This is a genomic window from Halorubrum sp. CGM4_25_10-8A, assembly GCF_005435025.1.
GTDB classification, from domain to species: domain Archaea; phylum Halobacteriota; class Halobacteria; order Halobacteriales; family Haloferacaceae; genus Halorubrum; species Halorubrum ezzemoulense.
The window spans coordinates 1-48,833 of record NZ_SGTX01000019.1; the positions used below are offsets into that span (position 1 = coordinate 1).

Consider the following 48,833-nt stretch of genomic DNA (forward strand, 5'->3'; position numbering starts at 1 on the left):
AGTCGTACTCGGTGAGGAATTTGTTGAGAGCGCGTTTGTCTCCAGCTGGAAGGACTTCGCGTGAGATGCCTGCCACGGTCTTGTTGCTGGCCGCAACAAGACCGGTGGCGTAGGTTTTCGCGTGATGGCGTTGAGCTGATGACAGCGATTCGAACTCGTCAAACACACGCGTACACGACAAGAAGTCCGTAATCGGCATCATCCGTCTTCACTACCGCCTACGTCACGCTCCTACTTCAACGTTCAAAGCTGAGTAATTAATTTCAACCGATGCTTTGTCCGTGTATGGGTTCACCGCTCTCCCGTCGTCGAGTGCTCCACCTTTGTAGTGTGACGAGCATCGCGGCGTTCTCTGGCTGTCTCGCTGACCCGGGAGACAACGGTGGCTTACTAGAGATTCTTCGCACAGATACACCAGACGGAGCAACGGTGACGCCGTCGAGTGATGAACGACTTCGTTCCGTCGAGCCGATTCGAACAGCGCTCAGCCGTGCAGCGGAGCGTTCGGTCGCCGACCAGCGCCTCGACAGGTCGAAGTTTTCGGACGTCAGAGCGGCGCTCTCTCCGCTACCCTATTATGACCGTAGCGACCCGCAGACCGACGGAACTCTCCCCTCTGGAATATACCTTCGTCACAACGGCTCGACGTACGTCGCCTCACTGTGGCCCTACTGTACCGATTCGATTCTCGGAAGCGCAGAGAGTGAGCAAGGCGACTACGGCCGGGGTGGATGTTTAAATCCCGAGGAGCGTCCCGGCGACTCCTAACAGGGTCTTCATAACCATCGCTCCCCGAGTTCTGTAAGCTACGGACTCGCTGAGCAAAGTGGCTGAACCGCTACGGGGCAACCCTTATTGTATTAGACCCGCGCTCTGTAGCTACCGATTCAACTGGTTCAGTAACAACCATTCTCTCGTGACCGACTCGCGCGCTGTATTCATTACGGCTCCAAGAATATATCATCAGTTGAGGATTTCAACAGAGACATTTGCGGCGAAATGATTTAGCGGATATCTCTGAAGTGGTCAGTGGTAGATCGTCAGGAGAAAATCGCTCTTATGTAGAACTACGGAAAGCCCCTATAACAAGGCAGTCAATGGTGATATCGACGGATGCGCCTGTGAGATTCAGCGATCTAATGATCCCGAATGTATGAGCGGCCTGTTCCAAGCCTTGCTTGGACAGGCCGCGGAACTTCCGCAGCCACGGTTGAACAAGCGAAAACAGGCATTCTGCCTGATTGATGTGGACTCCGTCAGGCGATACGTACCTCTCTTTGTGGACGACCGTTCGGTGATCCCGATCCATCTCGCGGTACGCTTGGAGTCCATCTGTCCAGACCTCTCCCAGCGGCTGGGAGAGGTCTTCAGCTTCCTGAATCACTGGCTCAAGATCACCTTCGTAATCGATACCGCGCTGTCCACGAATCACACGAAGTGAGTCGCGGCACGCCGCGACGAGCGTCAGCTGGTCACCGTGACGCCCTCGCCAACGTGATCGGCCAGTGCGCGACGAGCCGCCGCGAGAACGGCTGTTTCGCGGCGGCTCTTGACCTTTGTAACCAGAACAGACTTTGCCAGATTCGTCGACCTGTGTCGGTCCATCGACGGTCTGATTAAACAGTTCCCAGGTGAGGGGGAAGCCGCGCTGAACCGCGGCTTCCGCCTCCCGAATCGCTGTGTGAATGGTTTTGTAAGCACGACCGAGCAGCGGCGCAATCTGGTTGATGCTCAGCAGTGTATCTGCGTAGAGGGTGAAAGCGAGAAGCACCTCTCCTGCGGTGAGGTGCTTCTCGTGAAATGGCGTTCCATGGGTGTATACTGGCTTAAATTCGCAATTACGACACCGAACTCGGTCGTGTTTCTCCCACGTCATAATGCTCTGGTGACCGCAGCGAGGACAGGATGTATTCTCCCAGAACCGCTTGAGTCGCCGCTCGATGCGCGCATCGAGCGGCTCGGTGTTGATCTCTATGACTCCTAGCTCGATCAACTGCCGAAACATCCCGCCGAACGCTGGCTGAGCAGAAGGCATATTGCCAGATTAGAACTGTCTGAGTGTAATTATACGGGCTTTCCGCGTTTCTACATAAGAGCGACACGAAGCGACTGACGATGTCTCCCAAGCCACCGACGCCACCGGAAGACCTCCCGACAGAGATCGTTGACACACTCAACAGCTACTCGCCAACGGATCTCCGATACGTCGCACGCTACGCCGAGGCGCTCGCATCGCACAAAGCACGTGGCGCTCAGCCCGACGAGGAGTCAGCTGACGACCAAAATGAAGAGCGACCTGATGATATCCCAGATGACGTCCCCGCCAAAGCGACGATCACGATCAAGGCGATCAATGGTAACCGCTACTACTACTGGCAGTGGCGGGAAGGGGAAAAGATCCGCTCACAATACAAAGGGCCAGTCGACGCGGACGAGTAGCTTCTGACAAGTATACTGGGCAGCGTGTCATAGAATACGTCTCACGCCCTCTACCTGAGGATTATACAGCCCTAAATTCACTCCTAAGACCGTGATTCCTCCATTCAACGGTTCTGTTCAATCTCTAGACTGCAAATTATACCCATCGAGAACTATTGTATGACAGGCTCATACTGGGACTTAGGTCAGTAGAGCCGTCCATGCTCTCCGGACAAATTCCTCGATAATCTGGTGTTTTAGCCCTTCAAAAACGAGATCACACATCGATAGAGGGGTGTATACTCGATTTAATGGGAAGTTACTTAATAGGGTCAACAGGTGAGACGCATATCTTCTGTGGTTTGATAACAGACACACCGAACACATCGATAGAGGGGTGTGTGCTCAGGCTAACGGAAAACAGTATTTAATCTGTAGATTGAGTCGAAATAAAATCCAGGTTGTATCGTGGTAGCAGGCTGTTTTGAACACATCGATAGAGGGGTGTGTACGTGAACTAACGGGATATCATGAGCAAGGGGCCTAAGACTAGCGTACAGAATGACAATTGTTTCTTGATACAACCCTAGGGAACACATCGATAGAGGGGTGTATACGCAAACTAATGGACACAGTATCAGGTCTACTCGATCCTGAATGGATCTGGAGGGCGACGAACGGTGATCTTAGTGAGAGTCACCCCTACGTCTGGTTGCGAATTTGAGCTTCAACGACGGAGTTGACCTCATCTTCGGAGACCGCCTCAATGCGCGAATCCTCTCGAAGTGTTTCCAGAATTGTTTCTGGTCGCTCTCCGAACTGGAACTCAAGGAACATTCCAGAGCTCGGGCCGTGGCTCCGACGTTCGAAGTCGACCAGCGAATAGGTTGTGAGCTCTTTCATTTTATTGACGTACGTTTCTTGGTGGTACTGATCAGCGTCGATGGCGTCAGTCAGGTACTGGTACACACGGTAGCCGGTCGTGCTTCGAGCAGACCCGCTATCGGTTTTGGAGGCGACGGCTGCGGTTGCGTATAAGCAGAGCTTCTTTTGTGTACTAATACCACGGACAACCTCAAGCACCCGATTCTTTTCGACTTTGGCTTGTGCGGTACGGACGTGTTTTTCTCGAACGCGAGTGTCACCTTCCCGTTCAGCTAATTCACCGGCAACACGCATGAGATCAATCGCCTTCCTGGCGTCACCATGAGTTTGTGCGGCGAATGCCGCCGCAAGTGGGATGACAGCCTCGTCGACGACATCTTCGTGGAAGGCATCTTGCCTGCGTCGAAGAATCGATTGAAGTTGATCGGCATCGTAATCGTCGAAATGGACATCTTCGGGAGTAAACGAGCTAACTGCGCGACTCCCAACAGATTCCATCATCTTCGTGTCGTTCGAGATCGCAACGACCGAGATATACGCGTTTAGGTCGTCGTTCGTCCCAGCCCGAGAGAGCTGATATAGTAGTCGCGAGAACGCGGGCTCTTGTTTGTCCCGTCGTCCAACGAGCATGTCCAGTTCATCGAGGACAAATACGACGGAGTCGAAATGCTCGTTAACGATACGGTAGAGTTCGTCCCATTTCTCCTTCGTCGCGACGCCGTGTTTAGGAACCTCGACAGCAACCCCCGCTTCATCGGCAGCCTGTTGGACGAGCTCATACACGGCGATACCCAGCGTATCCAGATCTTGGCAGTTCACTTCGATTGTGCCGAACTGGATATCTCGGCTTTTACAGATCCGGCTGATGTTATGGCAAACGGCCTTTGTGATCAGCGACTTGCCCGTTCCGGACGGGCCGTAGAGGAACAAATTTGGCGGTCGGTTGTCTCCAAGCGCAACACGGAGCATTTTGGTGACCTCCTGGAGTTGCTCGTCGCGACCCACAATGCGGTCCTCTTCGACGACGTAGTTAGGATCAAGTAGCGCTCGTTCTCGAATTAGCCCCTTCTGGTCATCAAACTCGAGAAGCATATCCTCGATCGACTGGGAGGGCTCCTCAGAATCAGAATCGCCCTTGGACTGTGAATCACCAGTTGTGACGTGAGACGTATTCGACAGCTCTGCTTGAGCCGTTGTCTCATCCTCCGGCGATCCCGACTTCTCTAAAGGATCATCGGAGTCGTCAATACCCATACGCACACTGATACCGCCCTGTATGAAAAAGGTTCCCCACCTCTATCGAAGTGTAATTAGACGTTTGAAACCGCACAATACCGTATTAATCGCGTGAGAACAGTGATAACGGGGTAACTACCAGTAGCCGGTGACGATGTGTTCACGATCGCACGCTCGAAGACACACACCCCTCTATCGATGTGTTCGATGTCTTCGCAGGGTGGGGTGATTTGCTGGCTGGTTCAACTGGCGTATTCGAGGTAGTCACGTCTTGTTCGTCTAAATCGAACGAACCGTGCTCTCGTATGTTCTGAACGATTCGTTCTATTCTCCTCATTCTCTCTTCTTCTCTTCTTCAACTAACACAAACACACACACCCCTCTATCGATGTGTTCGATGTGTTCTGACAGCATGTATTCTGTGGCTTTCACAACGACAGCTCTGTGCCGCTAGCTCCCTTACAATACCCGACGTATAACAGTTCAAGACGCCGATTTTGGGCTCTATCGACAATTACAGCTCAGATCTCACTAGTATCGCCTCGACGACGAGTGAGCGGAACACATCGATAGAGGGGTGTGTCTCTTTCGCCTCAAAGTGACGCCTGTTGTATGAGAATTTTACTCTAACCGTGATTCAACTTCTAGCTTATCTAACAGCACCGAACGTCGAGAACACATCGATAGAGGGGTGTGTAGTCCGCAACGTGCTAGCTGCTACACTCACATCTGGTGTTGTAATTTCATGAAGCCGCCGCGGCCGGTGATGTATTGCTCGACCGCGGGCCAGGACAGTTCTTCGAGTTTGTGTGTGTCAGTCATTGATCCTCGTGGTTGTCGCTCACTTTCTCGTCGAGGCGGTCGGCTTTGCGGTCGTCGGCTGTCCGTTTGCTAGGATTACCGTATCCGCCGCCGCCAGGAGTCCGGACTGTGATGGTTGTACCTGCCTCTACCTCTCGAGTAGTTTTGGCGGGTAACGGCTCACCATTAGCGAGGTTCTCACCCGCTGCCCCGGGCTCGCCGCCCGCAGCGCCCTGTGGACGACGACGACGGCGCTCAGTCAGCAATGAGACTACTGCCTCGGTCTCGATGGTTACTGACCGAACCAGTCCCAAGCCGCCGCGGTACTGCCCGTCGCCGCCACTACCCTCACGGAACCCGTATTGTTCGACTGTGAAGGGATACTCAGCTTCTAGTACCTCAATTGGTGTGTTTAGCGTGTTAGTCATCCCAACTTGGACGCCGTCCATCCCGTCTTTGTTGGGTCGTGCGCCGAATCCACCGCCGATAGTCTCGTAGTATGTGAACCCTCCACGATCGCGGTTCCCAATAATAACGTTGTTCATGGTCCCCTGCGATGCTGCTGGCACACGTTCAGGGGCAGCCTCGGCGAACGCCGCGAACACCACGTCGGTGAGTCGTTGGCTGGTTTCAACATTGCCCCCAACGACCGACGCCGGTGGTGTCGGATTCACGACCGTTCCCTGTGGAGCGGTAACAGTGATGTCGGCGTAACTCCCATAATTCGGGGGAATCTCGGGGTCAGTGATACACCGAACTACAAAGTACACCGCGCTCTTCGCCACCGACAGCGGTGCGTTCATGTTGCCGGCACACTGGTCGGCGGTCCCTGTGAAGTCAACTTCGACTGTGGCCCCATCGACGGTGATGGACACCCTAATCGGTATCTCTGCGTCGCTCACGCCGTCGCCCTCAAGCACATCATGGGCCTCATAAGTTCCATCGGGGAAAGCAGTCAACTCATCTGTCATCCGGGCCTGAGAATAGTTGATAACCGCGCCGAATGCCTGGTTGACTTGGTCGCGTCCGTGCTCGTCGATAAGCGAGCGCAATCGGTCTTCAGCACGATCGTGGGCCGCAAGCTGTGCGCGAAGGTCTGCTCGCCGTTCGGTCCTGTTACGTACGTTCGCTAAAATCATCGCCAGCAGATCCTCGTTCAGCTCGCCTCCGGAGCGGAGCTTGACCGCGGGGAGGCGTAACCCCTCTTGGTAAATATCAGTAGCGCCGGCGGGCATGCTCCCGGGAGTCATCCCACCCATGTCCGCGTGATGCGCCCGTGTTACGGCGTAGCCGATGACATCTGATTCTGTTGCGATTGGTGAGACAATCGTCACGTCCGGGAGATGGGTCCCTCCCTCGAACGGGTCGTTCAGGATGTACGCATCACCCGGCTCGGGATCCTTTGCGGTCACGGCGGCAACGGCGTCCGGCATCGCGCCGAGATGAACCGGAATGTGCTCTGCTTGTGCGACCATCCGGCCGTCAGCATCGAACAGCGCAGTAGAGCAATCTTGCCGTTCCTTGATGTTCGGCGAGTAGGCACTTTGTATAAGTACCTTCCCCATCTCCTCAGCAATGCTCTCAAGTTTATTTCGAAACACCTCAAGCGTCACTGAGTCGATACTTTCGGCTGTCGAGTCGTCAACCGTCATCGTTGTACCTCCGTGAGTGCGAGCGAGCCGTTCTTTTGTACAGTTGCCTCCCACTCGGGAGGAACAACAGTCGTGCTTTCGTCTTGTTCGAGCACGGCTGGGCCGTCGATTGTGGTCCCGCTCGTCGTTGGTCGACGGTAGACAGGAGTTGTGTACTCCGTACCGTTGAACACGGCAGTATGCTCTGCCACTTTCTCGAAGGTTTCTTCTGTGAGCTCAGTCGCAGAAGCGCTCCGTGGGATCGTCGCGGTGACTCGGAGATTTACCACTTCAACTGGTTCCTCGGCCGTATAGCCGTACACTCTCTTGTGGGCCGTCTCAAATGCGGTCCGAAGTACGTCAGTCTCGATAGGCTGCTCCACGTCGACCTCAAGTTCGAAGCTTTGCCCCCGGTAGCGGAGGTCAGCTGAACACTGAAGCGATATGTCACCTGCGCTGCGGTCGGACGGTAGTTCGGCCGTAAGTTGCTCGTACACCGTCTTAAGTTCTGTTCCCATTGTTTCCGACAGAGGCGTTTGATACGTTCGGACAGCGTCGTACGTCTCGTCGGCGTCGAGCAGACCGTACGCCGATAGCACGCCGCAAACGTGAGGAACAACGACGGTTCCGATGTCAAGATCATTCGCGAGCGCCGCGGCGTGTACAGGACCTGCACCGCCGAATGCGGCGAGACCGAACTCGCGGGGATCGTGTCCTCGTTCTACAGTGACTGAGCGGATCGCTCGAGTCATATTGGTGTTCGCAACGCGGAACACGCCTTCTGCGGCCTCTCGTGCGGAGTCGAGATCAGCTTCGTCCGCCAGTCGTTCAAGCGAATCAATAGCGGCATCCACGTCGAGCTTGAGTTCCCCGCCTAGTTGCGTCTCCTCGCTGAGATAGCCCAGCACGAGGTTTGCGTCCGTCACCGTTGGCTCTTTGCCCCCATGACCGTAGCAGGCAGGCCCTGGCTTCGAGCCTGCTGACCGAGGTCCTACGCGGAGTGCGCCACCAGCGTCGACCCACGCGATGCTCCCACCGCCAGCTCCAACAGTCGTCACATCAACCATCGGAACGCGGATTGGGTGGCCATCGATCTCACTTTCTGTGGTCCGCTCCACGCTGCCATCTCGAATGAGGCTCACGTCGCTCGACGTACCGCCCATATCGAATGTAACGAATCCCTCAAATTCGTCTTCTCCTACCGTTGTCCCATTTGCTCCAACGACGCCCGCCGCGGGACCAGATAGTACAGTTTGAACGGCGTGGGTACGAATCTCACTTGCCTCGGCGATTCCACCGTTGGACTGCATGATTCGGGGCTGAGGCAGCCCCAGATCGCTAGCACGCTCCGCTAACTGTCCGATGTAGGAGTCGATCACCGGCGTAACGTACGCGTCAACGGCTGCTGTTGATGTCCGCTCGTACTCGCGGAACTCGTTGAGAACCTCATGAGAGGCCGACACCGAGACATCGAGTGCCTCCCGAAGCCGCTTGGCTACGAGCTGTTCGTTGCTCGGATCAACGTATGCGTGAAGGAAAGAGACAACGATGCTCTCGACATTCCGCTCGCGTATTTGCTCTATAAGATCATCGATCACGTCCGCGTCGGGCACCGTTCGATCGCCCTCTATCGTTGTCCGCTCTGGAAGCTCGAACCGGTTCCGACGCTGTATCAGTGGTGTCGGCTTCTCAGCGTCAAGATCGTAGAGATCTGGACGCGTCTGCCGACCCACTTCCAGTACGTCACGGAAACCGTCCGTGGTCACGAGTGCCGTTTCGGCGCCGTCAGCTTCGAGCAGGGCATTGGTCGATACCGTCATCGCATGTGAGAAATCGGTGATCTCGGACGGGTCAATTCCTGCGTCCTTACAGGCCTGCTGGATCCCACGGATGACACCCTCGCTCTGGTCTGTCGTCGAGGGAACCTTTGTCGTTGTGAGCGTGCCCTCTGCGATGAGTACCACGTCGGTAAACGTACCGCCGACATCAACGCCGACGGCCGTCGTCATTGTTCCTCGCTCGACCGAGCACCGCCCCATCGATTTATGCCAACCATTGAGCGTCTGTCGGCCCGTGTGCCGTGCTTCATTGATATGTTGTACCAAGGATCTCTCCTAGAAAAGAGTAATTAAGATGGGAGCATACTCTGTGTAAGCTAACCCACGGCTAAAGCCGTGGGCTTTCAGCGTGGACTCCCGCTCTGGCCGACATTTCGGCAGGAGGGTCATACTCTCCATTCGCGTTCAGCGTCCCGCTGTTCAACCGCACGCCTACGGGTGCGCCTCCACCAGAGCCAGTTTGGTTCCGGCGGAGATACCGCAAGCCGATGTTCTTGGCGGCGTTGTAGTCGGCGTGGTTCTCGTACCCGCATTTCAGGCACTCGAACTCTTCGCCGTTACGGTTGTCGGGGTGCGTGAACCCACACGTCGAACACCGCCGTGACGTGTTCTTCGGGTCAATCTGCTCCACGTTGATGCCGTACTCGGCTGCTTTGTACTCGACGTACTCGAACAGGCGGTTGAATGCCCACTTGTGGCCCCACGACGCACCAGTGCGCTCACGGATGTCGGTCAAGTCCTCAAACGCTATCACCGAACAGCTGTACTCGCGGGCTTCAGCTACCAACTCGTTCGAGATGCGGTGGAGCGTGATTTTGAACCGACCTTCCTCTTTCCGACCGACCGATTGGATGTTCTCATGCGCCCACCGCGTGCCGTGTTCCTGTAAGTCACCACGCCGTTGCTCGTATTCGCGCCGCCAGTGGTCGAACTCGTCACCCGTCCAGAACGTGCCAGTCGAGGCAACTACAAGACTGTTCACGCCGAGGTCAACCCCGAGAACCGTTCCGTTCTCGGTGGCTGTCTGCTCCGCCGTGTCAGACTCCACTTCCATCTTGCAGTGGATGTGAAGCATCCAGTCGCTGTCCCGGTAGTGTAACTCCGCCCCTGTCGTCTCGTACTCATCTGAGAAGAGGTATTCCGCGTGGGGCGTGTCCTGTTCGTCGTCAGGAAGCACGTAGTCGGCTTCAATCCGTCCGTCTGTGGTGGCGAGGCTGACGTACTCGTCGTGGAAGGTGGCGGTGCGGTGGTCGTAGACGACGTGTGGACTGGTGAAGTGCGGCATCGACGCCTTCTTCCCCTGTTTCCACTTCTTGACCACGCCCTTACAGGCGTCAGCGGCCTTGTTCCGGGCGGCTTGGACGTGGTTGCTGTGTAACGCCGTCTCGTCGCGCACGTCTTCGTAGGTGTCGTCGTGGAGCGTAGTTTTGCTCGTGGTGACGTATTCGCCTTCGAAGGCGTGGCGAGTTACGTAGTTAGCGGCCCACAGGAACTCGTCGACGGTGTCTTCGATGAGTGCGGCGTCGTCACTATCCACGGCGAGTTTCACCGGAACAGTGCGCCGCTTCTCCATACATCATACGTACTGCCAATAATTCAAAACTATTGGGGAGTCGGCCCTGTCGTAGTCGGTGGATTGTTGCACGGAGCGTACGCGCTTCCTCCCACCCCTGAAGGGGTGGGTTTCCGCGCTGTTTCCGCTATGATTCGGCCAGAGCGGGAGTCCACGCTGAAAGCCCACGACTTTAGTCGTGGGTTAGCTTACTTTGATCCGACACCTCACGCCATACTCCGTCCGGGAGCCACGGGGCCGTAGAATTGCCCGTGGAATCCGAACGGGAGACGATGCGGGAGCTCGGCTCGGCCGAGTTCCCCGAGCGTCTCGGCGTTGAGACAGACCAACCGGGAGCGGTCTGCCTCGGGATCTAATACGACCGAGAGCAGCACCCCGTCGTCCTCGTTTTCTGCCTCAGGCGCGGGGACGAACAGCGGTTCGCCTGGATGAGTACCTGACTCGCGCCAGCGGTGGGCCGTGCCGGTGTCGACGTCCACCTTCGTGATATCTGTCGGTAGACTTGACGCTCCGTCAGTTTCGGCGAGGTAGACGTATCGGTGGGGTGTACCGTTAACCGCTCGGTAGTTGATCACTGGGAATTCAACTGGACCACGGTGGAGTGGCTCTCGAGTTGCCTCACCGCCGGACAACGGTACCGTGTACCGACACAGGTCGCCTCGTGGAAGGTCCGGATCGTCGCTCCGGAGGTTTGACAATGCGAGTCCGGTCACTGCTCGATCATCGTCGAACGCAACTACATCGACGACGAGCTCGCCATCACGCTCGAACGCGTTCGCGTGGTGATAGATGAACGCCGGTGACGCCGACGCGGTTGCCACGTGTTCACCGGTCGAGCGATCGAGGATGACGAAGCGGAGGGGCGTCGACAGTGGCTGAAACGCGTCAAGGAACGTCTCCTTCGTTACGGTACCTTTGAGGAGCTGCGTGGTATCCAGCCCGTACGCGTTTACCGTCACGACGACGTGCTGGCCGGTCACAGCGAAGGAATGAATGTACGGTGCCTCATCGAACTGAAGCCGACTCAGTGGGGTCGGCGTCCCACCGTCTCTCGGCCGCTTGAACACCGTATACACCGTGTTGCGACCATACGACACCCCCAGATTGATGAACTCTTCCGCGACAGGGTCGTAGTGAACATGAGCGAGAGTCAAATCGCAGTCCAATCCAGCCGTGAGATCGATTCGCCCCGTCGTTTCGAGCGTGTCAGGGTCGAACGTCAGTGCTGTCGGTGACTCAGTAACCGCCGCGAATTCGTCGCCGAACCGCTGGATACCGATGACTGGGTTGTCCGGAAATGTCCCATCGAGAACTTGACGCAGTCGTGTCCAGACCGATCGATCGGGAGGTGTTCCTGGGAACGGGGTTCGGACGCCGCCATGATCCTGTGCGAATGCGTAATCCCGGCTCTGGACAAATTTGTTCGCGTACCTAACCTCACCGTTGTCAATCCGAAAGCGCCGGAGCATGGCGAACGGGTCGAACCAGTGTCGCAGCCCTGTGTCGCCGGCCTCGAACTGTCCCGGCCCGTTCCCGATGAGATCCCCAGAGAGCCAGTCTGGAAACTCTCCGGTAGTGGGTAACTGTTTGTCCTCAATCTCTTCACGCTGCGTGCGGAAACCGGCGCGATAATCTCTGTGTTCGCTCATACGACCCATTGGAACTGATGTGGCCTATTATCATCGGTAGTTGTGTAGCTCAACCGTGGCGCTGCGAGCAGCATCTCATATCTAATGCGAATCTACTAACTGCCTAAATTTAAACGAACCCTCATAACAAACAGAACCACGATATGCTAGCTTCGCGTTGGTTGAAATCAAGCTAGATATCTCTCACTTATGCCAATAGATAGCCAACGTACACTTGACAGTCTACATACTATATGTCGTTTGTTCGCATGTAGGCCTCAGGAGTCAACACTGTAGCTAGCAATAAAAATGAAATCGTCGGAATGGTCTCTGCGACAGATCTCACGGCGCAGCTAACATACGTGGGTAGCAGTGGAACTGACTGATTGGATGAACTTGCTGTCGTTCGCCGTCTGACTACTAGCTCCGTGTATCTAAGACTATTATCTAAGATACAAAACTAAGACCTTTACCTGAGACTTGTGCCTACGCTTCCTACTGGAATTCTAACTCAACGGCTGCTGCGACGCTCTCCAGCAACGTCATCCGAAACTTGGCCCGGTTATTTGAAGCGGCCAGCTCACGAAGTCTCAATGGTCATCGAGTAGACAATCGTACGCTGCGGCAATTGGATAGTTCCATCCACGCCCGAGTGCCTTCTGTGTGATACGAAGTGGCGGTGGAGTTTGCCGTCGTTTGAATTCGGCGTGTGTAGTCCGTCTAAGTGCTTCGTCAACAACGTGGTCGGGATATTCCTCTCGTATCGAACTGATGGTTTCGCCTTCCTCGATATACTGTTCAAGAATAGGATCCAGTACCTCATACGCTGGGATTTCCTCTTCGTCGGCCTGCCCGGAACGAAGCTCTGCGCTCGGCTCTTTCTCAATTACAGACGTTGGAATCACAGGCGATGATCCTGCTGAGGAAAGTGTCTCGTTGAACACACCAGCTAACTCGTAGACCAGCTGTTTGTAACAATCACCGAGTGGAGCAAGCGCGCCTACGGCGTCGCCGTACAGCGTACAGTAGCCGACTGCGGCTTCGCTCTTATTATCTGGGGTGAGCACGAGCGCATTACGCTGGTTCGCTATTCCCATGAGGATAGACCCACGGATTCGCGCTTGGATGTTCTCAGCAGCAACACCAGTGAGCGATGCGTTGTTCGCATCAAGCGTCTGGGAGATGTCCTCCACTGCCGATCCGATAGGGATCACATCGAACTCGATGCCTAAGTTTGCCGCTACCGTCTGAGCGTCGGCGATGCTCTGTTGGCTTGTGACCTCACTTGGGAGAGACACGGCATAGACGTTCTCTGCGTCGAGTGCCGCTACTGCGAGCGCGGCCGCGACTGCGGAATCAATCCCACCTGATAACCCAACTACGGCTTCCTCAAACCCGGTTTTTTCGAAGTAATCCCCTACGCCGAGCGTGAGTGCTTTGCGGGCCTGCGTAGCGCGGGTTTCAGTATTACCTGTCGGAACTGTTGCGTCTCCGCCGACCGAAACGTCCACGACAGTAGTGCTAGACTCGAATCCTGTCAACTGCTCGTGGACCGCTCCATCAACAGCGACCAATGAGTGTCCGTCGAAGATCAACTCGTCATTCCCACCGACTTGATTAACAAACACAACCGGACAGTCTGTCTCAGCAGCATGCGTTGCGAACCGGTGTTCACGTCGAGACGGTTTCTCGAGACTGAATGGGCTCGCAGAAAGCGTAATAATAAGATCCGCTCCGCTCGCAGCTGTGTCCTGTAGCGGACTCTCGTCGTGGCGGCGTGTCCCGGTTACGACGGCATCCTGCCACGCGTCTTCACAGATCGTGAGTCCAATGGCGGTGTCCGCGATATCTACGACTACTGGGTCGGTCCCGGGCTGGAAGTACCGATGCTCATCGAAGACATCGTATGTCGGCAGTAACCGCTTGTGGTACGTTTCACTCTTCTTTCCATCGCGGAGCACGATTGCGGCATTGTGGATCGGCGCACCGCTGTCACGCTCGGTTCTGACCGCAGCGCCGACGATTAACGGTGGCCCGTCAGTGGTTTCTAAAGCCAGATCATTGAGAGCTGCTTCTTGAGCATCAAGTATCTCTGCTCGGTGGAGTAAATCACGCGGTGGATACCCAACTATCGAGAGTTCAGGTGTGACAACGAGATCAGGCTCAGTATCCGCCAGCTGCCTGTACTCCTTGGTGATCTTACCGAGGTTCCCGTCTACATCACCGATTACAGGGTTGTGTTGTATGACTCCTACTTTGAGCTGCTCTTTCATCTCTATAACAATATGTTGGGCGCACGGTAATAAAAACAGATCTAATATGAGTAACCGATCATTTCCGTTTGATCAATGAACGGGGGTCTGTCGGAGCAATTTCAGATTCGAGTTCACCAAGCGACATCACCTCTCGCGACCGAGACAGGACAGACATGACCGACCGTGTGTCCGGCCTGTACCGTTCCTCATATGCTTTGAGCTGGCGTGGAATCACTGAGCCTGATCCCGTGCGCGGTAACTCTCGTAGCGACGGCAGCCGGGACTGACCACACTGTATCGGTTGGCACCGCCATCCCATCGATCGCAAGACAGACCAGTTCTCCCCGGCCGCGACGCGCCGCAACGACAAACTCAAATCGACGAGAGCGGGCGTCGACCGCCGTCACGTGGATTGTCGAGAGACTATTGGCACTCTCCCACGTTGTCGTGTCGACGACGCTGAGTTCGCCTGCTGGTGTTACGACTGACGAGCCACAGGCCGGACAGGACCCCTCATGCGGTGTCGTTCCAAGATACCCATAGTCAGTGTCACATGCGAAGCAGTGTTCCATCGTTCGTTATGAGCGACGGGATAACACTGTCTCTGCGATGTTTGCCTTATTAGAACACGCCGGGCAGGCAACTACGTCACCGCCGTCCAACCCGAACACGGTCACAAACTGTTGTGAGACGTGTGCTCCGCAGTGTGCGCACTCCGGCATTAGATCACCCTAGCGAGCCCTCCATCTCGAGTTCGACGAGGCGGTTCAGCTCGACGGCGTACTCGATCGGCAGTTCCTCCGTGATCGGCTCGATGAACCCGGAGACGATCATCTGTTTGGCGTCGTCGTCGTCGAGCCCGCGCGACTGGAGGTAGAAGATGTCCTCGTCGCCGATCTTCCCGACGGTTGCTTCGTGAGCGACGTCGACCTTCGACTCGTTGATCTCCATGTACGGCATCGTGTCCGACGTCGACTCGTTGTCGAACATCAGCGCGTCGCACTCGACGGCCGTCGAGGAGTTTTCGGCGCCGTCCGCGATGTGGACGAGCCCGCGGTAGTTGGTGCGGCCGCCGTCCTTCGCGATCGACTTCGACTCGACGGTCGACTTGGTCTCGGGCGCGTTGTGGTACACCTTCGCGCCGGTGTCGATGTCCTGGCCCTCGCCCGCGAAGGCGATGGTGATGTGGTTGTCGGAGGCACCGCGGCCCTTCAGGATCGTCGAGGGGTACAGCATCGTCGCCTTCGAGCCCATCGAGCCGGAGATCCACTCCATGCGCCCGCCATTCTCGGCGATGGCGCGCTTCGTGTTGAGGTTGTACGTGTTCTTCGACCAGTTCTGGACGGTCGAGTACTGGACGTGGGCGTCCTCGTCGACGAAGACTTCGACACCGCCACAGTGGAGATTGAACTTCGAGTACTTCGGGGCCGAACAGCCCTCGATGTAGTGGACCTCGGCACCCTCCTCGGCGATGATGAGCGTGTGCTCGAACTGGCCCATCCCCTCGGAGTTCATCCGGAAGTACGCCTGGACCGGCATGTCTACCGTGGTGTTTTCGGGGATGTAGACGAACGAGCCGCCCGACCAGATGGCGCCGTGAAGCGCCGCGAACTTGTTGTCGCTCGGGGGGACGCACTTCGTCATGAAGTGCTCGCGGACGAGTTCTTCGTGTTCTTGGACAGCCTCGTCCATGTTACAGAAGATGACGCCCTTCTCTTCCCACCGCTCCTGCATGTTCTGGTAGACGACCTCCGACTCGTACTGCGCGCCGACGCCCGAGAGCGCGTTCTTCTCCGCCTCCGGGATGCCCAACTTGTCGAAGGTATCTTTGATGTCATCAGGGAGCTCGGTCCAGTCGTCGACGCCCGCCCGCACGTCGACGTCCGGCCGAATGTAGGGGACGATCTCGTCGACATCGACCTCGCTCAGGTCCGGCTGGCCGGGCCAGTCGGTCGGCATCGGCATCTCTTGGAACTGTTCGAGGGCCCGCAGGCGGCGCTCCAGCATCCACTCCGGCTCGTCTTTGTCCTCCGAGATGACGCGCACCGTCTCCTCGGTAAGGCCCTTTTCGCTTTTGAAAGCGGACTTCTCCTCTTTCTTGAATTCGAAGCGGGCCTCGGTATTTGTCTCTTTGAGATCGTCTTGTTTTGAACTCATCAAAGTAATCTTTAGACACCACGAACATAAGCGTGGTGCGCTTAGACACTCTTTTGTAACTTAAAATGGTTTCTTTAACGAAAGAGAACAACCTTGCGAGATTTAATTTGGTTTCTCTATCTGGCAGAATTTAACATGTGGCGAGAGAGATATCCTGTACAGTCTCAACCACGGTCACTCGTTAGCGAGAACGACTTGGCAGCACTGAATAGCCGCCTCAATATGGCGATCGGCAACCAAATCATCTGTTTCGTCAGCCGACTCAAGCAGTGTGGCAACCTGACGAACCCGCTTTTGCCTGGTTTGCGTGTCAAGACCGTCACTGGCAGCGTCGCGGGCGACGGCTTCAGCTTCCCCGAGCCATCGGTTCGTTGCTGGCGGCACTGGGCGGTCTGCGGTCGCAGTTAGGTGTGTCGCCAGTGCGTCGACCGCGGCCCGTGGCTCGGTCGGGATTTCTATTTCGTCAGTCATCGTTAGCGTATTGGCACCCACAGTCAAGAATTGTGGCCATAACTACCCTCCAAATGTTTGAGCACGACCGTTGCTAGCCCACAGCGGGGTACAATTGTCTTCGAAAAAATCGCTGTAGCGCAGTTGAACCTGGTGTGCTCAATGCATCTGAGCCCAATCACCCACGCCCGGCAATCAAACTGAATTGTACTATTCCAATTCTATTGGGTAAGGTTTATGTGACAGCCCTCACCACCAGATGTTGCGGTCAAAATCGAGAGGCACCACATATGGGGTTAAGACCATGGAGGATTAAGCAGTGACAACTATGAACTGCCCGGACTGCGGGAACGAGCGAACACGCGTCATCGATACAGGGGCCAGTACCGACGGAACCTCCGTCCGACGACGCCGCGAGTGTCAACGCTGTTCGTTCCGCTTTACGACCTACGAACGTCCGGAGTGGGAATCCCTCCAAGTGAAAAAACGCGACGGAACCATCGAACCGTTTGACCGACAGAAACTCCGCGCAGGGATCGAGCGAGCCGTTGAGAAGCGAGATGTGACGGAGACAACAGTGACTACTCTCGTTGACGATATCGAGAGCGAACTACAAGATCAAGAGGCACGGATCGTCTCTTCGAGTCTCATCGGCGAACTCGTCTCCGAGAACCTCCGCACGCTCGATAAGATAGCTTACATTCGGTTTGTCTCCGTTTACAAAGCATTCTCTGAGCCGCAGGAATTCTTGAGAGAACTTGATGCGGTCCTGGATGCAGAACTTGATGACTTCGACGCCTCGGACGGTTCACTATGATACAACCATACGCAGATCAAACGAATGCTCGGTCAATCCCTGACCGGACGAGCATGGCCCAGGTCCAGACGCACAGAGAACGACGGCAACAGAAACCACCCAACAGAGAACGATTCCTCCAGAGTACGTACCAATGACTGAAAGCAAAACCACAGGCGGAGAGTCAGAGACTGACATCTTCTCCGAACGAACGCAGCTCAAACCGTACGAATACCCCGACGTTCTTGAGTACAAAGACGCGATACGGAACAGCTACTGGGTTCACACGGAGTTCAATTTCTCAGGAGACGTCCAAGACTTCAAAGTCAACACGACTTCTGCCGAGAAGGCCGTTATCAAGCGGACAATGCTGGCCATCGCGCAGATTGAGGTCCAGGTCAAGACATTCTGGGCAGACATCTACGACGAGATGCCCAAAGCAGAGGTCGGGAACGTCGGCATGACCTTCGCAGAGAGTGAAGTCAGACACATGGACGCGTACAGTCACCTCCTCGACATCCTGGGGATTGCGGAAGACTTCGAGGAGGTGACCGACGTCCCCGCAATCGAGGAGCGGATTGACTACCTCGACGAGTATCTTGAGAAGAGCGAGAGCGACGACACACAGGAGTACGTGATGAGTCTCCTCCTGTTCTCTACATTCGTTGAACACGTCTCGCTGTTCTCGCAGTTCCTCATCATGACGAGCTTCGACAAACACGAAAAGAAGTTCAAGGGGATCGCAAACGCCGTCGAGGCGACCAGCAAGGAAGAGCAGATTCACGGGCTATTCGGTGTCGAACTCGTGGAGACGATTCGCGAGGAGAATCCGGACCTCTTCGACGAAGACTTCGAAAAAGAGGTCCAAGCCGCCTGTCAGCAGGCGTTCGAGGCTGAGATGAAGATACTAGACTGGATCTTCGGTGAGGGTGAACTGGAGTTCCTTCCCCGGGCGCACGTCGACGCATTCCTCCGGGATCGGTTCAATCAGAGCCTCGAGAACGTCGGTGTCGAGCCGATATTCGACCCGGACGATGACCTGCTCGAGGAGACCCGGTGGTTCGATGAGGACATCATGATGACGAAAGATAACGACTTCTTCAGCAAGCGGTCGACCACGTACAACAAGCACTCGCAGAGCGTTACCGCAGAGGACATGTTCTAACGATGGCACAAACAGAACCAGCACTCGACGAGGTACAACAGCAGCACGAGGAACCGTTCTATTGGCTGAACGAGGATAGCAGGGCATTCCTCAACGAGGGGTACCTGCTTGAGGGCGTCACAGCCGAGGAAAGGGTCAGAGAGATCGGAGAGCGGGCTGAAGAAATCTTGGATGATGACGGCTTTGCGGACAAGTTCTATGACTACATGAGTCGGGGTTTCTACAGCCTCGCGAGTCCAGTGTGGTCGAACTTCGGTCTGGACCGAGGCCTGCCCATCAGTTGCTTCGGTAGCTACATGGCGGACAGCATGGAGAGCATCCTCTACACACAGGCCGAAGTGGGCGAGATGACCAAGTTGGGCGGCGGGACCAGCGGGTACTTCGGCGAGATCCGGCCCCGAGGCAGCCCGATCACGAACAACGGCAAGAGCAACGGGAGCTATAGCTTTACCGAGCTGTTCGACACGATCATCAACGTTGTCAGCCAGGGAGAGACGCGGCGCGGACAGTTCGCGGGGTACATCGACATCGAACACGACGACTTGGACGAGTGGCTCAACATCAAGACCGAGGGCGACCCTGTACAGGACATCTACTACGGCGTCATCATTGGTGACGACTGGTTCCAGGCGATGGTCGACGGCGACGAGGAGAAGCGAGAGACGTGGGCAGAGATCATCGAGACGCGGATCAACATCGGTGTCCCGTACATCATCTTCCGGGACAACATGAACGACGGGAAGCCACAGGTATACAAGGACAAGGGCTACGAGATCAACGCTTCCAACCTCTGTACCGAGATCGCGCTGCCCGCCACGCCGGACGAGAGTTTCGTCTGTTGTCTCTCGTCAATGAACGCGCTCCATTACGACGAGTGGAAAGACACCGACGCAGTAGAGACGCTGACGCGGTTCCTCGACGCCGTCATGGAGGAGTTCATCCAAGAGGCGGAGGGGACGCAGTTCATGGAACGGCCAGTGCGGTTTGCGAAACGGCACAGGGCGATCGGCATCGGCGTCCTCGGCTGGCACAGCTACCTCCAGAGCGAGATGATTCCGTTCGACAGCATGGAGGCGATGGAAAAAAATGAGGAAATCTTCCGCACCATCAAGGAGCGAAGTTACGAGGAGAGTCGTCGGCTCGCCGACGAGTTCGGTGAGCCGGAGGTGCTCGACGGCTACGGTCGCCGGAACGCAACGACGATGAGCGTGGCCCCGACGAAATCCAGCAGCGTCATCCTGGGGCAGGTCAGTCCGAGCATTGAACCACTAAAATCGAACTACTTCGTCCGTGACGGTGCGAAGCTCAAATCGACGCAGAAGAACCGATTCCTCGAGGGGATACTGAAACAGCGAGGCAGAGATGAGCGTGAAGTCTGGGACAGCATCGCACAGAACGACGGGAGCGTCCAACACCTCGACTGCCTAACCGACGAGGAGAAGGAGGTGTTCAAGACCTTCGCCGAGATTCCACAGATGGCGATCATTAACCAGGCAGCGCAGCGGCAGAAACACATCGACCAGGCACAGAGCTTGAACGTCTCAATCGATCCGAGCGAAGTGAGCGTCAAGGAGATCAACCAGCTCTACATCGAGGCTTGGAAAAAAGGGGTGAAGAGTCTCTACTACCAACACAGCGTCAACGCCGCACAGAAGTTCAGCCGAGATATCCTCGAATGTAAGGCCTGTGAGAGCTGATACCCCGGCAGCCAGTATGAGTTAGCCGAAACCACGCATCACAGCCCTGCGATATCCGCTGTGACATCCTCCTCGCCGTAAACGGCGGGATTCTCGCCTGAAAAATGGGATTTCAACAGAGCCACAGAGAGTCAATCCTGCTGGGAAAGATCTCCAAGAGCAGTCACAGTATGCGGGCTGGTATCGATAAACACTGCCCCGTCGGCGAGGACTGGTTGAGACCAGATCGTTCCACACGCAAAGTCGTCACCGAGAGTATAGTGCCAACGCCGTGTTCCATCGATCCGCTCAAACGCAACGACTGCTGGACAACCAAGCGATTCCATGAACACTGGTGCGACGACGCTTTCGCGCCCAACTGCGAGTGGGCCGCGGACAAAATGTCGGGTCGGATTTCTCGACAGAGACCACTGCCTGCCGCCGTCTGGCACCGAAACCGCTGCGAGACCGGATTCGGAAAGCACGAAAGCGGTACCATCGTCAACGGCGATACTGCGAACCCGTCCGTGCGGAAGCTCTACAGATGCTCTCTGCTTTCCGTCGCTATGATCATAGACACTAATATCGGCTCCCTCACCGATTAGGACACCACTCGTCACACAGACATGCGTCGAATAGCGGTCAGTATCTGCGATTCCTTGCTGCCAGATCAACTCCCCGGTGTCTATTTCAAGACAGCGTAGAACTTCTTCACCTGTCTTAGATGTTCCAGTAACATATACGTGATCGTCAAATACTGCTAGTCCACGTCCGCCGCCTCGCAGTACAGAATCTCGCCATTTGATCTCGCCTGACTCGGCCGTAACGGCGATAATGTAGTACTTCTGACCGTGCGTAAAATCAATCAGCCCGATCTGTCGATCTGGGACGACCGTCGTCGATATCGAAGATACATGCCCCGGAAGCTTTCGTTGCCACCGCTCACTGCCGTCGGCAGTACTGAACGAATAGAGCCTCCCCCGGGTCGCAACTAACAACTGATCATTGATGATGCCTCCTGAGACACCAACCGGTTCCGTATCGTCAAGGTCGTGATCGAGGGCTGTTTGCCACCTGTGCTCGCCGGTTTGAGCATTGAGTGCGGTAAGGCCATCGTCATCGTCAACAGTATATACGGTTTGATCAGCCACTACCGACAGCATCTGGCCACTGCCACCGCCCCACGCTAGATTTCCGCGTTCAGGGACTGTGACATCGGATGTAGCCGTTTTCTGGGCATCACATCGTGACTGGTTCCATCCACTGGTCGGTGCTGTCGGCAGTGATCGGTCAGGGGAGGCAAGGCATCCGGAGGCCCCACATACACCAGCCATGGACGCGAGCACTCTACGACGGGTCCAGCTCATATCCCGACCTAACCGGGCTCGAAATTAATTGTTCCAACGTACTTCTGTGGCCGAAACAGTCCCCGATTTGTCTTGCCAACACGTTTCTCACAGTTTCGGAGGATAGGCCAGTTTCAGGTCGAATTAGCATCAATTCGTGGTGATTCTCAGCGTTCCAAGATCAATTTTGAATCATTGCTCTCGAACTGCCAGACGAGCGTACGAAATTGTGTGGATTTTGGCGCTGCTGGATACGGTTGTCACTCTTGAGCGGCGGACCCAGCGAGATCTCAGCGGGTTAGTCGTGTGGCTCTGTTGAAATACTCAACGGTTGATAGTTTCACAACCCTGATCGCTCAGTACCGGATCTCTATGGATCGATGTGGTGTACCGCTTCAGGAGACAGGAGTCGGTAAGTGGGCAACGCAACCCACCCGTTTGGGAGAACACGAACCTTGTCTTGGTGAAGCACCTTCTCTTGTTCCAAATCCCCATACACGGTCGCGTTTTCGTAATCAACTAAGAGTTGATCCGGGAGTTCATCAGGTACGAAGACCATGTTTGACGGACCGTTCCTGCGAGCATAGTTCCTGTCACAAGCCGAGATACGGTCGCTTTGGGGCTCTCATCAATCGACTATTTCATGCGAAAAATGTTTGAAGAATAGGATTTCAACAAAGCCATCTTGATGCGTTCTTTTCACTCGACATCATCCATACAGTCTTATTCGAGAGGTACACCAGACGATACAAATCCGCACGCAACCGAGAACGACTATGATCGAGTCGCTCCTCCGGATTGACGTCGTCCTCTTCGTCCTCATCGGCGTGCTGGGCGGCGCACACTGTATCGGGATGTGCGGTCCACTTGTGACGATGTACTCGAAACAGATGACGCCGCAGCCCGATGGCGGGACGGTGACAGCCAACGACGGGCGTGCCGGTCATCTCACGACCTACGAGGTTCGCCAGCATTTCCTGTTCAACGTCGGCCGGGCGACGACGTACGCGATTCTCGGGGCCGTCTTCGGCGCGCTCGGGAGCGTCGTATTCGTTACCGCTGACCAGCTGACACCGATCGCCGATCTCCTGCGAGGTGTTGTCGGTCTTGCGGTCGGAGGGTTCATTGTGGCGACGGGCGTTCGGTACGTCATCGGTGGAAGCGGAGGCGATATTCGCATCCCTGGCGTCCAGCGCGTTACGTCGTGGCTCGCAGCGAGAGTTCACCGACACGTGAACAGCCCGAGTATTGTCGGGCTGGGAGCCGTCCACGCGTTTCTCCCCTGCCCGATGCTGTATCCCGCGTATCTGTTCGCCTTCGCGAGCGGCTCCCCGACCACAGGGGGAATCGCTCTCGGTGCCCTTGGCATCGGGACGATTCCGGCAGTTTTCCTCTATGGGACGATTATCCAGTCGATCGACGTCGCCCACCGGCGACGCGTTCATCGGCTACTCGGTGTGGTGTTCGTCGTGCTGGGGTACGTGCTGCTTGCGCACGGATTGATGGCACTCGGTGTTCACCTCCCACATCCGATGTTCCCGCATTACCAGCCCCTCGGTGGCGCAATGGGGCACTGACCGAGCACTGGATCCTTTTCGCTGGCTCGATACAGGCGACGCGCTCCATTGACCTTCTCCCCCGCCTGAAGACGCGGGAATCCCACCACGGGATTTCAGGCCGAGAGCGGCCCTGCGGTTTCAAGACGCATTCGTTCTACGCGTCCCTTGCTGGGTTTCAGCATCGGCTTGGGTGTCTTGTGGGGCGGTCAAACGCCCCCCATCCTCAGCCGAGTCATCGTCATCTCTGTGTTCTCTCGAATGGCTCCCTCCGCTGAGGTAGCGGTCTGCGATGTTTGTCGCGCCGTTCACGTCCGCTTGGTACTCGCCCATCCAGCAAGCGTCGTTCGTACACCTAAACGTCGCCTGTCGCGGGCGGTATCCTACCTCACCGCACGCGTGGCACTCCCTCGACGTGTTACGCGGATTCACCGTCTCGACGGGGATTCCCTTCTCGACGGCCTTGTACCGTATCTGCGCGTGGAGCTTGGCGAATCCCCATCCGTGGAGACGCCGGTTCATATACACGCCGTAGTCCATCGACTCCCGTATGTACGTCAGGTCTTCCAGAACGAGAACGGGATTCTCGACGGACCCTGCGTACTCCACGACATCGCGGGTGACGCGGTGGAACACATCGTCTATCTGGTTCCACAGGTCGTCACCGAATGACTCCGCGATACGCTCGCTTCCACGCGTCTGGAGACGACGCTTGGCGGTGAAGTAGGTCTTGCGGAGCCGACGAACGGTCTTTCCTTCGTCGGCCCACAGTTCGGGCGCGGTCGGAGAACCGTAATCGTCGCGGTGACACACCGTGACGAGTGACGCTTCCCCGATGTCCACTCCGATAGGCGTCCGTTCTTCGGCAGACACCTCGGAAGGCTCCTCGACATCGCGGGTGGCGGTGACGTGGAGATACCACGTTCCGTTCCGCTCGAATAGCCGACTCTCGCCCATTTCCGCGTCACCAGCGTTCAACGCTTCGAGCCAGTCCCGCTGTTCGGGGTTCGGCTGTGCTGGCATCCAGAGGTGATAGTCCTCGTGGTGCGGAATCTTGACATACCACTCAATAGTGTTCTCGGGCTTGTGGTCGAGTCGGAGCCCCTCATTAGTGAAGCGCACAGGGTGGTCGTCGTGTAGGTCGCCCGCGTTGTAGGTCGTCGTGAGTTGCGGGACTTTTGAGTGCGTTCTTTGCGTATCCGCTCCGACCGAGAACATCGGGAAAGAAACCGCCGTGGCCGTCGACAAGGAGAGCGTCGGGCAATCGAAACCCGTCATGTCAGCGTTGATTCCTCACGACTAACCGGCTGAGACCTCGCTGAGTCTGCCGTTCGAGAGTGACAACCCTATTCAGCAGCGCCAAAATTCACGCAATTTCATACGCTCGTCTGGTAGTTCGAGAGTAATGATTCAGAATTGATCCCAGAACGCTCCAAATCACCACGAATTGATGCTAATTCGACCTGGAACTAGCTTATCCTCCGAAACTGTAAAACTTCTCGACCTATACAGTAGTTAAGACTGGCCGTCTCAATGTCTACGATTCTCGAACTGCTTCGACGAGTCTACGGACGAAGTATCTCCTTCAGCGTTTTCACCACTTTCACACCTAACTCTCATTACGGTTGACACCGTATTTCTGCTCAATAATGTCCATCGACCGGGATACCTTCGAGAAGACGAGCGAGGACGAACTCGAGGAACTCTCCGTCCCGGATCAGGTCCTCGGATTTCTCGCCGCCAACGATGATCGCGCGTTCAAGGCTCGCGAGATCGCCTCTCAGATCGGTCTCGATGAGGGCGCGGTCAGCACCGCGCTCTCGAGACTGAAGGGCCGCGATCTCGTTGAACACAAAGCGACGTACTGGGCGATAACCGACGACACGGAGCGACTCGACGGATACAGCGGGTACGAACGGGCGACCGCCCTGTTCAACCAGCGACTCGGTACAGAGGACAAGGAGTCCTGGCGCGAACACGCACCCGAGGAACCGCATCCGAGCGTCGAGGACGAATAGTGACCGACGGAGAGAGACCAATTTTCGAGCGTGGCGACGTCGTCTACGGGGATGATCCGTTCAAAGGCGAGGAAGATGCTCGGCCCTGGCTCATTCTCCTGAATCATAAAGGCCGTCCGTTCCACGGGGAGCAGTATATTGCGCTCACGTTGACGTCGAAATCCTGGATGGACGGCCTGATCGACGTTCCTGGTGAGAGTTGGCTTCGTGGTGGGACCCCGGATGAGAGTCAGATTGTCCCGTGGGGAGTACAATCGATCGACCACGAGGATATCGACTTCTGGCAAGGTCGCCTTGACAGCGATCTCGTCGACGAGGCGGTTGCTGCGCTCGTCGAAGAACTACACTAATAGACCCAACTGAAGATGAGACCAACTATCTCAATGTTACGGTCACAGCTTCAGAAGGTGGAACCGATATGTTCCTTTCCTTCGACGTCAGTACGGGGTGAGTCACCCGTTCAGTATGTCTGCGTGCCGACCGCACGACTCTCCGGTATTGTTGTATGCTGTTCTGCGAGCGTAGCAGATACGGGGACCAATTTAGTATCTACCACTTGTAATTTTAGAATAGCAATACAAAATGAGCAAGGATAACGAAAACGGTCGTGAAAATTCGAGGCTTCGGGTGGTTGGGCAGAAACGAGATATGCTCTTGGAGAGGGTCTACGATACCACAAAATTCGCAGATCTCGACAAGAAAATACGCGAACGAGGATACGAGGAGACAGAATCTATCGTTCAGCGCGGTATACGTCCGGAAGATCCATTCGATTTCTACCAAGTTATCCGCCACTATACTAACGAGGACGACCGAGCAATAGCCACGTGGATTGGCCTAGACCCAGAAAAAGTTGACAGCGGTGAGGTATCGTATGATATGATAGAGGAGCTGGACGAGATTCAGGACCTAGAAAGGGATGTACAGGAACTATACCCGCTCATTGTTGCCTTTCTGAATGATGAGGGAATCGGATTTCGAGCAACCAGTACTGGTATTGAAGAAAATGAGTTAGATAACAGTATTCTTCGAAACGCGCTCAAAGAATCGTTCCGGACATCCAGAGAGGAAGAATAGGCTTTGTTAAAATCCTCTTCTTCAGATACATTATCACCTGAAACAGCCGGTCGATGGGAACTGCGAACTGATCGGCCCGCGCAGTCCCAGAGGGATCTTTGAGCCGATGTGTTATTCAGGTTGTACACTTAAAAACAGGCATGATCGGTACAGGAACCCTTATTATCGCAATTACGTTCACCGTTGTGATGATGCTGACTTTAGCTATGCTGCTACGATTGCTGAAGAATTCTCGTGGGCTGTGAGTCCCCTGTATTGAGCACTGTCGAGTGGGTGATTCACCAAAGTAGCTTTTGTCGTCAGTTATAGTAGCGCTGTCCGATGACACCGACACAATCCTCTCGACGTGCTGTGTACCGTCGCATCGCCCAGACGTCCTACTACGACTGGCCAGCCTATCATGCGACGCCCCTCTACGACCGGAGTTCAACAGCCGGCCTTGCTGAAGATGTCCGGGTCCTCGCGACCGTCTGGTTCGACCACGACGCCCACGACTCTATCGAAGCGTTCGTCGCTCACTGGCCGCTAGCCTACGTCGAATTCGACGCTCACGACCGCTACACTGGGAGCACGACGTACGAGATGGAGGTGCTATTCCGTGGGTTTCTCCTCAAGGAACTCTACGGGTGGGACTACGAAACGGCACTCTGCTCGTATCTGTAAGACCGACCCTCTCTCCGCCGTCGCCTCGGGTTCGAGACTGTGCCCGACCAGTCGACGCTCTGGCGGAGTTGGCACTATCGGTTCACCTCCGACCTCCGCGAGTGTATCGAAACTGCCGCGCGGACGATCCTCTTCAAAGCGTCCGACGCTGGGGTCTCGGTTCCACGGACCCCGCCGCGTACAATTCCGCGTCGCCAGACCGATGACGACGAGACGACCGGCCCATCTGCGTTCGAGCGCAAACAACAGCTCACGACTCACGTCAGCCACCTCGTCTATCCGGTGTTTTCGCTCGACCGCGCGAGTGGTTGTGCTATCCACGAGAACGCGTTTTGGAACCTACAAACGTATCTCGGCCTTCAAGAGAACCTCGCCGCCAATGAGGGCGCCCGCAGCTTCCGCTACGACACGACACGCGAGCGGACGCCTCTCGGTCATAATCATCGAGACCAGATACGATCCCTGTCTATCGAGCGCATCCGTGAGATGTATCGCGGGGCTGCCCAGCGACTCGTCAATCGGACGGCCCAGATGCGAAGCCTGTACCAGCGCAGCTGTATCGCTATCGACACGACGGAAGCCGACCCGTTCACCGGTGACCGGACGGGCCACAAAGACGAGATTATCGGCACGAAAGAGAAGACCGCCGAGTACGCCTATCAGTGGGCGACCGTCCAGCTCGTCGGTGATTCCGTACCACTGGTTCTTGACGCACGTCCCATCCGGAAGGGTGACACCCGCCTAGAGATCGTCGAGGATCTCCTCGACTCGGCAATGGATCTCGTCGACGTTGACCGCGTGTTCATGGACCGAGGGCCTTCAGACCTATAGATTCTATATATCGAAATAAGATTTATCAGACAAGTAGTGAGGCTTGATCGTATGAAAATCAGCTTCAGAAGAGCTCATACGCTATTATAGCTAATACCCGCACCTACTCTGGATTAGTGTAGTAGTCACAAGTAGATTTTTGAGGATGCCCGCTGTCGGTGAAGCTAAATCGATGGTACAGCCTACTGACGGCCCTCAACTTGGGGACACGACTAGTGAAACGCCACTCGACGAGCCCCTGACCGATTTTCTCGACGCCAAGGCGAAGACGCTTGGCGAGTCCGAGGACGGAACGACGCAGCGATCCGGCAATTACGTTCAAGCGCTCGAACGCGTCGTCCCGGACTGGATCGAATGGATGAATGGCCAAGGCGTGACTACCGTAGAAGCGGTCGACAGTCGTCACCTCGCCCGGTATGCCGGTCACCTCGCCCGACGGGTGAATGCCCGTCGAGCCAGCAATGACACGGACGGGATCACAGCAGCCACTGCGTGGAACTACTACTCGCTCGTCTCCGCATACCTCCGTTACTGCCAGCAGTGGGAGTACATCCCAGAGAACCCCGCGGATACCGACCGCGCAAAAGACGAAATGCCTGACCGGCCCGCAACCGACTCTAGCAAACAGCAGTTCTGGTCGACCCAGCAGCGCGAGACAATCGTCTCGTACGTCGACGAGCGAGCGTATGCGGCGATTGATGCGGATCCGCAGAGCCGAGAAGCACTCACAGCTGCCCGTGACCGGGCGCTCGTCTACGTCATCGGATTCTCTGGCGTCCGCGGTGCCGAGGTCCTCGCCTCTAGTCGCGATGACCGGCGGACGGGAATCACATGGGGGGATATCGATACTGACCAGGAGGTATTGACAGTCCTCGGCAAAAGCCAGCAAATCGAGAAGGCACCGCTGACAGATCGTCCCGTTAGTGCCCTCAACCGCTGGCAGACGCTCCTCGATCCGCCCACCGATGCGTGGCCCGTGTTCCCTTCGTTCCACCTCGCATCCCTGCGGGATGCTGCGCGAAGTCAACTTCAGGAGCGTGACGCCGATCCAGAGACTATTGACACGGTTACGAGTCTCGGCACCGCAGACCTCGTTGATGCCTTTCGTGAACGGGACCTCACCCCGCCGGCTCTAACTACGGAAGGCGGCCGATACACGCTCAAAAAGCACTCTCAGGCAGCCGCTGTGGACTGTTCAGACGACTCGAAAGCGTATCTCACCCTCCACGGCGCTCGCCGTGGCGTTGGTGAGGCGTACTACGATGCAGCGGGGTTCAGTGACGCGCAACGGGTCCTCCGACACGAGGATCCATCAACGACATCGAAGATGTATGCCCACAAGGAGGCGGGTGAACTCTCTGACGTGGGCAGCGACATTTTCTCAGCGGATGAGTAGCTATCGTCGGCCGGCTGTCCGTGAATGCTGACTGTCTAATAAACCATATACTGCGATATCATTCGAGCGCGTATCCCCACCCTTCGAGCACGTCGACAACATCATCCGTGTGTTGAAGTCCAACCAGCAGCGCTGCCTCACGGAGATCCGCTTTCCGCACGCTTTCTCCGAGTCGGCTCTCAATAATCGACTTCTGTGTCCGCTGGACGTTCAGCGTGTCTTCTTGGAGGTGGAGCTGGACCGTTTGTTCTCGCCCGTCTGTGATGCTGTTTCGGCGTAATATCCACGGAATGTCACTCCTTGCTGTGTCGCGTCCGCTATTGTTGGCGCTGCTGCTCGCTCCAGTCTCTATCTCCACCTCAGTTGTCTCTGCCTGGTCGCTTTTCGAGTCCACGTCGGACGAGGAAGCGGGTTCGACCTCCGGCTCATCGTCGTCCTCTTCCTCGTCCTCCCACCCATTCACAGTGCCCTCTTTGAATCCCCCCATCAGACGGTCACCTCCTCAGGATCGTCCAACGCGCCTGGCTCAGGCGGCGAGGGCGCCACAATGCCGCCCTGCGTCTCAAGCGAGCGAGCAATTCGATCGAACTTTGCCAGCGTCTCAACCTCGTAGTCGCGGCGTCGGCTCCGGTGCGTTCGCACAAATTCAAACGCACTACACTGGTGTCGCCAACAGCCCTCCATCATCGATGTTCGGTCGCCGATCACCTCCGGAACCTCGAAGGGCACGTCCTCGACGATCTCGTTTTGATCTCTCGTCCCCTTGAACTCGATTGGGACGGCTCCAAGCACCCCAACTTCGATATTCAATTCATCCGCGAAGTTCGTCGCAAGCTCCTCTAAGCCCTCAACGGACGCTTCTCCCTTTGCGGACGGCTCAAACGGAATGAGGAGGTTCCTCGTCGCATAGATCGCATTATAGAGATGATCTGACTCCGTTGCTGGAGGATCACAGATAAGAACATCATACCGGTCCGGCACATCGTTCTCAACGAGGACACGCCGGAGTTGCGCGTAGATGTTGTACGCATCGCCGAAGTCTTCGGCCCGACTTTTCTCTCGTGCTAAGTGGTCTGAGAGATCTGAAAGGGTGTTGTGTTCCGGAATAATATCAATACCCTCTGCCGTCCGAATCAGATCGTCGAAGTCGCCACCCGGGTTATCGACAAGGTGTCGCACGAGACTGTCTGCTGCTGAATCACTCCGGTCGTCGTCGACGTCGAACAGCCGACTCAGGTTCCCGTCCTGTGGATCGAGCGGAATCACCAACACATCAAGCCCCGCTCGGGCGTGCGCACAGGCGATATTCGCGGTTAGCGACGTCTTCCCGACGCCGCCAGCCTCGCTGTAAACCGTGTACGAGAGCATACAGCATTATTAGAGACATACCACATAAATATACGTCAGACATTCATCTATGACTCTTATCTGTCTTAGACCTCTAAGTAAGATCTCTAAGTAAGACTACTGAGTAAGGTTTCATACTCAGATATGTATGAAAGAAATCTACCCTAGATTTCTCAGATAGAGGAATAAGGCATCTAACACATATTTGTATGTGATATGCTCAAGGCCCAAACCCGACCTGTGATAGCTCCCCCACGACTACGGTAGTTGTTCTTTTATTAGAAAAAATATAAATTTATACCGCCACCCTCAGCTGGGAATTGGCTTGGACTCAATATTTCGTTTACATGATCTAGGTAACATGCCGTGTTGAACGCAAGACGGCGGCAACATCGGATTTTTGATATTCGATCTTCTACCGGTAGCGGCGCTTTAGCTGTAGATTCTCAGATCGGGCGATTCGATTCGAGCAGAATTGTGCGGCGACCAAAGCATCAGTTTCACAAGATACCAGATAAACCATGAGGTGGACGATGGCGATGCCTCTCTCGGATACATTCGGAGAAGGGGAGCAGGCGGCGAGCTCTAACTCGCCGCCTGCTCGAGGTTATGGACGATACACTTCCGTGTGAGCTCCCGGAACTGGCCGTGCCAGCTCCGGGAGCGGATCTCGTCGCCGTCGTCTTTTAGCATCGCAAACACGGTCTCACTCATTGACCGCTGGTTGTAGACATCATCGTCAATTCTGGCGTTGTGGGCTTTCTTGAGTGCGTTTTGCTCGCAGTGTTTGATCACTGGCCGTGTAGACCTGTCACGGCAAGCTTCACGGAGATTACTCCACGAGTACATCTTGTCGGCCAGCAACGCTTGCAGGTCTTCGGCGTTCCGCCGAAAGACCTGTAGCCCGATATGGCCGTCATAGGCTTTCTTCGTCGTGAAATGAGCGTCCATGATAGCAAGAGAATCCGTGTCAACAAGCAGCGTGGTTTTCATCGCGTTGAACGAGTAACCGACCCGATTCCGGTAGTGTGAGCTGGCTTGATCACGCTGAAAGCCGCTGGCGTCGATCGACGCGGTGCCTGAGAGCCCCGCCTGCTCCGCGGAGGCGCGGAGCAGGCGGCGCAGTTCTTTCATCGGGAATTCATCGTCCCAGACGCTGAAAGATGTGTAATCCGGCGATGAGTCAAGATCAAACACACCGAGAATTCCCGGCATCTCGTTGAGATAGTCTTCGAGCCTCCGAAGCGGCTTGTTGATCTCCTCTTTGAGCAGAAGGAGCGCGATTTTGGTGGACTTGTCGTACCCGTTGTCGCCGTCGGCGACAGCGGGTACGTCTGGTTGTTCAACATGGTTCGTGGCGAATTCGTGAAACGTCTGTGCGAGGGTCTTGAGACGTCCCATATCGCCAGACGGCGTCCAAATCCCGTGAAATCAGCGATACGATCCGCAGACGGCGTCGGCGTTCAACGGAGCAAGGTAACATAACCTACATTGTGTGGCGCAGTGACTGCCTCCCTCAGTATTGCTCTACTCAGTATTTTTGACGTCCTCCACTGACGTTCTAGGGGGCCCAAGTTGATACGGGTCGCTCTAATTGTGTATATTTATATAGACAGGTATCACCACCAGAACTGACTATTTGACTCACTTCGTAGCCAAATTAGCAAACAAACGGCTGGAATTTCATGCGAAAGCTACTGTTGCCCAAGTCTTATTAGCAGGTGATGAGGTAGTGTGTCTGTTCACGATGACTGACAACCTCTACGTTGACCCGAATGCGCTTCCGCCACTTGACTCATTCTCACGACGATCCAGAGACGAATCAGTCTTATTTACTACTCCGACGCATTTCTCCGTCGACTACGAGATTAATCCGTACATGGTGTCCGGCGTGGACAGTTCCACTGCGAACCAACAGTGGCACGATCTCGTATCCAGATATGAGGATCTGGCCGACGTTTCGATCATGGATGTCGACGCGGTTTGGGACGATCTTAGCGAGGTCGAAGTTGCCCCGCCCGGGGAACTCCCAGATATTACCTTCTGCTCGAATCATGCCCTTTCGCTTCCAGATCGCGACGGGTTCCTGCTCGCGCAGATGGCAACTGAAGAACGACATGATGAGCCTGCTTACTTCAAGCAGTGGTGTACCAACCGGGATATTCCAACTGAGCAGCTTCGTACGGATGTTCCGTTCGAGGGGTGCGGCGATGCCCGCTGGCATCCGGGGCGTCGCCTCCTCTGGGGTGGTTACGGGCCACGAACTGACCTCGAGGCATACCGGGAAATAGCAGACCGCTACGATGTCGGCGTCGTTCCGCTTGAACTCACTGACGACTCATACTACCATCTCGATGTTTGCTTTTCAGCTATCGACGAACAGACGGCCGTTGTGTGTCCTGACGCATTTACTGACGCAGGCCGGGAAAAACTTGACACGTTATTTGAAACATTGATAGAAGTCTCACCAGAGGCAGCACAGGATCACTTCGCGTGTAACTGCCACTCGCTGTCAGGTGACGTCGTTGTCATCGAAGAGTCAAACCACCAAACTATCCACGCGCTCGAGTCACACGGGTATGAGACTCTCCATGTATCAACAGATGAATTTATGAAAGCAGGCGGCTCGGTGGCGTGTATGGCGTTTCCGTACTAGGCGGAAACCCGCCAGTATCGTCTGCGCTGTCGACAATAGCGATGAGTGACTCTGTTGAAATCCTTATCGAGTGATATATTTCGGCTCGGTCGAGGTCAATTCACAGATATTAAACAATGAAGAGAGAACGTTCAGATATGTATGAGACTCCGTTGTATTTGATGCTAATCGGGCTATCTCTCATACTCGTTTTTTCCGGGCCCTCAAATGGTGCCCTTCCAGCTGTCCTCCAAGCTACCGGTGGATTAATCGCCATCAGTAGCGGTGGAGTGCTTCTCAGAGATGTGATCAGTCACTCGACAAATAACGGGTAAGCACCCTTCAGCGACCAGCTGTTTCAGACGATAATATATCTGAAGGACAGGGTTTCAACAGAGCCCGATGAGTAAAAAAAGAGCTGCCAGCAGCGTGGTATTTATGGAGAATCGAGGAGAACGGCTCGCGCTTTAGCGCGGGGAGGGTGTCAAGGCTGTGCGTCAGTATCGATATCGACGCCAGTGTACCGGCTCAGAGCCCCTAGCTCGCCAAACTCGGGCATGTCCACCCAGTCGTACGAGAACCGTTCTGCGGCCGGGTACGCGTAGTTGATCATCGCGCAATCTTCCCAGTTGGCCTCCTCCATCTGGATGAGCGCCTCCTCCCAGCGCTCCCTGGCGGCGTCGTCGCGGGTCGAGTTCTCTTGCATCGTGTTCCACGAGTCGCGAGCGGTCTGTGAGGCCTCGGTGTCGACCCAGTTGAGCGCGACGAGCGGGTTTCCGCTGACCCCCTCGTTGTCCGTCGAGCGGGTGTTCGGCGGATACAGCAGCGCGAGGACGTTGAGCGGATCCGCCCACGACATCCCCCACTCGCCGAGCCCGGCCGGTCGGTTGCCAGCAAACTCACGGTCAAGCAGCGTCGAGAACGGAGCCGTGCTGATGGAGACCTCGATGTGCGCAGCCGAGAGGCGGTCCCGGAGGTCATTGGAGATCTGCTCGTAGGTGGTGTCCTCGACGTTGAGAATCTCGAACTCGTACGGGTCGTCGTCGCTGTAGCCGGCCTCCTCCATGATCAGGCGGGCCTCCTCGATGTTCGACTCGTTGTATCCGTACGGGTAGTTCTCGCGGGCGTGTTCCTCCGCCGCTTCCGGGCCGCCCGGGAAGAGGGTCGCAGGCGTCATGTGATACCCCGGCTCGACTCGGCCCTTGTACGCGCTGTTGGCGATTTCTTCGTGATCCATCACCCACGCAACGGCCTTCCGAGCTGGCTCGATCACTTGGTCGTTGTTGAACAACATGAACTGCGTGCTCAACCCGGAAATCCGGAGGTAATCGACCATATCACCGTTCTGTACCGGCCCGTACTCACCAACTTGAAGACCGTTGTCTTGCGTCTCGTTGACCGTCGCCAGCTCAGGATCATATTGGGCGGTCGGGATCGAGAACGCGTCGACGTTCCGGTTCATCGCGTAGTTGTACTGGGCGTTGGTGTCTTCGATCACCTGCCAGTGGACGCGGTCGACCATTGGCGCCTCGCCGTGGTACTCGTCGAAGGCAGTCACTGCCATCTCCTCGCCAGACGTCCACGTGTCAAACTCGAAGGGGCCGGTTCCAACCGGGGACGTAGTGAACTCGTCGTACTCCATTTCACCGTCATACCCCTCGATGTCACCGACGATTCCCTCTGGAAGGACGGCAAACGTCGCGTCTGACATGATATCGAGCGCCGCGTAGTATGGTGATGACAGCGTCACCTCGACCGTCCTGTCGTCAACAGCCTCCACGGCCATCGATCCGGGGACGTACTCTCCCTCTTCGTTTGTCTTGTGTTCGATCCCAAGGTCTGAGAGCAACAGGAACGCCGACGAGGAATCTGGAGACGCTGCGACGCGTTCCCAAGAGTATACAACGTCGGCAGCCCCGACCGAACTCCCGTTGTGAGCAACTACGTCTTCAGTGAGTGTGAAGGTGTACGTCAGCCCGTCATCGGAAATTTCGTACTCAGTCGCGAGCTGGTTAACAACGCCTGACTTTCCTTCCGGCTTCCCAACAAGCCCGTCGAAAACTTGGAAGATGACCTCATTGGCAGATGAAAGGACATTTGCTGGCGGGTCGAACGTGTTGATCGACGCGTTCAACAGGCGCAGCGTTTTCTCGCCATCGCTGGTTGTCTCAGCGCTCTCATCGTTGTCTTCACCATCAGTCGCGTTTCCACCATCGTCCAACTCGTCTGGGACCTCTTCGTCGCTTCCTCCCGAACACCCAGCAACGGCCGTCATTGCTGCGAGCGCGCCAGTCGACTGTAAGAACCTTCTTCTTGTGCGGTCCGAATCGGAATTCGGCATGACTATGACAAATATGGTAGGAATTTAAATCCTGATGTGATTAGCCGTTTTTGGTGTAAGGACAAGTATTATTACATGATAAGATTATACGATGTCCTAGCAAATGGGACGATGGGAGTATTTTCTCAAGCGCGTGCTTTTGATGGTGCCGATTGTCTTTCTCGGCACGACTGTAACGTTTCTCATCCTTCGGGTGGGACCAATTGACCCCGCGGCCGCGATCATCGGGCCAAGTGGCGACACGGAGGCGTATGCCGCTATCAGGGATAGCCTTGGACTCGATCAACCGCTCTGGATTCAGTACGCGGAGTTCATGCGCGACCTCCTGACGCTCCAGTTGGGAGAGTCGTGGGTCGTTGTCCGCGGCCAGTCAGTGTGGGAACTCGTCGGGGTTTATGGCCCTCGAACCCTGTGGCTTGGGTTCTGGTCTATCCTCATCCCGATATTTGTCGGGCTCCCGCTCGGGTTCTATGCTGGGCTCAACCCGAATACGCTCGCTGACTACATCGCCTCTTTTGGCGGGATAGTCTGGCGAGCAATGCCAAACTTCTGGTTAGCCGTGATATTCGTCAGTGTCCTCACGCAATCGGACGCATTGTTCGGATTCAGTTGGGGGGACTGGCTTGTTGAAACACAGATCGTTACCCCGCCCGACCTTTCGGGGCTGTGGGAACCGACACAGTTTCTTGGTGCGTTGAAAGCGATCCTTCCAGCAGCCCTTGTCCTCGGCTCTGCGTCCATGGGAAATGAGATGCGAATCGGGCGTACGGCGGTGCTTGAAACAAAAAACGCAAATTATGTTGAGATGGCGAAAGCGAAGGGGGTGCCCGGGAGACTCGTCGTTTGGAAGCACATGTTCCGGAACGCACTCATCCCGCTTGTTCCTGTCATTACTGGAGAGGCGTTCCTCCTTCTCGGTGGATCCGTGCTCGTCGAAACTGTGTTCGCAATTAACGGGCTCGGCTACCTCTTTTTCCAAGCAACGATTAATGGTGATGTCCCGCTTGTCGGGTCGTTGATGTTTTTGTTCATTCTGCTCTCGGTCGGGATCAACATTCTCCAGGACTTCCTGTACACCGTGATTGACCCACGTGTTGGATACGACGGAGGCGCATAATGGGAGCTGACACTGACGTCGGGTCGGGCTCGACTCGCACTGGTGAGTTCCGAGAAGAGGCCAGTCGTCCTGAGGGCGATCGCGACCTACCGCTGTCTGAACGGATTACGCGAAATCCAGGTCCCGCAGCGACGTGGGCCGCCGTTGTTGCCGTCCTCATCGCAGCCGAGTTTGGTGCGATCGTCAGCGGGTTGCTGTCAGTGCCCCCGTGGGGGTGGGTCGGCGGGCTGGTCCCAGGAGTCGTCGAACCGGTTGCGGCACTCCTCGCCACAGTCGCCGAGCGGGGAGCCGAGCTGCCGACAATCACCTCTCGCTCTGTCATCGACAATACCGGATACCAAACGCCGAGTGGCTGGGAAGGCACAACGCTCGGCCTTTCACCAGCGGTAGCGTGGGCCCTCCGGGTGGCTGTAATTTACACGTACTCATTCACCTGGCTGCTCGTCGGGTGGTGGGGGTACACGCTGTACCGGCGTCATTACCGGATTCCTGACTGGACGCCGCGTGACGACGTTGTGAACCGATTCCGCCGACACTCGTGGGGGCTATTTGGTCTCACAATCGTGTTCGCGTTTGTCGTCATGGCGCTATTTGCGCCGGTGCTGGGTCCGACAACTGTCGATCAGAACATCGAGAATCCATACGAGAACCGCATTGATTATTACAACGATGAGACGGGACAAGTCGAATCGATTTTCGTCGGCGAAGCCAACGGTGATACACAGTCGCGCGGACAGGGCGACAACAACGTTGGACCGCTTGAATACGATCAGTACGACCGGTTCCACCCGTTCGGAACACTCCCAGACGGCAAAGACTTGTTCACCTTCATGGCGTCGGGAGCTCGGGTGTCATTGCTTGTTGGGCTCACCAGCCTCGGCATTGCCGGTGGGTTTGCGATGGTATTTGCGATGCTGACGGCATACTACAAGGGACTTGTTGACCTTGGAGTTGTGATTGCTGGTGACTCAATCCAAGCGATGCCCCAACTGTTGTTTATCATTCTCGCGTCGTTCGTCCTTTCCGACACATGGATCGCAGAGGTGTATAACGGCGGGCTCGTCCTCGCGATACTGTTCGGTATCACCGGCTGGCCGGCGCTATGGCGAGCCGTCCGTGGCCCGGCACTCCAAGTGTCGGAGCGTGAGTGGATCGACGCTGCGAAATCGTACGGGCAGCGCCCGCGAGTGACGATGCAAAAGCACATGCTACCGTACGTCGTTGGCTACTTCCTCATTTACGCCTCCCTCTCACTCGGCGGCGTTATTATCGGCATTGCGGGGCTCTCATTCCTTGGCCTCGGAATCGAAGCACCGGTACCTGAGTGGGGCCGAGCGGTGAGCGCGGGACAGCCGTATGTCGCCACGCAGTCATGGCACATCTCGCTCATTCCGGGCATTCTCGTCGTGATCATCGTAACCGGATTCAACGCGCTTGGCGATGGGGTCCGAGATGCGATCGACCCAGAGAGTGACATCGGTGACGGTGGCAACGAGAACGTCGCTGCTGGGGGTGGTGCCTGATGAGCCGACACGCACGCGATGACAACGTGCCATTGAACGCTGATGCGACATCGAGCCGTGACCTAGCGCTCGAGGTGGAAAATCTACGTACCGTTTTCCACACTGAACACGAACAGATCCACGCAGTCGACGGTATTTCATTCAATATTCGACGCGGTGAAACCGTCGGACTCGTCGGCGAGTCTGGCAGTGGAAAATCCGTGACTGCGCGGTCAATACTCGGACTCATTGAATCGCCGGGTGAGATCGATCCAGCATCCGCAATTCGATTTGAGGGAGATAACATCACGGAGTACACTGAGTCAGAGTACGAGTCGATTCGCGGCGACGGGATCGCGATGGTGTTCCAAGACCCCCTTTCGACGCTGAATCCGGTATACACCGTTGGAAACCAAATTAAGGAGGCTCTGTCGCTTCATCAAGACCTTCGTGGTACTGCGGCGACAGAACGCGCAATCGAACTGCTCGAGGAGGTCGGGATTCCGGATGCGGCCCGCCGGGTCACTGAGTACCCGCACCAGTTCTCCGGAGGCATGCGCCAGCGAGCTGTGATCGCGATGGCGCTCGCCTGTGCGCCGGAGGTCTTGATTTGTGACGAGCCTACCACTGCGCTTGACGTCACGATTCAAGCACAGATTATTGACCTCCTCATGGACATCCAGGCAGAACGCGACCTCAGCATTTTGTTTATCACGCACGACATGGGTGTCATCGCCGAGGTAGCAGACCGTGTCAATGTCATGTACGCCGGAGAGATAGTCGAATCAGCGCCGGTTGAACCGCTATTTGCGGAGCCAAAGCATCCGTACACGCGAGGACTACTGCGAAGTATCCCCAGCACTCAAACTAGTGGCGACCGCCTCGAGACAATTAAAGGCGAGGTGCCAACACCGAATGAACCCGCAAGCAGCTGTCGGTTCGCTCCACGATGCACAAAGTCATTCGAGGAGTGTTCGGAGGTCGCACCAACCCCGACCGCTGTGGGTGACGACCCGGATCATGACGCGGCGTGTCTGCTCTATCCCGAGTCAATGACGACCGACGAGGCAGTAGCTCATCACCGGCCAGCTGATGATGGGGGCGAGCAATGAGCGGCGAGAGTTCTGGAGGTAGCGAGACCAGCCCCGAGATGCGCAATATTTCAGACAGCAACAGCACAGCTAATGACGATGTACTGCTGTCGGTCCGTGATCTAAAGACACATTATGAGGAACGCTCGTTGTTTGGCGGCGACCCGGTCCGAGCCGTGGACGGTGTTAGTTTCGATGTGAGGCGGGGCGAGACGCTCGGTCTCGTTGGTGAGTCTGGCTGTGGAAAGACGACGCTCGGGCGGACGCTCGTCCGGCTTGAGGAAGCAACCGATGGCAACATCGTCATCGACGGTGACGACATCACTACGCTGTCGGGTGATGCCCTCCAACGCTGGAGACGCGACGCACAAATCGTATTCCAAGACCCAGAATCGAGTCTTAATGACCGCCTGACGGTAGGCGAAATCATTCGAGAACCCCTGAATGTCCACAACTGGAAGACGCCCGCCGAGCGCCGACAACGCGTCAGAAATCTCCTCGAGCGCGTCGGCCTCCGTGAGGAGCACTACTACCGGTATCCGCACCAGTTCTCCGGTGGCCAACGGCAGCGCGTCGGGATCGCTCGGGCACTCGCCGTCGAGCCTGATTTCGTCGTCCTCGACGAGCCGGTTAGTGCGCTCGACGTGAGCGTCCAAGCGCAGATTCTCAACCTCTTGATGGACCTCCAAGAGGAGCTTGATCTCACGTACTTGTTCATCGCCCACGATCTTTCCGTCGTCCGCCACATCTGTGATCGCGTCGCCGTCATGTACCTCGGAAAAATAATGGAGTTCGGACCGACAGAGCAGCTGTTCCAAAAGCCCGAGAACCCATATACCCGGTCACTACTATCGGCTGTTCCAACCCCAGACCCGACGGTCGAACGCGATCGGACGACCCTTCGCGGGACACCCCCGAGTCCCCGTGATCCGCCTAATGGGTGTGTGTTCTCGACCCGCTGCCCAGCGAAGATTCGACCCGACGGCTTCGAAGAGCTATCCGAACATGACTGGGATGCGATCGAAGTGTTCCGCGAGGTGCTCCGCGAGCGCTCACGAACAGATCCATCTCTCTCCGAACGAGCCCGTGAGCTACTGGGACTTGAGACCCGGCTCCCGGATGTCGAGGAAGCCGCTGGGGAACTGTTTGCCAGCCGGTCGTTCCCTTCTGATGTACAAGAGCCAATTCAACAGTCCATCGAGGCCGCCAACGACGGGAATGAGGAGCACGCGAGAGAGATCATTACAGCAGCACTCGGTAGTGTCTGCGATCGTGAAGCCCCCTCGCTGCTGGCGACTGGCCGGACTGACAGCGGCCGATCCAGTCGCTGCCATCGCCACAAAGAGGAGTACGCTGACCCAGACGCTAGCAGATCGGATAGTCCCCAGTCGTGAGCTCAGTAGATCGATCTGATGAATGGGTCTCGGAGTTGAGCTGGGCTGAGGTAATCGCCCGGCGGGTGCTTGACGCAACGGTGTACGCACTCGTCGTAACAGCCATAGCACTCGTTGTCGGTGGTGTGATTCAGACAATTACTGGAACAGTGGCGGACGTGGTGTTGTTTACTTTCATACTCGGGATCGTTGTTCTGGGGTACGCGACGTACTGTCTGCTTCCTGGAAGGCCGTGGCATGTTGAGCACACTGAATCGGGCATGGAGCTGACTCGGCATGATCGAACGCAAACTATCGGTAGCCGTGAGGTGACTCGCTTTCAAGCCGTCGTACAGTCAGTTCCGCCGCTCAGATGGTACATGCTTCCACCGGAAGAGCGGTATTCGCCGGCGCTAAAGCTGTTTGCCGCTGGAATCTGTATCCTGTTGACGTCGATCGGAATTGAAGCGCTGTTTGTTTGGTAGCTGCTAGCGGACGCGGCCCCGATGTGGAACAGACTTTTGGAAGGTGCCCACGCCCGTAGGGACATGACACGTGACGAATCAGCAGGCGTTGATACGCAAGCCCGAGAGGCCTGGAAGCGGACACTTACAGATGCCGCCGACCTTGCCGAACGTCGCGAGACAGCAGGGTGGACTGTTCTGTATACGCAGTCGAGTGAGACGACGGTCGTGACTAACCCTGATGAAAAGGAGTACGCCTTCCGCCATCTCGTACCCGATGAGGATGCCGACCAGATTAGCGACTGGGTCGCAGACGGAGACTTTCCGCAGTACGATGTCCATAGGGCCACAAAAGCTGGAACCGTCTTTCTCGTCATCGAAATCTTGGACCCCGAACAGGAGCGGTGTCTCCTCATCGCCGCCGCATATCCACTTACTGCGATTGGTGGCGTTAGCGAAACAATTGGTGACCATCCCGTTCAGACACGGATCCGGCAGCTTGACGGCACCGTCGTCGCATCATTCGAACACACTGATAGCGAGAAGTTCCTCCCGTCCGACGCAGGGGGGTTGACTGGCCGTCAAAACTGAACATCACCGGGATCGAACCCAATCGCACTCGTTTGGCTGGCCGTGATCGAAGAATCGATGTCCTGGCGTAGCCTAACAAGGACTATCGCCCGTTTTTGAGTGGGTCTCCTCAAGCACGCGGCCGCCTTCGCCGGTCGTGACAATTACTATATCACCGTTGTCCCTCCGGATAGGTGACCTCGGCCTCCAGTACAGTTCACTGTCAGTAGGGATGGAACTAGTAATGTACTATGTCACCGTTTCATTGGCTCTGTTGAAACACTCAGAATTTGATATTTTACACTCCAAATCACTCAGTACAGAGGCTGGGTACAGCAGACCGAATCTGTTCTGCTAATCGATCGGCGGTGGACTACCGTTGAACTGAGTGTGAGCACCGTCAACCGATAATCTTGCCTACATTGTACTGATAGAGATACGAGCGCATACCCCCGCCTTGCCGTGAGTGACGAGTGTTCCGACAGAGTGTCGGAACCGAGGAACGAACAGGCGGGGGTCGAGCGGACATCATAGTGTGACAAGCCACCGTTCTATTGTAGTGCCGGATTTCCTACGGGTTCACTTCCACTCCGGATGGCTGGGATATATATCTGCCACAACCAAAATCCTCGCACGGTGACGATGGGCGAACTCACGAAAACCCTCGAACTGAAGCTTGTGGACCCGAACCTCCATAAGCGACAGAAACTTCGTGAGACACGCGATGCCTATCGACGGGCGCTTCAGGCTGCCTTTGACACTGGTTGTGACACGCAGTCAGCAACCAACGATGTGGTTGTCGAGTACGACCTGAGCGGCTACGCGAAAAATGCCCTCAAAAAGTACGTCCCACAACTCTGTGGGAACAGTTACGACGCCAACGAGATCCACGACGACCACCCAGTGCGGTTCACAAACGAGGGCCTACAACTCGACCACCAGCCACAGAACGCTATCGAGTGGTACGCCAAAGTCCCGCACCACGAGGATTACCACCTCTGGATACCAGCACGCGCCAATCCCGACCAGCGGGATTGGCTTGAAGCGCTAAACGCAGACGACGCCGAGATGGGTGAAAGTCGGCTGTTCGAGCGGGATGGAACGTGGTACCTCCACATCACCGCTACCCGCGACGTGGAGGACGAATCTGAGGCGTCCGCCGATAAGCGGACACCGGTTGGTGTGGACATCGGAGAAGCGAGCCTCGTCACGGTGTGTCACCGCGACGGCTCCGGTTCTCCGGTTCGCCCCCGCCTGTGGGCCGCCGACGGCAAAGCCGTTCGTCGGCTCCGAAAAACCTACTTCACCGCCACAAGACGGCTTCAAAAGCGTGGTAGTGAGCGAATCGCAGACTCGTTCGGTGACGCACTGTGGGACCAGATTGACGACGTTTTTCACCGTGTGACCAGCGAAGTCGTGGACTACGCCGAGTCCGTCGACAACCCAGTGTTAGTGCTGGAAGACCTGAGGTACATCCGCGAGAACATGGACTACGGTGAGTACATGAATCGGCGGTTACATGGGTGGGGCTTTGCCAAGCTCCACGCACAGATTCGCTACAAAGCTACCGAGAAGGGGATTCCCGTCGAGACGGTGAATCCCCGGAACACGTCGAAGGCGTGTCACGCCTGCGGTGAACACGGTTACCGGCCACGACAGGCGACGTTTAGATGCTCGAACGACGGCTGTTGGGTCGGTGAGTATCAAGCCGACGTGAACGGGGCGATAAACATTGCAGACCGCTACCGTAGTGGAGAGAGTCACCGCCAAAGCGACTGGGCTTCCCGGCAGAAGGCTGGTGCCGATGACTCGGCTACGGATGGGGCCTCTTTGACCGGGCCACAAGACAGCCAAGCCGATGCTGAAACCCAGCAGACGACGCTTGGAACGTATGCGTCTTGAAATCAACAGGCCGCTTCGCTCGGCCTGAAATCCCGTGGTGGGATTCCTCCGCGTTCACGCGGAGGAGGAGGTCAATTCAGCGAGGGTCGCAGTCACCGGTGGTTCAGGCGAGCCGGGATCGTGTGCTGGCAGCACAACCGTATCGTCTGGCCTGTTCAACAGGCGCTGAAGACTCTCGTAAAGCGTCGCAGCATTCTGTTCGACCTCGGCGTCTTCGATACCGGCTTCGACGCCGAGTTCGACACGTCCCACGCTCTCGTGGAAGAGCGTATCGCCCGTGATCAACGCTACACCGTCGACATCGAATGAGACACTTCCTTCGCTGTGTCCCGGTGTGTGGATGACTTCGATATCGAGACTGCCGACCGTCACGCTCTGTCCATCCTCAACCGGCGTTGCGTCGATGGCGAGCGCGTCTTCCGGGTGAAGGTAGTAAGGAACGCCGTGTCGGTCGGCGAGTTCTACAGCACCCGAGACGTGGTCAGCGTGGGCGTGCGTGTCGAAGACGCCGACGAGTTCGGCGTCGTATTCATCGAGAATTGCCTCGTACTCAGCGAGGTAATGTGATGGATCGAAGAGTGCGGCTTCACCGGCCGAGATGAGGACGTGTGAGAGGCAGCCCTTCCCTAGGCGCGCGACCTGAATGAGCGTGCCATCGAGATTCGCTGGTACTTCTGCGTGGCGGTGCACGCGGCTCCAGCCATTCATTCCATCGGTGAGCGTCACCGCATTGTAGTCCAATTCTTGGAGCACTTCCGTCGCTGTCTCCGAGACGACACCTGCGGCACAGACTGTAACTATCTCCTCCTCACGAGGAAGGTCCGAAAGAGGCCCCTTGGCTTGTTCAGGGTTGTCAGTTAATTCGTCGTAGACATCGACGTTGATACTACCCGGTATATGCCACTCTTCGAAGTCTTCTCGGTGGCGAATATCGAGGACCAGTGGCTTGCCGTCGCCATTTCGCAACTGCTCGCTGATTTTTTCCGGCGAGATCTCTTGCATCGGTGCTTGTGGAGAGGAGGTATATCCGCATATGAGTACTGCCGGACATGACCGGCACTGTTAATTTTGACCGGTTCAAAATAATTAGTATGAGCTTGTACGAGGCCACGATTCGGGTTAAACACGAGTGCCCGTACCGGGAGATCTCGGAACGACACCCGGACTTGACCATCCGTGAGTGGCCGCTAAGCGACTGTCAAGTACTGGAAATCACGTCAGAGACGACGCCGACTGATGAGCTGCGTGACGATATTGACCAACTCGGAACCGTTCTGCACGAATCGAAGGGTAACGAAGGGTATCACATCGTCACACAGTCGTGTCTCTGTTCACTCGAACAGTCGATTATCGACCGGTTTGAGAAACACAACTGCCTGTATCAGTCGCCAACGATCTACCGTCAAGGCTGGGAGCACTACACGGTAGTCGCGTTCGACGGCGAGGACATTCGAGAGCTGCTCGGTGATCTTCGCTCCGATAGAGAAATCGAACTGCTCTCGAAAACGTCGATTTCGGAAAAACAGATTCCACACAGTATGCTGGCGCCGGCGAACCAACTGTTCGAGAACATCACTGACCGACAGTTGGCAGCGCTCCAATTAGCACTGGAGAGTGGGTACTACGAGCAACCACGGAAGACTTCGCTTCGAGACCTGGCCGATCAGACGGCAGTCGCTCGCTCAACGTATGAAGAGCACCTTCGAAAAGCGGAGAATAAACTCCTCACGAACGCGGGACAGTTCCTCCGATTGGTTACCGCGACATCGGCAGCCGACCCGCTACAAGTAGAGGAGACCCGACGAACCGAACAAGCCGCCGACTAGTCTGTCATCAGTTTGCCAAACAATCATCTAGCTTATAGCGCCATGTCACCGAATACTTACACACAAGAGCGCTACCGAACACAGTGACAGACGACCACGGCGGGTTTGAACACGCCCGAGAGAACGTTGACGGCCACCCGATGGTGAGTCTGCTCGGCTACGCCAAGCGCTACTGGCCGACCCTTACGCTCGGCGTGCTTGCGGCGTTTCTCACGAGGTTTGCCCGACTGGTCCCACCGATTGTCGTCGCGGCTGCGATCGATCGAGCGATCCGCGGGTCGGCCGACGCGGGACTGCTGACCGACGTGGGTTTGCTGCCGCAGGGCGAAATCACCGGCGAAGCGGCTCGGCTCGCGGTGCTCGAACAGCTCGTGCTCATCGCGGTGCTCGCGTACCTGGTCCGGTCAGTTGCGCGGTTTATCTCCCGGTATCTGCTTCAAGCGACCGCACAGAAGGTTCAGCGTGATCTGCGAAACGACACGTACGACCATCTCCAGCGGCTCTCGATGGACTTCTTCGCCGATCATCAGACCGGCGGTATGATGTCGATCCTCAACAGCGATATCAATCGGCTTGAGCAGTTCCTGAACACGGAGTTCCGACAGCTCATCCGCGTGGTCGCGACGGTCGGCGGAATCGCGATCATCTTGTGGACGTACTCGCCGAAGCTGGCGCTCATCGCGCTCGCGCCGGTCCCGGTCATCGGACTGGCCAGTAGCCAGTTTCTCACCTGGATCGAACCTCGGTATAAATCGATTCGCGAGACAGTCGCTCGACTGAACACGCGGCTCGAGAACAACCTCGGTGGCGCCGCGGTGATCAAATCGTTCGACCGGTACAGCTTCGAGGAGAGCCGAGTCGCTACGCAGAGCGAGGCGTACCACGACGAGAAGGTCGCGGCGCTTCGGATCCGACGGGGGTTCTTCGCGACCCTGCGACTGTTGACCGGCGTCGTATTCGTCCTCGTGCTCTACATCGGTGGCACCGATATCATCAGCGGCGTTCCCGGCGAGGCAGGGGCGCTGACCCTCGGCGGGTTCGCGCTCTTCTTCCTCCTGTTGCGGCGGTTGTACTCGCCGATGCGCCGGGTCGGGAAGTCGGCGAACAAGTACCAGCTCGCGAAGTCGAGCGCCGAGCGCGTGTTCGGGTTGCTCGGCCGCGAGCCCACGATCACCAGCCCCGACTCGCCGCACACCCCTGCGTCGATTGACGGAGAGGTCACGTTCGAAGACGTTACGTTCGCCTACGGGGACCGCGAGCCCGTCCTTCACGACGTCTCGCTCAACGTGCCGGCGGGGACGACGATCGGGCTCGCCGGGGCGACCGGGGCCGGGAAGTCGACGCTCCTGAAGCTTATTCCCCGGTTCCACGACGTCGACGATGGGGCCGTCCGGGTTGACGGGACCGATGTGCGGGAGTACGATCTACAGTCGTTGCGGGACGCCATCGCCATTGTCGAACAGAATCCGTACCTGTTCTCGGGGACCGTCGCGGAGAACATCGCGTACGGCGACCGCGAGACGCTTGAGGCCGAGTGGGCGGGAGAACCGGACGAAAGCGCCCGCGCTCGGGTCGAGCGGGCGGCCGAGGCCGCCGCGGCCGACGAGTTCATCGAAGATCTCCCAGATGGATACGACACGCAAGTCGGCGAGCGTGGCGTCAAACTTTCGGGCGGCCAGCGGCAGCGCCTCGCCATCGCCCGGGCACTGCTCAACGATCCCGAGATCATCGTTTTTGACGAGGCCACCTCAGACGTCGATACGGAGACCGAGGAACTGATTCAGGAAAGCCTCGAGCGGCTGGTCGAGGAGCGGACCGCGTTCATCATCGCCCACCGACTGTCGACGATCCAGAACGCGGACGAGATCGTTGTCATGGATCAGGGCCGGATCGTCGAGCAGGGAGGGCACGACGAGCTGGTTGCGGGCGAGGGAATATACGCGGATCTCTGGCAGGGGCAGGCTGACGCTGCTGCTGCCGACGACTGACGCTCGACCGGGGTGTCGGTATGTTCCCCGAATTATCCAAATATTGAGTAGCACTGAATTAGTGGGCGTGATATAAAATATTCTGAATAATCATATTCTGAATAATCATCTTCTGGAATATCATATCTAGAGATACCATCGACGAGATGTGCCACAATAAGGATAACTGGGTCGCTCTTATGTAGAGCTGCGGAAAGACCCCATAACAAGGCAGTCGATGGTGATATCGACAGATGCGCCTGTGAGATTCAGCGATCTAACGATCCCGAATGTATGAGCGGCCTGTTCCAACCCTTGCTTGGACAGGCCGAGGAACTTCCGCAGCCACGGTTGAACAAGCGAAAACAGACATTCTGCCTGATTGATGTGGACTCCGTCAGGCGATACGTACCTCTCTTTGTGGACGACTGTTCGGTGATCCCGATCCATCTCGCGGTACGCTTGGAGTCCATCTGTCCAGACCTCTCCCAGCCGCTGGGAGAGGTCTTCATACTGTCGGCTGAATATTCTTTAGGCTAGAGTGTGATTCTAGGGTATGGCCACGCTTGACGCCGCCACCCTCGACGACCTCCGCGACGCTCTCGCGGAGGTCGAGGACAAGAAGCCGACACAACGGCTGATGGCGGTGATTAACTACCTCGAAGAAGATGACGCGACGATGGCAGAGGTAGCTGAACGGTACGGATACACCGGTCCATGGCTGTCTCGTTGGGTTGGCCGGCTCGACCGGCTCGCTGATGAGCCGGTCGAGCAAGTCGTCTACGACGATCCGCGTGAAGGCAGACCATCCGAACTCTCTGATGAACAGCACGACCAGTTCGTTGAGGTACTTCACGACTCACCCGAAGAAGTTGGACTAGACGCGCCCGCGTGGTCTGTTCCACTAGCTCGTCACTATCTCTCTGAGGAATTTGACGTTGAGTACTGTGAGCGGCACGTCCGACGATTGATGTCTGAGGCCGGGCTGTCCTGGAAGACAGCCCGGCCGGAGTTCTACAAATCCGACGAGAGAGCCCAAGAAGCCTGGCAAGAAGGCTTCAAAAAAAGCGCAACGACCTGGACGATGAATACATAGTCCTGACGATCGATCAGACGCGGCAGGTTCTCTCGACGCTAATCTATGCGTGGTTTCCGGAAGGAGAGCGCCCGTCACTCTAATGAGTATGAAAACTTTTGTTAGTTAAGCTTGATAGAAGAGTAATGGAGCGCTCACGTCGAAAAGAGATTGAGCATCACTTGACTGAGGAAGAAATCGATGAACTGCTACGTGAGGCCGAAGAC

34 protein-coding genes and 5 pseudogenes are annotated in these 48,833 nt (G+C 56.4%); 22 read left to right on the forward strand and 17 right to left on the reverse strand.

The annotated features are described in order from the left end of the window. Positions 1 to 202: pseudogene (locus EXE52_RS15300) on the reverse strand (IS701 family transposase); the annotation flags it as partial. A gap of 855 nt (positions 203 to 1,057) precedes the next feature. Continuing rightward, positions 1,058 to 2,035: an IS1595 family transposase gene (locus tag EXE52_RS15305; protein ID WP_089309380.1), complete on the reverse strand. Its 978-nt coding sequence runs from the start codon at positions 2,033 to 2,035 to the stop codon at positions 1,058 to 1,060. 80 nt (positions 2,036 to 2,115) lie between these two features. Here EXE52_RS15305 and EXE52_RS15310 point away from each other — a divergent pair, with 80 nt between their 5' ends. Continuing rightward, positions 2,116 to 2,439 carry a hypothetical protein gene (locus EXE52_RS15310; protein WP_085682831.1) on the forward strand — a complete coding sequence of 108 codons (324 nt, stop codon included), beginning with the start codon at positions 2,116 to 2,118 and terminating at the stop codon, positions 2,437 to 2,439. A gap of 681 nt (positions 2,440 to 3,120) precedes the next feature. Here the strand turns inward: EXE52_RS15310 and EXE52_RS15315 are convergent. The 7 genes from EXE52_RS15315 to sufB all read right to left on the reverse strand — a co-directional run bounded on the left by EXE52_RS15315 (position 3,121) and on the right by sufB (position 16,422). Continuing rightward, on the reverse strand, positions 3,121 to 4,557 hold the full coding sequence (locus tag EXE52_RS15315; protein WP_345775823.1) for an orc1/cdc6 family replication initiation protein: 1,437 nt from the start codon (positions 4,555 to 4,557) through the stop codon (positions 3,121 to 3,123). Positions 4,558 to 5,357: 800 nt separating this feature from the next. Beyond that, positions 5,358 to 6,992 carry a hydantoinase B/oxoprolinase family protein gene (locus tag EXE52_RS15320; protein WP_089309379.1) on the reverse strand — a complete coding sequence of 545 codons (1,635 nt, stop codon included), beginning with the start codon at positions 6,990 to 6,992 and terminating at the stop codon, positions 5,358 to 5,360. Then, on the reverse strand, positions 6,989 to 8,980 hold the full coding sequence (locus tag EXE52_RS15325; RefSeq protein WP_137703861.1) for a hydantoinase/oxoprolinase family protein: 1,992 nt from the start codon (positions 8,978 to 8,980) through the stop codon (positions 6,989 to 6,991). The genes EXE52_RS15320 and EXE52_RS15325 overlap by 4 nt, the downstream gene beginning before the upstream one ends. 157 nt (positions 8,981 to 9,137) lie before the next feature. After that, positions 9,138 to 10,382: an RNA-guided endonuclease TnpB family protein gene (locus EXE52_RS15330; RefSeq protein WP_089309377.1), complete on the reverse strand. Its 1,245-nt coding sequence runs from the start codon at positions 10,380 to 10,382 to the stop codon at positions 9,138 to 9,140. A 206-nt stretch (positions 10,383 to 10,588) separates the two neighbouring features. Further along, positions 10,589 to 12,031, reverse strand: a complete 1,443-nt coding sequence (locus EXE52_RS15335) for a carotenoid oxygenase family protein (RefSeq protein ID WP_089309376.1) — start codon at positions 12,029 to 12,031, stop codon at positions 10,589 to 10,591. A gap of 569 nt (positions 12,032 to 12,600) precedes the next feature. Continuing rightward, positions 12,601 to 14,283: an NAD+ synthase gene (locus EXE52_RS15345; protein ID WP_089309375.1), complete on the reverse strand. Its 1,683-nt coding sequence runs from the start codon at positions 14,281 to 14,283 to the stop codon at positions 12,601 to 12,603. 708 nt (positions 14,284 to 14,991) lie between these two features. Further along, positions 14,992 to 16,422 (reverse strand): Fe-S cluster assembly protein SufB, encoded by a 1,431-nt coding sequence (gene sufB / locus EXE52_RS15355; protein WP_137703862.1) that lies wholly within the window; start codon positions 16,420 to 16,422, stop codon positions 14,992 to 14,994. Positions 16,423 to 16,644: 222 nt separating this feature from the next. Here sufB and EXE52_RS18325 point away from each other — a divergent pair, with 222 nt between their 5' ends. The 4 genes from EXE52_RS18325 to EXE52_RS15375 all read left to right on the forward strand — a co-directional run bounded on the left by EXE52_RS18325 (position 16,645) and on the right by EXE52_RS15375 (position 20,530). Next, on the forward strand, positions 16,645 to 16,830 hold the full coding sequence (locus tag EXE52_RS18325; protein ID WP_158414005.1) for a hypothetical protein: 186 nt from the start codon (positions 16,645 to 16,647) through the stop codon (positions 16,828 to 16,830). A 370-nt stretch (positions 16,831 to 17,200) separates the two neighbouring features. After that, positions 17,201 to 17,689 carry a transcriptional regulator NrdR gene (gene nrdR, locus EXE52_RS15365; protein ID WP_089309352.1) on the forward strand — a complete coding sequence of 163 codons (489 nt, stop codon included), beginning with the start codon at positions 17,201 to 17,203 and terminating at the stop codon, positions 17,687 to 17,689. Positions 17,690 to 17,822: 133 nt separating this feature from the next. Next, a complete protein-coding gene (locus tag EXE52_RS15370; protein WP_089309353.1) occupies positions 17,823 to 18,833 on the forward strand; it encodes a ribonucleotide-diphosphate reductase subunit beta in 1,011 nt (336 codons plus the stop codon). Positions 18,834 to 18,835: 2 nt separating this feature from the next. Further along, complete coding sequence (locus EXE52_RS15375) at positions 18,836 to 20,530, forward strand: ribonucleoside-diphosphate reductase subunit alpha (protein ID WP_089309354.1); 1,695 nt, start codon at positions 18,836 to 18,838, stop codon at positions 20,528 to 20,530. A gap of 131 nt (positions 20,531 to 20,661) precedes the next feature. Here EXE52_RS15375 and EXE52_RS15380 read toward each other — a convergent pair whose 3' ends face one another. Continuing rightward, positions 20,662 to 21,672 (reverse strand): PQQ-binding-like beta-propeller repeat protein, encoded by a 1,011-nt coding sequence (locus EXE52_RS15380; RefSeq protein ID WP_158293622.1) that lies wholly within the window; start codon positions 21,670 to 21,672, stop codon positions 20,662 to 20,664. 959 nt (positions 21,673 to 22,631) lie between these two features. Here EXE52_RS15380 and EXE52_RS15390 point away from each other — a divergent pair. Further along, positions 22,632 to 23,432: a sulfite exporter TauE/SafE family protein gene (locus EXE52_RS15390; RefSeq protein ID WP_049933407.1), complete on the forward strand. Its 801-nt coding sequence runs from the start codon at positions 22,632 to 22,634 to the stop codon at positions 23,430 to 23,432. Positions 23,433 to 23,552: 120 nt separating this feature from the next. On the opposite strand, the pseudogene EXE52_RS15395 reads toward EXE52_RS15390, so the two are convergent. Beyond that, positions 23,553 to 24,615, reverse strand: a pseudogene (locus EXE52_RS15395) (RNA-guided endonuclease InsQ/TnpB family protein); the annotation flags it as partial. 445 nt (positions 24,616 to 25,060) lie between these two features. Between EXE52_RS15395 and EXE52_RS15400 the strand changes: the two are divergent. The 5 genes and pseudogenes from EXE52_RS15400 to EXE52_RS15420 all read left to right on the forward strand — a co-directional run bounded on the left by EXE52_RS15400 (position 25,061) and on the right by EXE52_RS15420 (position 29,396). Continuing rightward, on the forward strand, positions 25,061 to 25,429 hold the full coding sequence (locus EXE52_RS15400) for a helix-turn-helix domain-containing protein (RefSeq protein WP_049933409.1): 369 nt from the start codon (positions 25,061 to 25,063) through the stop codon (positions 25,427 to 25,429). Next, the gene (locus EXE52_RS15405; protein WP_049933410.1) at positions 25,429 to 25,779 is read left to right on the forward strand and encodes a type II toxin-antitoxin system PemK/MazF family toxin; all 351 of its coding nucleotides are present in this window, start codon (positions 25,429 to 25,431) and stop codon (positions 25,777 to 25,779) included. Before EXE52_RS15400 ends, EXE52_RS15405 begins: the two co-directional genes overlap by 1 nt. 232 nt (positions 25,780 to 26,011) lie before the next feature. After that, positions 26,012 to 26,506 carry a hypothetical protein gene (locus EXE52_RS15410; protein ID WP_094519412.1) on the forward strand — a complete coding sequence of 165 codons (495 nt, stop codon included), beginning with the start codon at positions 26,012 to 26,014 and terminating at the stop codon, positions 26,504 to 26,506. A gap of 321 nt (positions 26,507 to 26,827) precedes the next feature. Next, positions 26,828 to 27,982: pseudogene (locus EXE52_RS15415) on the forward strand (transposase); the annotation flags it as partial. A 190-nt stretch (positions 27,983 to 28,172) separates the two neighbouring features. Beyond that, positions 28,173 to 29,396 (forward strand): site-specific integrase, encoded by a 1,224-nt coding sequence (locus EXE52_RS15420; RefSeq protein ID WP_049933242.1) that lies wholly within the window; start codon positions 28,173 to 28,175, stop codon positions 29,394 to 29,396. Between the two features lie 58 nt (positions 29,397 to 29,454). On the opposite strand, the gene EXE52_RS15425 is transcribed toward EXE52_RS15420, so the two are convergent. The 3 genes from EXE52_RS15425 to EXE52_RS15435 all read right to left on the reverse strand — a co-directional run bounded on the left by EXE52_RS15425 (position 29,455) and on the right by EXE52_RS15435 (position 32,144). After that, positions 29,455 to 29,883, reverse strand: coding sequence for a hypothetical protein (locus EXE52_RS15425; protein WP_049933241.1), 429 nt, complete (start codon positions 29,881 to 29,883; stop codon positions 29,455 to 29,457). Next, positions 29,883 to 30,764, reverse strand: coding sequence for a ParA family protein (locus tag EXE52_RS15430; protein WP_049933239.1), 882 nt, complete (start codon positions 30,762 to 30,764; stop codon positions 29,883 to 29,885). Before EXE52_RS15430 ends, EXE52_RS15425 begins: the two co-directional genes overlap by 1 nt. A 564-nt stretch (positions 30,765 to 31,328) precedes the next feature. Further along, complete coding sequence (locus tag EXE52_RS15435) at positions 31,329 to 32,144, reverse strand: IS5 family transposase (RefSeq protein ID WP_096593123.1); 816 nt, start codon at positions 32,142 to 32,144, stop codon at positions 31,329 to 31,331. Between the two features lie 346 nt (positions 32,145 to 32,490). Between EXE52_RS15435 and EXE52_RS15440 the strand changes: the two genes are divergently transcribed. Next, positions 32,491 to 33,399, forward strand: a complete 909-nt coding sequence (locus tag EXE52_RS15440) for a dimethylarginine dimethylaminohydrolase family protein (protein ID WP_080508694.1) — start codon at positions 32,491 to 32,493, stop codon at positions 33,397 to 33,399. A gap of 463 nt (positions 33,400 to 33,862) precedes the next feature. Here EXE52_RS15440 and EXE52_RS15445 read toward each other — a convergent pair whose 3' ends face one another. Next, the gene (locus EXE52_RS15445; protein ID WP_158293621.1) at positions 33,863 to 35,653 is read right to left on the reverse strand and encodes an ABC transporter substrate-binding protein; all 1,791 of its coding nucleotides are present in this window, start codon (positions 35,651 to 35,653) and stop codon (positions 33,863 to 33,865) included. A gap of 169 nt (positions 35,654 to 35,822) precedes the next feature. On the opposite strand from EXE52_RS15445, the gene EXE52_RS15450 reads away from it, so the two are divergent. From EXE52_RS15450 to EXE52_RS15480, 7 genes are all read left to right on the forward strand, one after another. Continuing rightward, positions 35,823 to 36,836, forward strand: coding sequence for an ABC transporter permease (locus EXE52_RS15450; protein ID WP_049933236.1), 1,014 nt, complete (start codon positions 35,823 to 35,825; stop codon positions 36,834 to 36,836). Next, positions 36,836 to 38,359, forward strand: a complete 1,524-nt coding sequence (locus EXE52_RS15455; RefSeq protein ID WP_080508692.1) for an ABC transporter permease — start codon at positions 36,836 to 36,838, stop codon at positions 38,357 to 38,359. The genes EXE52_RS15450 and EXE52_RS15455 overlap by 1 nt, the downstream gene beginning before the upstream one ends. Further along, the gene (locus EXE52_RS15460; RefSeq protein WP_089309412.1) at positions 38,359 to 39,450 is read left to right on the forward strand and encodes an ABC transporter ATP-binding protein; all 1,092 of its coding nucleotides are present in this window, start codon (positions 38,359 to 38,361) and stop codon (positions 39,448 to 39,450) included. The genes EXE52_RS15455 and EXE52_RS15460 overlap by 1 nt, the downstream gene beginning before the upstream one ends. A 38-nt stretch (positions 39,451 to 39,488) precedes the next feature. Further along, entirely contained in the window at positions 39,489 to 40,823 is a 1,335-nt protein-coding gene (locus EXE52_RS15465; protein ID WP_089309414.1) for an ABC transporter ATP-binding protein, read from the forward strand. Between the two features lie 80 nt (positions 40,824 to 40,903). Continuing rightward, positions 40,904 to 41,287: a hypothetical protein gene (locus tag EXE52_RS15470; RefSeq protein ID WP_199237912.1), complete on the forward strand. Its 384-nt coding sequence runs from the start codon at positions 40,904 to 40,906 to the stop codon at positions 41,285 to 41,287. Between the two features lie 63 nt (positions 41,288 to 41,350). Then, positions 41,351 to 41,857 (forward strand): hypothetical protein, encoded by a 507-nt coding sequence (locus EXE52_RS15475; RefSeq protein ID WP_049933232.1) that lies wholly within the window; start codon positions 41,351 to 41,353, stop codon positions 41,855 to 41,857. A 621-nt stretch (positions 41,858 to 42,478) separates the two neighbouring features. Beyond that, positions 42,479 to 43,738 (forward strand): RNA-guided endonuclease TnpB family protein, encoded by a 1,260-nt coding sequence (locus EXE52_RS15480; RefSeq protein ID WP_137703863.1) that lies wholly within the window; start codon positions 42,479 to 42,481, stop codon positions 43,736 to 43,738. 54 nt (positions 43,739 to 43,792) lie between these two features. Here the strand turns inward: EXE52_RS15480 and EXE52_RS15485 are convergent, their stop codons facing one another. Next, positions 43,793 to 44,740, reverse strand: coding sequence for an MBL fold metallo-hydrolase (locus tag EXE52_RS15485; protein ID WP_089309451.1), 948 nt, complete (start codon positions 44,738 to 44,740; stop codon positions 43,793 to 43,795). Between the two features lie 89 nt (positions 44,741 to 44,829). Here EXE52_RS15485 and EXE52_RS15490 point away from each other — a divergent pair, with 89 nt between their 5' ends. Further along, the gene (locus EXE52_RS15490; protein WP_049933446.1) at positions 44,830 to 45,564 is read left to right on the forward strand and encodes a helix-turn-helix domain-containing protein; all 735 of its coding nucleotides are present in this window, start codon (positions 44,830 to 44,832) and stop codon (positions 45,562 to 45,564) included. 83 nt (positions 45,565 to 45,647) lie between these two features. Further along, positions 45,648 to 47,552 (forward strand): ABC transporter ATP-binding protein, encoded by a 1,905-nt coding sequence (locus tag EXE52_RS15495; protein ID WP_089309450.1) that lies wholly within the window; start codon positions 45,648 to 45,650, stop codon positions 47,550 to 47,552. 177 nt (positions 47,553 to 47,729) lie between these two features. Here the strand turns inward: EXE52_RS15495 and EXE52_RS15500 are convergent. Further along, positions 47,730 to 48,050: pseudogene (locus EXE52_RS15500) on the reverse strand (transposase); the annotation flags it as partial. Positions 48,051 to 48,087: 37 nt separating this feature from the next. Here EXE52_RS15500 and EXE52_RS15505 point away from each other — a divergent pair. Continuing rightward, a pseudogene (locus EXE52_RS15505) lies at positions 48,088 to 48,707 on the forward strand (IS630 family transposase); the annotation flags it as partial. Positions 48,708 to 48,833 lie beyond the last annotated feature (126 nt).

Bases quoted from the DNA above. Each gene is read 5' to 3' on its own strand.
- EXE52_RS15440 (WP_080508694.1), top strand. From the start codon at position 32,491: ATGACTGACAACCTCTACGTTGACCCGAATGCGCTTCCGCCACTTGAC.
- EXE52_RS15425 (WP_049933241.1), bottom strand. From the start codon at position 29,883: ATGGGGGGATTCAAAGAGGGCACTGTGAATGGGTGGGAGGACGAGGAA.
- EXE52_RS15400 (WP_049933409.1), top strand. From the start codon at position 25,061: ATGTCCATCGACCGGGATACCTTCGAGAAGACGAGCGAGGACGAACTC.
- EXE52_RS15330 (WP_089309377.1), bottom strand. From the start codon at position 10,382: ATGGAGAAGCGGCGCACTGTTCCGGTGAAACTCGCCGTGGATAGTGAC.
- EXE52_RS15325 (WP_137703861.1), bottom strand. From the start codon at position 8,980: ATGACGACGGCCGTCGGCGTTGATGTCGGCGGTACGTTTACCGACGTG.
- EXE52_RS15435 (WP_096593123.1), bottom strand. From the start codon at position 32,144: ATGGGACGTCTCAAGACCCTCGCACAGACGTTTCACGAATTCGCCACG.
- EXE52_RS15370 (WP_089309353.1), top strand. From the start codon at position 17,823: ATGACTGAAAGCAAAACCACAGGCGGAGAGTCAGAGACTGACATCTTC.
- EXE52_RS15410 (WP_094519412.1), top strand. From the start codon at position 26,012: ATGAGCAAGGATAACGAAAACGGTCGTGAAAATTCGAGGCTTCGGGTG.
- EXE52_RS15450 (WP_049933236.1), top strand. From the start codon at position 35,823: ATGGGACGATGGGAGTATTTTCTCAAGCGCGTGCTTTTGATGGTGCCG.
- EXE52_RS18325 (WP_158414005.1), top strand. From the start codon at position 16,645: ATGGCGATCGGCAACCAAATCATCTGTTTCGTCAGCCGACTCAAGCAG.
- EXE52_RS15320 (WP_089309379.1), bottom strand. From the start codon at position 6,992: ATGACGGTTGACGACTCGACAGCCGAAAGTATCGACTCAGTGACGCTT.
- EXE52_RS15380 (WP_158293622.1), bottom strand. From the start codon at position 21,672: ATGCTGTCGGTAGTGGCTGATCAAACCGTATATACTGTTGACGATGAC.
- EXE52_RS15475 (WP_049933232.1), top strand. From the start codon at position 41,351: ATGACACGTGACGAATCAGCAGGCGTTGATACGCAAGCCCGAGAGGCC.
- EXE52_RS15310 (WP_085682831.1), top strand. From the start codon at position 2,116: ATGTCTCCCAAGCCACCGACGCCACCGGAAGACCTCCCGACAGAGATC.
- EXE52_RS15485 (WP_089309451.1), bottom strand. From the start codon at position 44,740: ATGCAAGAGATCTCGCCGGAAAAAATCAGCGAGCAGTTGCGAAATGGC.
- EXE52_RS15465 (WP_089309414.1), top strand. From the start codon at position 39,489: ATGCGCAATATTTCAGACAGCAACAGCACAGCTAATGACGATGTACTG.
- EXE52_RS15460 (WP_089309412.1), top strand. From the start codon at position 38,359: ATGAGCCGACACGCACGCGATGACAACGTGCCATTGAACGCTGATGCG.
- EXE52_RS15420 (WP_049933242.1), top strand. From the start codon at position 28,173: ATGGTACAGCCTACTGACGGCCCTCAACTTGGGGACACGACTAGTGAA.
- EXE52_RS15430 (WP_049933239.1), bottom strand. From the start codon at position 30,764: ATGCTCTCGTACACGGTTTACAGCGAGGCTGGCGGCGTCGGGAAGACG.
- EXE52_RS15315 (WP_345775823.1), bottom strand. From the start codon at position 4,557: ATGGGTATTGACGACTCCGATGATCCTTTAGAGAAGTCGGGATCGCCG.
- EXE52_RS15390 (WP_049933407.1), top strand. From the start codon at position 22,632: ATGATCGAGTCGCTCCTCCGGATTGACGTCGTCCTCTTCGTCCTCATC.
- EXE52_RS15375 (WP_089309354.1), top strand. From the start codon at position 18,836: ATGGCACAAACAGAACCAGCACTCGACGAGGTACAACAGCAGCACGAG.
- EXE52_RS15490 (WP_049933446.1), top strand. From the start codon at position 44,830: ATGAGCTTGTACGAGGCCACGATTCGGGTTAAACACGAGTGCCCGTAC.
- EXE52_RS15335 (WP_089309376.1), bottom strand. From the start codon at position 12,031: ATGAGCGAACACAGAGATTATCGCGCCGGTTTCCGCACGCAGCGTGAA.
- EXE52_RS15345 (WP_089309375.1), bottom strand. From the start codon at position 14,283: ATGAAAGAGCAGCTCAAAGTAGGAGTCATACAACACAACCCTGTAATC.
- EXE52_RS15305 (WP_089309380.1), bottom strand. From the start codon at position 2,035: ATGCCTTCTGCTCAGCCAGCGTTCGGCGGGATGTTTCGGCAGTTGATC.
- sufB (WP_137703862.1), bottom strand. From the start codon at position 16,422: ATGAGTTCAAAACAAGACGATCTCAAAGAGACAAATACCGAGGCCCGC.
- EXE52_RS15455 (WP_080508692.1), top strand. From the start codon at position 36,836: ATGGGAGCTGACACTGACGTCGGGTCGGGCTCGACTCGCACTGGTGAG.
- EXE52_RS15445 (WP_158293621.1), bottom strand. From the start codon at position 35,653: ATGACGGCCGTTGCTGGGTGTTCGGGAGGAAGCGACGAAGAGGTCCCA.
- nrdR (WP_089309352.1), top strand. From the start codon at position 17,201: ATGAACTGCCCGGACTGCGGGAACGAGCGAACACGCGTCATCGATACA.
- EXE52_RS15480 (WP_137703863.1), top strand. From the start codon at position 42,479: ATGGGCGAACTCACGAAAACCCTCGAACTGAAGCTTGTGGACCCGAAC.